At 62.0% G+C, this 55034-nt stretch carries 59 protein-coding genes, 2 tRNA genes, 1 rRNA gene and 2 pseudogenes (1 of these 64 running past the window's edge); 35 read left to right on the top strand and 29 right to left on the bottom strand.

Annotated features, from left to right (window positions below):
- Both BSG09_RS05210 and BSG09_RS05205 read left to right on the top strand, forming a co-directional pair.
- Positions 1-426: the 3' portion of a TIGR04024 family LLM class F420-dependent oxidoreductase gene (locus BSG09_RS05210; RefSeq protein ID WP_092930877.1), read on the top strand. It extends 582 nt beyond the left edge of the window; 426 of the gene's 1008 nt are visible here — the last part of the coding sequence; the start codon falls outside the window, past its left edge; it ends in the stop codon at positions 424-426.
- A gap of 257 nt (positions 427-683) precedes the next feature.
- Positions 684-1085 carry a DUF7344 domain-containing protein gene (locus BSG09_RS05205; protein WP_092930875.1) on the top strand — a complete coding sequence of 134 codons (402 nt, stop codon included), beginning with the start codon at positions 684-686 and terminating at the stop codon, positions 1083-1085.
- A gap of 27 nt (positions 1086-1112) precedes the next feature.
- Here BSG09_RS05205 and BSG09_RS05200 read toward each other — a convergent pair whose 3' ends face one another.
- Complete coding sequence (locus BSG09_RS05200; RefSeq protein WP_092930873.1) at positions 1113-2078, bottom strand: NADPH:quinone reductase; 966 nt, start codon at positions 2076-2078, stop codon at positions 1113-1115.
- 53 nt (positions 2079-2131) lie between these two features.
- Positions 2132-3253 (bottom strand): pyridoxal phosphate-dependent aminotransferase, encoded by a 1122-nt coding sequence (locus BSG09_RS05195; protein WP_092930871.1) that lies wholly within the window; start codon positions 3251-3253, stop codon positions 2132-2134.
- Between the two features lie 206 nt (positions 3254-3459).
- On the opposite strand from BSG09_RS05195, the gene BSG09_RS05190 reads away from it, so the two are divergent.
- From BSG09_RS05190 to BSG09_RS05175, 4 genes are all read left to right on the top strand, one after another.
- Positions 3460-4128, top strand: coding sequence for a DUF6517 family protein (locus BSG09_RS05190; RefSeq protein WP_092930869.1), 669 nt, complete (start codon positions 3460-3462; stop codon positions 4126-4128).
- A 226-nt stretch (positions 4129-4354) separates the two neighbouring features.
- The gene (locus BSG09_RS05185) at positions 4355-5701 is read left to right on the top strand and encodes an FAD-dependent oxidoreductase (RefSeq protein ID WP_092930867.1); all 1347 of its coding nucleotides are present in this window, start codon (positions 4355-4357) and stop codon (positions 5699-5701) included.
- Between the two features lie 110 nt (positions 5702-5811).
- A complete protein-coding gene (locus BSG09_RS05180) occupies positions 5812-6030 on the top strand; it encodes a YgaP family membrane protein (RefSeq protein WP_092930865.1) in 219 nt (72 codons plus the stop codon).
- Positions 6031-6217: 187 nt separating this feature from the next.
- Positions 6218-7351 carry an aminotransferase class V-fold PLP-dependent enzyme gene (locus BSG09_RS05175; protein WP_223174731.1) on the top strand — a complete coding sequence of 378 codons (1134 nt, stop codon included), beginning with the start codon at positions 6218-6220 and terminating at the stop codon, positions 7349-7351.
- Here the strand turns inward: BSG09_RS05175 and BSG09_RS05170 are convergent, their stop codons facing one another.
- The 3 genes from BSG09_RS05170 to BSG09_RS05160 are packed head-to-tail and all read right to left on the bottom strand — an operon-like array spanning position 7352 to position 8468.
- Complete coding sequence (locus BSG09_RS05170) at positions 7352-7597, bottom strand: HalOD1 output domain-containing protein (protein WP_092930863.1); 246 nt, start codon at positions 7595-7597, stop codon at positions 7352-7354.
- A 42-nt stretch (positions 7598-7639) separates the two neighbouring features.
- Positions 7640-8221 (bottom strand): DsrE/DsrF/DrsH-like family protein, encoded by a 582-nt coding sequence (locus BSG09_RS05165; RefSeq protein ID WP_092930861.1) that lies wholly within the window; start codon positions 8219-8221, stop codon positions 7640-7642.
- A gap of 1 nt (position 8222) precedes the next feature.
- Positions 8223-8468 carry a sulfurtransferase TusA family protein gene (locus tag BSG09_RS05160; RefSeq protein WP_092930859.1) on the bottom strand — a complete coding sequence of 82 codons (246 nt, stop codon included), beginning with the start codon at positions 8466-8468 and terminating at the stop codon, positions 8223-8225.
- A 246-nt stretch (positions 8469-8714) separates the two neighbouring features.
- Between BSG09_RS05160 and BSG09_RS05155 the strand changes: the two genes are divergently transcribed.
- From BSG09_RS05155 to BSG09_RS05140, 4 genes are read left to right on the top strand one after another with little or no spacing between them, the layout of a single operon-like run.
- Positions 8715-9908: an MBL fold metallo-hydrolase gene (locus BSG09_RS05155; RefSeq protein ID WP_092930857.1), complete on the top strand. Its 1194-nt coding sequence runs from the start codon at positions 8715-8717 to the stop codon at positions 9906-9908.
- A 9-nt stretch (positions 9909-9917) separates the two neighbouring features.
- A complete protein-coding gene (locus tag BSG09_RS05150) occupies positions 9918-10475 on the top strand; it encodes a YeeE/YedE family protein (RefSeq protein ID WP_092930855.1) in 558 nt (185 codons plus the stop codon).
- Entirely contained in the window at positions 10475-10933 is a 459-nt protein-coding gene (locus BSG09_RS05145; RefSeq protein ID WP_092930853.1) for a YeeE/YedE family protein, read from the top strand. The genes BSG09_RS05150 and BSG09_RS05145 overlap by 1 nt, the downstream gene beginning before the upstream one ends.
- 21 nt (positions 10934-10954) lie before the next feature.
- Entirely contained in the window at positions 10955-12136 is a 1182-nt protein-coding gene (locus BSG09_RS05140; protein WP_092930851.1) for an inorganic phosphate transporter, read from the top strand.
- A 65-nt stretch (positions 12137-12201) separates the two neighbouring features.
- Here the strand turns inward: BSG09_RS05140 and BSG09_RS05135 are convergent, their stop codons facing one another.
- Positions 12202-12591: a hypothetical protein gene (locus tag BSG09_RS05135; RefSeq protein WP_092930849.1), complete on the bottom strand. Its 390-nt coding sequence runs from the start codon at positions 12589-12591 to the stop codon at positions 12202-12204.
- 246 nt (positions 12592-12837) lie between these two features.
- Positions 12838-13689, bottom strand: coding sequence for a universal stress protein (locus BSG09_RS05130; RefSeq protein ID WP_092931255.1), 852 nt, complete (start codon positions 13687-13689; stop codon positions 12838-12840).
- 368 nt (positions 13690-14057) lie between these two features.
- Here BSG09_RS05130 and BSG09_RS20655 point away from each other — a divergent pair, with 368 nt between their 5' ends.
- From BSG09_RS20655 to BSG09_RS05115, 4 genes are all read left to right on the top strand, one after another.
- Positions 14058-14207, top strand: a complete 150-nt coding sequence (locus BSG09_RS20655) for a DUF7512 family protein (protein WP_175542145.1) — start codon at positions 14058-14060, stop codon at positions 14205-14207.
- A gap of 2 nt (positions 14208-14209) precedes the next feature.
- Positions 14210-15241 carry a sulfite exporter TauE/SafE family protein gene (locus tag BSG09_RS05125; protein WP_092930847.1) on the top strand — a complete coding sequence of 344 codons (1032 nt, stop codon included), beginning with the start codon at positions 14210-14212 and terminating at the stop codon, positions 15239-15241.
- A gap of 70 nt (positions 15242-15311) precedes the next feature.
- Complete coding sequence (locus BSG09_RS05120) at positions 15312-15716, top strand: helix-turn-helix domain-containing protein (RefSeq protein ID WP_008012552.1); 405 nt, start codon at positions 15312-15314, stop codon at positions 15714-15716.
- Between the two features lie 355 nt (positions 15717-16071).
- Positions 16072-16995, top strand: coding sequence for a sulfite exporter TauE/SafE family protein (locus BSG09_RS05115; protein WP_092930845.1), 924 nt, complete (start codon positions 16072-16074; stop codon positions 16993-16995).
- Between the two features lie 10 nt (positions 16996-17005).
- On the opposite strand, the gene BSG09_RS05110 is transcribed toward BSG09_RS05115, so the two are convergent.
- From BSG09_RS05110 to BSG09_RS05095, 4 genes are all read right to left on the bottom strand, one after another.
- Positions 17006-17269, bottom strand: a complete 264-nt coding sequence (locus BSG09_RS05110; RefSeq protein WP_092930843.1) for a DUF7521 family protein — start codon at positions 17267-17269, stop codon at positions 17006-17008.
- Entirely contained in the window at positions 17269-17628 is a 360-nt protein-coding gene (locus BSG09_RS05105; protein ID WP_092930841.1) for an ArsR/SmtB family transcription factor, read from the bottom strand. The genes BSG09_RS05110 and BSG09_RS05105 overlap by 1 nt, the downstream gene beginning before the upstream one ends.
- Before the next feature lie 372 nt (positions 17629-18000).
- A complete protein-coding gene (locus BSG09_RS05100; protein ID WP_092930839.1) occupies positions 18001-18483 on the bottom strand; it encodes a hypothetical protein in 483 nt (160 codons plus the stop codon).
- Positions 18480-19028 carry a hypothetical protein gene (locus tag BSG09_RS05095; protein ID WP_092930837.1) on the bottom strand — a complete coding sequence of 183 codons (549 nt, stop codon included), beginning with the start codon at positions 19026-19028 and terminating at the stop codon, positions 18480-18482. The genes BSG09_RS05100 and BSG09_RS05095 overlap by 4 nt, the downstream gene beginning before the upstream one ends.
- Positions 19029-19154: 126 nt before the next feature.
- Here BSG09_RS05095 and BSG09_RS20650 point away from each other — a divergent pair, with 126 nt between their 5' ends.
- From BSG09_RS20650 to BSG09_RS05075, 5 genes are all read left to right on the top strand, one after another.
- Positions 19155-19382 (top strand): hypothetical protein, encoded by a 228-nt coding sequence (locus tag BSG09_RS20650; protein WP_175542144.1) that lies wholly within the window; start codon positions 19155-19157, stop codon positions 19380-19382.
- A gap of 102 nt (positions 19383-19484) precedes the next feature.
- Positions 19485-20207, top strand: coding sequence for a DsbA family protein (locus tag BSG09_RS05090; protein WP_092930835.1), 723 nt, complete (start codon positions 19485-19487; stop codon positions 20205-20207).
- Positions 20208-20393: 186 nt separating this feature from the next.
- Positions 20394-21044, top strand: coding sequence for a class I SAM-dependent methyltransferase (locus BSG09_RS05085; RefSeq protein WP_092930833.1), 651 nt, complete (start codon positions 20394-20396; stop codon positions 21042-21044).
- A gap of 207 nt (positions 21045-21251) precedes the next feature.
- The gene (gene trxA, locus BSG09_RS05080; protein ID WP_092930831.1) at positions 21252-21608 is read left to right on the top strand and encodes a thioredoxin; all 357 of its coding nucleotides are present in this window, start codon (positions 21252-21254) and stop codon (positions 21606-21608) included.
- On the top strand, positions 21605-22645 hold the full coding sequence (locus BSG09_RS05075; protein WP_092930829.1) for an NAD(P)/FAD-dependent oxidoreductase: 1041 nt from the start codon (positions 21605-21607) through the stop codon (positions 22643-22645). The genes trxA and BSG09_RS05075 overlap by 4 nt, the downstream gene beginning before the upstream one ends.
- Positions 22646-22797: 152 nt before the next feature.
- Here the strand turns inward: BSG09_RS05075 and BSG09_RS05070 are convergent, their stop codons facing one another.
- Positions 22798-23250 (bottom strand): MaoC family dehydratase, encoded by a 453-nt coding sequence (locus BSG09_RS05070; protein ID WP_092930827.1) that lies wholly within the window; start codon positions 23248-23250, stop codon positions 22798-22800.
- A gap of 102 nt (positions 23251-23352) precedes the next feature.
- Between BSG09_RS05070 and BSG09_RS05065 the strand changes: the two genes are divergently transcribed.
- The 3 genes from BSG09_RS05065 to BSG09_RS05055 all read left to right on the top strand — a co-directional run bounded on the left by BSG09_RS05065 (position 23353) and on the right by BSG09_RS05055 (position 27514).
- Positions 23353-24282: an NAD-dependent epimerase/dehydratase family protein gene (locus BSG09_RS05065; RefSeq protein WP_092930825.1), complete on the top strand. Its 930-nt coding sequence runs from the start codon at positions 23353-23355 to the stop codon at positions 24280-24282.
- Positions 24283-24596: 314 nt separating this feature from the next.
- The gene (gene ppc / locus BSG09_RS05060; protein WP_092930823.1) at positions 24597-27287 is read left to right on the top strand and encodes a phosphoenolpyruvate carboxylase; all 2691 of its coding nucleotides are present in this window, start codon (positions 24597-24599) and stop codon (positions 27285-27287) included.
- Positions 27288-27429: 142 nt separating this feature from the next.
- A tRNA-Ser gene (locus tag BSG09_RS05055) sits at positions 27430-27514 on the top strand.
- 98 nt (positions 27515-27612) lie between these two features.
- Here the strand turns inward: BSG09_RS05055 and BSG09_RS05050 are convergent.
- Positions 27613-28569 carry an Acg family FMN-binding oxidoreductase gene (locus tag BSG09_RS05050; protein WP_223174730.1) on the bottom strand — a complete coding sequence of 319 codons (957 nt, stop codon included), beginning with the start codon at positions 28567-28569 and terminating at the stop codon, positions 27613-27615.
- Positions 28570-29015: 446 nt separating this feature from the next.
- Between BSG09_RS05050 and BSG09_RS05045 the strand changes: the two genes are divergently transcribed.
- Positions 29016-30683 (top strand): 4Fe-4S ferredoxin N-terminal domain-containing protein, encoded by a 1668-nt coding sequence (locus BSG09_RS05045; protein ID WP_092931252.1) that lies wholly within the window; start codon positions 29016-29018, stop codon positions 30681-30683.
- A 36-nt stretch (positions 30684-30719) separates the two neighbouring features.
- On the opposite strand, the gene BSG09_RS05040 is transcribed toward BSG09_RS05045, so the two are convergent.
- A complete protein-coding gene (locus BSG09_RS05040; protein ID WP_092930819.1) occupies positions 30720-32372 on the bottom strand; it encodes a right-handed parallel beta-helix repeat-containing protein in 1653 nt (550 codons plus the stop codon).
- A gap of 284 nt (positions 32373-32656) precedes the next feature.
- On the opposite strand from BSG09_RS05040, the gene BSG09_RS05035 reads away from it, so the two are divergent.
- Positions 32657-32857, top strand: a complete 201-nt coding sequence (locus tag BSG09_RS05035) for a hypothetical protein (RefSeq protein WP_092930817.1) — start codon at positions 32657-32659, stop codon at positions 32855-32857.
- 70 nt (positions 32858-32927) lie between these two features.
- On the opposite strand, the gene BSG09_RS05030 is transcribed toward BSG09_RS05035, so the two are convergent.
- The 3 genes from BSG09_RS05030 to BSG09_RS05020 all read right to left on the bottom strand — a co-directional run bounded on the left by BSG09_RS05030 (position 32928) and on the right by BSG09_RS05020 (position 35444).
- Positions 32928-34460, bottom strand: a complete 1533-nt coding sequence (locus BSG09_RS05030) for a (R)-citramalate synthase (protein WP_092930815.1) — start codon at positions 34458-34460, stop codon at positions 32928-32930.
- 183 nt (positions 34461-34643) lie between these two features.
- Positions 34644-35027: a DUF192 domain-containing protein gene (locus BSG09_RS05025; protein ID WP_092930813.1), complete on the bottom strand. Its 384-nt coding sequence runs from the start codon at positions 35025-35027 to the stop codon at positions 34644-34646.
- Between the two features lie 66 nt (positions 35028-35093).
- A complete protein-coding gene (locus BSG09_RS05020; RefSeq protein ID WP_092930811.1) occupies positions 35094-35444 on the bottom strand; it encodes a transcriptional regulator in 351 nt (116 codons plus the stop codon).
- Between the two features lie 119 nt (positions 35445-35563).
- On the opposite strand from BSG09_RS05020, the gene BSG09_RS05015 reads away from it, so the two are divergent.
- Complete coding sequence (locus tag BSG09_RS05015) at positions 35564-36091, top strand: DUF7097 family protein (RefSeq protein ID WP_092930809.1); 528 nt, start codon at positions 35564-35566, stop codon at positions 36089-36091.
- Positions 36092-36120: 29 nt separating this feature from the next.
- Here BSG09_RS05015 and BSG09_RS05010 read toward each other — a convergent pair whose 3' ends face one another.
- From BSG09_RS05010 to BSG09_RS05000, 3 genes are all read right to left on the bottom strand, one after another.
- Positions 36121-37053 carry an SDR family oxidoreductase gene (locus BSG09_RS05010; protein WP_092930807.1) on the bottom strand — a complete coding sequence of 311 codons (933 nt, stop codon included), beginning with the start codon at positions 37051-37053 and terminating at the stop codon, positions 36121-36123.
- 201 nt (positions 37054-37254) lie between these two features.
- Positions 37255-38046 (bottom strand): endonuclease V, encoded by a 792-nt coding sequence (locus tag BSG09_RS05005; RefSeq protein WP_092930805.1) that lies wholly within the window; start codon positions 38044-38046, stop codon positions 37255-37257.
- A 74-nt stretch (positions 38047-38120) separates the two neighbouring features.
- Positions 38121-39047 carry a rhomboid family intramembrane serine protease gene (locus BSG09_RS05000; RefSeq protein WP_092930803.1) on the bottom strand — a complete coding sequence of 309 codons (927 nt, stop codon included), beginning with the start codon at positions 39045-39047 and terminating at the stop codon, positions 38121-38123.
- A gap of 324 nt (positions 39048-39371) precedes the next feature.
- Between BSG09_RS05000 and BSG09_RS04995 the strand changes: the two genes are divergently transcribed.
- The 3 genes from BSG09_RS04995 to BSG09_RS04985 are packed head-to-tail and all read left to right on the top strand — an operon-like array spanning position 39372 to position 42011.
- Positions 39372-39812: a DUF5788 family protein gene (locus BSG09_RS04995; protein ID WP_092930801.1), complete on the top strand. Its 441-nt coding sequence runs from the start codon at positions 39372-39374 to the stop codon at positions 39810-39812.
- Entirely contained in the window at positions 39809-41560 is a 1752-nt protein-coding gene (polX, locus tag BSG09_RS04990) for a DNA polymerase/3'-5' exonuclease PolX (protein ID WP_092930799.1), read from the top strand. The genes BSG09_RS04995 and polX overlap by 4 nt, the downstream gene beginning before the upstream one ends.
- A 4-nt stretch (positions 41561-41564) precedes the next feature.
- On the top strand, positions 41565-42011 hold the full coding sequence (locus BSG09_RS04985) for a Mut7-C RNAse domain-containing protein (RefSeq protein WP_092930797.1): 447 nt from the start codon (positions 41565-41567) through the stop codon (positions 42009-42011).
- Here BSG09_RS04985 and BSG09_RS04980 read toward each other — a convergent pair.
- Entirely contained in the window at positions 42005-42757 is a 753-nt protein-coding gene (locus tag BSG09_RS04980; protein ID WP_092931250.1) for a PHP-associated domain-containing protein, read from the bottom strand. The genes BSG09_RS04985 and BSG09_RS04980 overlap by 7 nt on opposite strands.
- A gap of 202 nt (positions 42758-42959) precedes the next feature.
- Between BSG09_RS04980 and BSG09_RS04975 the strand changes: the two genes are divergently transcribed.
- The gene (locus tag BSG09_RS04975; protein ID WP_092930795.1) at positions 42960-43247 is read left to right on the top strand and encodes a DUF7565 family protein; all 288 of its coding nucleotides are present in this window, start codon (positions 42960-42962) and stop codon (positions 43245-43247) included.
- Between the two features lie 257 nt (positions 43248-43504).
- Here BSG09_RS04975 and BSG09_RS04970 read toward each other — a convergent pair whose 3' ends face one another.
- The gene (locus BSG09_RS04970) at positions 43505-43942 is read right to left on the bottom strand and encodes a transcription elongation factor Spt5 (RefSeq protein ID WP_008012489.1); all 438 of its coding nucleotides are present in this window, start codon (positions 43940-43942) and stop codon (positions 43505-43507) included.
- Positions 43942-44121 carry a protein translocase SEC61 complex subunit gamma gene (locus BSG09_RS04965; protein ID WP_008012488.1) on the bottom strand — a complete coding sequence of 60 codons (180 nt, stop codon included), beginning with the start codon at positions 44119-44121 and terminating at the stop codon, positions 43942-43944. Before BSG09_RS04965 ends, BSG09_RS04970 begins: the two co-directional genes overlap by 1 nt.
- 138 nt (positions 44122-44259) lie before the next feature.
- On the opposite strand from BSG09_RS04965, the gene BSG09_RS04960 reads away from it, so the two are divergent.
- Positions 44260-44454, top strand: a complete 195-nt coding sequence (locus tag BSG09_RS04960; protein WP_092930793.1) for a helix-turn-helix domain-containing protein — start codon at positions 44260-44262, stop codon at positions 44452-44454.
- 12 nt (positions 44455-44466) lie between these two features.
- Here BSG09_RS04960 and BSG09_RS04955 read toward each other — a convergent pair whose 3' ends face one another.
- Positions 44467-47166: a PAS domain S-box protein gene (locus tag BSG09_RS04955; protein WP_092930791.1), complete on the bottom strand. Its 2700-nt coding sequence runs from the start codon at positions 47164-47166 to the stop codon at positions 44467-44469.
- Positions 47167-47210: 44 nt separating this feature from the next.
- Here BSG09_RS04955 and BSG09_RS04950 point away from each other — a divergent pair.
- The 5 genes and pseudogenes from BSG09_RS04950 to BSG09_RS04930 all read left to right on the top strand — a co-directional run.
- Positions 47211-47432 (top strand): annotated as a pseudogene (locus BSG09_RS04950) (hypothetical protein); the annotation flags it as partial.
- Between the two features lie 6 nt (positions 47433-47438).
- A complete protein-coding gene (locus tag BSG09_RS04945; protein ID WP_092930787.1) occupies positions 47439-48386 on the top strand; it encodes an isocitrate lyase/PEP mutase family protein in 948 nt (315 codons plus the stop codon).
- Between the two features lie 96 nt (positions 48387-48482).
- Positions 48483-48728, top strand: a complete 246-nt coding sequence (locus tag BSG09_RS04940; RefSeq protein WP_092930785.1) for a DUF7861 family protein — start codon at positions 48483-48485, stop codon at positions 48726-48728.
- Between the two features lie 334 nt (positions 48729-49062).
- Positions 49063-50580 carry a methyl-accepting chemotaxis protein gene (locus BSG09_RS04935; protein ID WP_092930783.1) on the top strand — a complete coding sequence of 506 codons (1518 nt, stop codon included), beginning with the start codon at positions 49063-49065 and terminating at the stop codon, positions 50578-50580.
- A gap of 39 nt (positions 50581-50619) precedes the next feature.
- Positions 50620-50988 (top strand): rhodanese-like domain-containing protein, encoded by a 369-nt coding sequence (locus tag BSG09_RS04930; RefSeq protein ID WP_092930781.1) that lies wholly within the window; start codon positions 50620-50622, stop codon positions 50986-50988.
- Between the two features lie 160 nt (positions 50989-51148).
- Here the strand turns inward: BSG09_RS04930 and BSG09_RS04925 are convergent, their stop codons facing one another.
- The 5 genes and pseudogenes from BSG09_RS04925 to rrf form a co-directional block, all read right to left on the bottom strand.
- Positions 51149-51670 carry a hypothetical protein gene (locus BSG09_RS04925; protein ID WP_139246185.1) on the bottom strand — a complete coding sequence of 174 codons (522 nt, stop codon included), beginning with the start codon at positions 51668-51670 and terminating at the stop codon, positions 51149-51151.
- 387 nt (positions 51671-52057) lie between these two features.
- Positions 52058-53013 (bottom strand): annotated as a pseudogene (locus BSG09_RS21660) (Glu/Leu/Phe/Val dehydrogenase dimerization domain-containing protein).
- A 29-nt stretch (positions 53014-53042) separates the two neighbouring features.
- A complete protein-coding gene (locus tag BSG09_RS20105; protein WP_139246184.1) occupies positions 53043-53192 on the bottom strand; it encodes a rubrerythrin-like domain-containing protein in 150 nt (49 codons plus the stop codon).
- 1247 nt (positions 53193-54439) lie between these two features.
- Positions 54440-54514, bottom strand: a tRNA-Met gene (locus tag BSG09_RS04915).
- Positions 54515-54694: 180 nt separating this feature from the next.
- Positions 54695-54816 (bottom strand): 5S ribosomal RNA (gene rrf / locus BSG09_RS04910).
- Positions 54817-55034 lie beyond the last annotated feature (218 nt).

Here is a 55034-nt window from a genome sequence, read left to right as displayed (position 1 = left end):
GACCTGGAACGCGGTGCCGACCTCGCCGGCAAGGATCTCTCGGACCTGCGAGTCGCCCCCATCGTCCGCGGGATGGCGTCCGAAGACCGCGAGAAAGCACGCGAAACGGCTCGCAGCACGATCGCGTTCATGCTCGGAGCGTACGGTCCCTACTACGGGAACTCGGTCGCAGAGCAGGGCTACCCCGAGGTCGTCGAGGAGATCCGAGCTGCGTGGGACGAGCGGGATACCGACGCGATGGCCGCTGCGCTCCCCGACGACGTCCTCGATGAACTGGCTCCCGCAGGCACCCCCGAAGAGGTCTGCGAGTGGGTCGCGGACTACGCCGAGATCGACGGCGTCGACGCCGTCCGCGTCGGATTCGTCGACGGACTGTCCGAGGAGGACAAGCGAACGACGATGGAAGCCGTCGCCGACCTCGCGTAGCCGATCATCCGGTCTCCTGTCACTGTGTTTCGGCCCGCCCCGCGGTCCAGCCGGGAGCTCGGGACTGCAGCCCTATGACAGGCACCCAGATCGATCCATCACGAACGGGTCACACTGTCGCACTGACCGTCGAATTGCGGTCCGTAAGGACATGGCCGCGTGCCTCGATTTGTCGCCATCGACACTGACGCAAGTGCGAGCGATGCCCGAAGCACTTTGCCCGGCAGTATAAGTACTGTCCAATACCTACCGGTGGTATGATTCCACTCCTCCGTTCCCCCGAGAGCCTCACTTCGTTCGGCGAGTCGGCGTCCGACGGCGTCGATACGGCGATGAAACTGTTAGCACATCGCTACCGTCGCTCGGTGTTACAATATCTCGAGGACGGAGACGGGTCGGCCACGCTCACGGAACTCGCCGTCGACATCGCGACCCAGGACGCGGCGACGGAGCCAAACGCGATTTCGGATCACGGTGACGTCTCCGCACGGGAGCGACGGACTGTTCGCATCTCCTTGCACCACACTCACATTCCGAAGTTGGCCGCCGCGGACGTGATCGACTACGAGCGCGAGACCGAGACGGTCACGCTCTGTGAACGCGGTCGGACGCTGCTCGAGCGAGACGACGCCATCCGCGGACTCGGTAACGTCGAGTAGCCGGATCCGTGTCGCGGTACCGACGGCTTACGGTTCGATCACGAGTTTCCCGAGGAAACTCTCGTCCATGACGGCGCGTTGTGCATCGGCTGCCTCCTCGAGGTCGTAGCGTCGTGCCACGTCGATCGAGAGCGCGCCCGTCGCCATGAGGTGAGCAACGCCACGGAGCGGGACGCGCAGGTCCGGCGTGTTGAACATACTCATGAACTGGTAGGAAACGTCCTTCGAGCGGGCGGCCCCGTCGTTCGTAAAGCCGGGATCAGGGCTATTTTCGCCGATGCCGACGACGCGGGCACCCGTCGCGGCCACGTCCGCGTCGAACTGCAGATAGTCGTCCAGCCGGTGGTCGAGCACGGCGTCGACGCCGCCGCCGGAGGCTTCGAGCACGGCATCGGCCAAATCGTCGCGGCTGTAGTCGAGGACCGTTTCGGCTCCGTGGTCGGCGAGCGCGTCGTGGTACTCTTCGGCAGCCGTCGTGATCACGCGCGCGCTCACGGCGGCTCCGAGTTGAACGGCTGCATGGCCGACACCGCCTGCCCCCCCGTGGATCAGACAGTACTCGGCAGGCTCGAGGCCGGCGTGGTCGATCAGCGCGCGCCAGGCTGTGACGGCGACGACGCCCGCCCCGCCGGCTTCAGTCAGGTCTGCGCCGTCGGGGAGGTGGACGACGCGATCGGTCGGGATCGCCGCGTACTCGGCGTAGGACCCCTGAAAACCGCCGTTTCCGATACCGGTCCCGTAGACGCGGTCGCCTTCGGCGAAGTCGTTGACAGCGTCCCCGACTGCGGTGACGACGCCAGAGACGTCGACACCGGGTGTGAAGGGAACGTCGACCGGCTCGTACGACCCGTCCCGGAAGTAGGTGTCGACGGGATTGACGCCCGCGGCGGCAACCTCGACTACGAGTTCGTCCGCGGCCGGCTCGGGCCGATCGATCTCATCTACCTGCAGTACGTCCGCATCGCCGTGTTCGTGAAGACGGACAGCGCGCATATTTCGGCTGACGTCACGGGTGCGTATAATGGTACACGAGACGGCAGTCCACGTTATCGAACTGCTCGTGTCGCGTCGTCGATAATCTCGAGGGCCTCTTTCAGTTCCTCGGTCCCGGTCGCATAGGAGAGTCGCGCGTAGCCTGCACCGTGCTCGCCGAATGCGTCGCCGGGAACGACGACGACGCCCCGATCGAGCACTTCCTCACACCAGCCCTCGGGTACCTTCGGCATCGCATAGAAGGCCCCCTCGGGGGTGGGAACCTCGAGGCCGGCGTCGGTGAGGCCGTCCAGGACGAGGTCACGGCGCTGTTCGAAGGTCTCGACCATCTCCTCGACTTGCTCCTGGGGCCCCGTCAGGGCGGCTTCGGCGGCGTACTGGGCCGGCGCGGAGGCACAGGCCTGACCGTATTGGTGGACGCGGAGCATCCGTTCGATGCGGCGGTTCGAAGCGACGACCCAGCCGAGCCGCCAGCCGGTCATCGAGTAGGTCTTCGAGCAGGCGCTGAGGGCAACGACGTTGTCCGTCTCGGCGAACTGCAGCGGCGAGTGGTGTTCGCCATTGAAGACGATATGTTCGTAGACTTCATCGGAGATACAGAGTACGTCGTGTTCGTCGGCGATGCGAGCGAACTCGCGCATGTCCGCTTCGCTCTGGACGGCCCCTGTTGGGTTCGCCGGGCTGTTGATGACGAAGGCTGCCGTCTCGTCGGTAATCGCTTCTTCGACCGTCGCAGGATCGAGCGTCAGGTCCTCACGCAACCCGACCGGCTTCGGCGTGCCGTCTGCGATCCGGGTCAGAGCGTCATACGAGACGAAGCCGGGATCGGGAAAGATGACTTCCTCGCCGGGATCGACGTGAGCCTGCAGCGTGATATGGAGCGCTTCGCTGCCGCCTGCGGTCGCGATCACGTCGTCAGGGTCGATCTCGAGGCCGTAGTCGCGGTCGTACTTCGCCGCGATCGCCTCCCGAAGCTGCGGTGTACCCTTGTTCGAGGTGTAGGCGTCTGCCCGCCCGGATTCGATCGCCTCGATCGCCCCGCGGCGAGCATGGGCAGGCGTCGGGAAGTCCGGCTGGCCGAGGCCGAGGTTGATCGCGTCCTCGCCGGCGGCCTCGAACACTTTCCGGATGCCACTGATTGACACCTGCTCGACTCGAGCTGCGAAGTCAGTCATGGCTAAACCGGGGTGTTCGACCCCGATAACTCTTGATGTCTCGTCACTGTTGGGTCGAGCAGCGATCGCTGGCGTGGGACTCGAGATACTATTCCTGTGATGATATTTTCGCCGATGGCTCTCGATTGGGTGCGAGGTTCAACTGTTTGTCTGTGTGACAGAAAACACCGCAAGGGATATGCCAGTCGTCGCGAATCACACGGATAATGACCTTCTCTCGACGGGCGGTACTCGCCGCAGGCGCGACGGGGACGCTCGCGCTGACGGCTGGCTGTCTCGACGTCGTACTCGGTAACGGACCACTCGAGTTCGATGCCGGCCGTGTCGCCCCAACCGACGACGCGGTGGCGACGGCCGGCTACCAGGAGAGCGACGTCAGCGACGAGACGATCGAGCGGACGGTCGAACTCCCCGGCGGCGTCGAACGTGAGGCCCGGGCGACGATCTGGCAATCGACCTATACGAAAGCCGTCGACTACGCCGGCCAGACGCGTGAGGGGGCCGCCTTCGCCGGCGTTTCGATCCCTGGCATGCAAGTCGCGGGGCGATCGCTCAATCCGCTTGGCGAACTCTCGAACACGGAACTCCTCGAGCGATTCCTGGGGCAACTCCCCAGCGATCACGGCGAACTCTCCGATCTCACGCACGAGGACTCGTTCGGCCTCGAGATCCTCGGCGACGGCCGCACCGTCGACCTGTTCGTCGGGACAAGCGACCTCGAGGGCGAGACGATCGAGATCGAGCTCAAGCTGACGTCGTTCGACCACGAGGGAGACCTGCTCGTCTTACTCGGCACCTATCCGAAGCTGCTCACGGCCGAGTCAGCCAACGTCGAGCAACTCATGGAGTCGGCCGAGCACCCGATCTCAAGCTAACGGCGGGTCTGCGTCTCGACAGCCGTGGGTTCGGGGAAGACGATTCGGGGATATATCTGACACTCACTTTGTTCGACCACATGTCGATCGCTGCGGGTATAAGGCGTGTGAGACCGCCGGACGGTAACTGAGTGGGACCGCTAACTCGTCGGCGGCGGTCACGTTGCAGTGTACACTATTGGGAATGTCCAGAAATGGTTTAGGCGCTGCCAGCCCACGCTTACCTATGGCAGATACGTTCGTCGTCATCGGCGGTGACGCAGCAGGAATGAGCGCTGCGAGCAAGGCAAAACGCGAGAACCCGGAGCTGGAGGTAATCGTCTTCGAGAAAGGCGACTGGGTCTCGTATGCCGCCTGTGGGATGCCCTACTACGTCAAAGGAGACGTCGACGAACTGGACGATCTCGTCACGATCACGGCCGAGGAGTTCCGCGACCAACGAGACGTCGACCTACGAACCGGCCACGAGGTCGTCGATATCGACCCCGACGCCGAGACGGTGACGGTCGAAAGCGCCGCGGAAACCTACGAACAGTCCTACGACGATCTCCTCGTCGCGACCGGCGCGAACGCGATCAAACCGCCCTTCGAGGGGCTGGACCTCGAGGGCGTCTTCACCATCCACAACATGGACGAAGCCGACGCCATCCAGGACTACGTCACCGAGCGCGACCTCGAGACGGCCGCGATCGTCGGCGGCGGCTACGTCGGGATCGAGATGGCCGAGGCGCTGGCGGAACACGGCATCGACGTCGATCTCTACGAGATGCTGCCCCACGTCCTCCAGCCGTTCGGCGAACCCGTCGCCGAGATCGTCGAAGACCATCTGCGCGAGCAGGGTGTCAACCTCCACCTCGAGACGGCGGTGTCGGGCTTTGACGGTGACGAGCGCGTCGAGAGCGTCGCACTCGAGGAGGAGACCGTCCCCGCCGATGTCGTGATCGTCGGTGTCGGCGTCGCACCGAACGCCGAGCTCGCTGAGGCAGCCGGCATCGAACTCGGATCGACCGGCGCGGTCGCGACCGACGAGTACGGTCGCACGAACTACGAGAACGTCTACGCAGCGGGAGACTGTGCCGAGGCGCGCCACGTCGTGACCGGCGAGCCGGACCACGTCCCGCTTGCCCTGACTGCCAACCGTGCGGGGCGGGCGATCGGCCAGACGATCACCGGTGATCCCACGCCGACCGGTGAAATCGCGGGCACGGCCATCGTCAAAGCGTTCGAGCTCGGGGCCGCCCGGACGGGACTGACTGACGAGGAGCGAGCCGAAGAGGCCGGCTTCGATCCGGTGTCGGTCACGATCTCGGCGGCAACACGCGCCCACTACTACCCGGAGGGTGAGGAACTCTCCGTCACGCTGCTTGCCGACCGCGAGAGCGGCAGGCTCCTCGGCGGCAGCGTCGTCGGCCGCGAGGGCGCAAAACGGATCGATACGGTCGCGACGGCGCTTCACGCCGGGATGACCGTCACCGAACTCCAGAACGCGGACCTGGCGTACGCCCCACCGTTTAGTCCCGTCTGGGATCCGGTTCTGACCGCAGCGAAGGTGCTTTCGGGCAAGCTCGAGTAGCGACGACTGACCGCCTTGCGCCGCCGCGGACCGACAGCCGTTATCGGCAGCGTTCTGAGGGGATCGGAATCCGAGAAACGTTTAAATTCGGGCTGTTCATAGCAGCGACTATGGAAAACAATGTCGGCTCGGTGGACCGTCTCGTACGACTCGTCGGTGGTGCGATTCTCATTGCCATCGGCATTGCGTCGATTGTGCATATCCTCCATGCCGGAACGATCGTCGGCGTGATCGCGACGCTGGTCGGGCTCGTCTTCTTTGGGACCGGGGTGACCCGATTCTGTCTGCTCTACCAACTGCTGGGCGTCGATACGTGTAAGGCACCGTAACCGGCGTCGGCCCGGGGCCAATCGGGTCGACTCTCCTTGTCTGCGGTCGTCCCCAGTATTTCACAAATAGCCCAAGATTATTGTCCGCTGATTGCGTAGCTGTTCGCAATGGAATCGAACGAATCAACGTCGAGTAGTGCCGCGTCCCGTTGTCCGACGGGCTTGCAGTTACGACGGAGGACGACTGATGTCTGAGAACGTACCGATGACGCCGACTACACTCAGGACGGACATCCCTGCCCTACAGGACGGTATCTATCTCAACTACGGCGCACACGGCCCGAGCCCGAAACACGTCGTCAACGCTGCCAACGAATTCGTCCGGACACACGAGTACGACGCACCGATCGCGGACGATCCGTACGAGACCGCCTTCGAGGCGTTCGACCGCACGCGGGAGACGGTCGCGTCGTTTATCGGTGCCGAACCCGACGAGATCGCGTTGACAGAGAGTACGACCGGCGGGATCAACGCCCTCGCGAACGCGATCGACTGGCAGCCCGGCGACGTCGTCGTCCGCACCGACCTCGAGCATCCCGCGGGCATCCTTCCCTGGCAGCGCCTCGAGCGGGAGGGCGTCGAGGTTCGCGTCGTCGAAACCGAGGGCGGGCGGATCGACCTCGAGCAGTTCGCGGATGCCGTTGCTGATGCCAGACTCGCCTGTTTCAGCGCGCTGACGTGGACCCACGGGACACAACTCCCGGTTGCGGAACTCGTCGACATCGCCCACGACGCCGGCGCGCTCGCGCTCGTCGACGCGGTCCAAGTTCCCGGACAGCTGCCGATGGACGTCGGGGAGTGGGGGGCCGACGCTGTTGCCGCTGCCGGCCACAAATGGCTGCTCGGGCTCTGGGGCGGGGGCTTTCTCTACGTCGACCGGAGCGTCGCCGAGACCCTCGAGCCCCGTGCTGTCGGCTATCGAAGCGTCGAAGACGCAAACGCCGATCCCTACGAGTTCGCAGCCGGTGCGCGGCGGCTCGAGGTCGGCTCGGCGAACCCGGCACCTCACGTCGCACTCGGCGAGGCGATCGACGCCATCTCCGAGGTCGGGATCGACAGCATCGAAGACCGGGTGCATCGCCTCGCGAGTCGGCTCACCGACGGCGTTCCCGACGATCGGCTCTGTAGTCCGTCGACGCCGGAGTCAGGGCTGGTGACGATCGACGTTGCGGATCCGACGGCGACGGTCGAACGGCTGGCTGCGGACGGCATCATCGTTCGTGAACTGCCGTCTCCGGACGCGATCCGGGCGTCCGTCCACGCAGTTAACACCACAACAGAGGTCGATCGGCTGCTCGAGGCGCTGGACGAAGACTGGTGATCACTCGAGGGAGACGTCACCGTCGTCGGTGACGACGACCTCGTGACCGCAGTAGTGAAAGCGCACTTCGAACGTTCGGTCGGCGTCGTCCAAGCCGTGTTCGATCAGTTCGTTCAACGCGTCGGGATCGACGACATCAGCTAACGGTGGTGTCATCGAGGTTGGGTCGACACCGTCCGCTTCGGCGATCCGTTCGATGATGCGCGGTACGACCGGCGACGAACGATGCGTCGTGTGGAGGGTCATTGAGAACGAGTAAACACAGTGATTGGGTGTGGGTTTGGCGAGTTAGACCAACAGCTGGATGTCCGATTCGGCCATATGCTGGAGGGCGGTCGCTGCGCCGACGCCGGTGGTGACGCCGTCGTAGAAGTCGTCCTCGTCGTACTCCATCAGCTCGATGGTCATCTGACAGGCCTGCAGGTCGACGCCCTGATCGAGGGACAGTTCGATCAGTTCCTCGATGGTTGCAGTGCCGTTCTCGTCGATCCGCTTTTCCATCATCCGCGTTGCCATCCGGTCCATGCCGGGAAGGGCAGCGAGAGCGTTTGGCATCGGCATGTTGGGGTTGCCGACCGCACTGAGCTTGAGGTCCGAGGACTTCTCCTCGTGGAGGATGTCGAGTCCCCAGAACGTGTGGAAGACGACCACGTCCCAGCCGAATGCGGCCGCAGTGCTCGCGAGGATCAGCGGCGGGTAGGCCATGTCGAACGTCCCCTGGGTTGCGACGATCGTCATCTTCTTCTGGCCGTCACCAACCTCGGTCTCGAGGGACGCGACTTGCTCCTCGAGTTCTTCGATCCGCTCCTGGAGGGCTTCCTCGCTCATCGGCTCGCTGTCAGCTCCCGCCGAGGGTGTATCCGTGCTCATGCTATGCCGTCTTCTGGACGTAGTGTTTGTAGACGTCGCCGTCCTCGACCTGCTCTAAGAGTTCGACGCCGTCCGTCCCGGCTGCCCAGCCTTTCAGGTCGCTCATACTGCCCGAGTCCGTGGCGACTACCTCGAGGACCTCGCCCTCGGCGAGGTCGTCGATGGCGGACTTCGTTTTGACGACCGGCATTGGACACGATGCACCTTTTACGTCGAGCGTCTCCGTGATATCGAATGCTTCACTCATGGTGGGGGTACTCCGTGATTTGTATTGGAGTTACTCTACAATATTGAGTCGAGGGTTAAAAGATTGCCGGTTCTTGCACCCCTCGCAAACAACTGCTAGCCTGAAACGATACAAATATTTCCTGAAGTGCCTCTCTAACCGGCGTCGGCCAGCAGCCTTCAGTCGAAAGCCACTCAATATTGTGCGAACGGGGAACTACTATGCAAACTCTTATATGCTATCGGCCGATACCTGTGAGTACACGAAATGAACGCCGACGATTTCCCTACTCCGGATGCCGATGTTGCGGCGGTGACTCCGGAGACATTGAAAAGTCGTATCGACGCAGGCGAGGAGGTGACGCTCCTCGACGTGCGCGCTCAATCGGAGTACGAGGAGTGGCATATCGACGGCGACAGCGTCGAGTCGATCAACATCCCCTACTTCGAGTTCCTCGAGGACGACCTCGGCGAGGACGTGCTCGCACAGATCCCCGACGACCGCGAAGTGACGGTCCTCTGTGCGAAGGGGGGCTCGAGCGAGTTCGTCGCGGGCACGCTCAAAGATCGTGGCTACGACGCAAACCAGCTCGAGGACGGGATGAACGGCTGGGCGCGGATTTACGAGCGCGTCGAAGTGTCGGACTACGACGGCGCGGGCACGCTCTATCAGTACCAGCGTCCTTCCTCGGGCTGTCTGGGCTATCTCGTCGTCGACGGCGACGAGGCGGCCGTTATCGATCCGCTGCGTGCGTTCACGGATCGCTACCTCACCGACGCTGAGGAACTCGGCGTCGACCTGAAATACGCGATCGACACGCACATCCACGCCGACCACATCTCCGGCGTGCGTGCACTCGACGCCGTCGGTGTCGAGGGTGTCATCCCCGGGGCCTCGGTCGACCGTGGTGTTACCTACGCCGACGAGATGACCCTCGCCGAGGATGGCGACGAGTTCGAGGTTGGCGACGCGACGATCGAGACGGTCTCCACGCCCGGGCACACCTCCGGGATGACCTCGTACCTCGTCGACGACTCGCTGCTGGCGACCGGCGACGGCCTCTTCATCGAAAGCGTCGCCCGCCCCGACCTCGAGGAAGGTGACGACGGCGCACCCGAAGCCGCTGCGCAACTCTACGAGAGCCTGCAGGAGCGTGTCCTTTCGCTGCCCGACGAGACGCTCATCGGTGGCGCACACTTCAGCGACGCTGCCGAACCTGCCGCCGACGGCACCTACACGGCACCGATCGGCCACCTCACCGAGGAGATGGACGCGCTCACGATGGACAAAGATGAGTTCGTTGAGCTCATCCTCTCGGATATGCCCCCACGTCCGGCTAACTACGAGGACATCATTCCGACGAACCTCGGTCAGCAGGAGGCTGACGACGACGAAGCATTCGAACTCGAGCTCGGCCCGAACAACTGTGCTGCCAGCCAAGAATCGCTCGCTGGTGACTAACGACTAGACATGGTACCTGATCCAGTCTTACTCCAACTGACCACCGAACTGTTCCCGAACGGGATCAGTCGCTACGCAATCGGTGGGCTCCTCGTCGGTCTCGGAACGGTTGTGATCTATCTCGGGACCGGCATCCCCGCCGGTGCAAGTACGTTCCTCGAGTCGACGCTGTCGTACGTCTCCGGACAGTCCCGCTTCCAGCGGTACGTCTCGTCTCGCGACTGGCGGCTCGTGTTCACGTTCGGCATCATTATGGGTGCGCTGGCGTTCTCGGCGACCGTCCAGTCCGGGATGATTACGACGTCGCTCTACCAACCCGGGACGACCGGCCAACTGTACGAGGTCGGCGGCCTGACGCTCTGGTCGACGGATGTCCAGCCGTGGCGGCTGCTCCTCGGCGGCATCTTCGTCGGCATCGGGACGCGTATCGGGAAGGGTTGTACGTCCGGACACGGCGTCTGTGGCGTCGGTTCCGCATCGAAAACGTCAATTACAGGTGTAATCACGTTCATGATCGTCGCAATCCTGACTGCACAGCTCGTCGCCGCACTGGGGGTGAGTCCGTAATGTCGGACCGCCATCCCCTCTTCATGCCGCTGATCCTAGTCGGCGGCCTGATCTTCGGCTTCGGACTCGGCTTCAGTCACATGGCTCGTCCCGAAGTGGTGCTGAACTTCCTCCAGTTCGATGACTTCGGGCTGGTGTTCGTGATGTTCGGTGCTGCGATCGTTACCGGAGTGACGTTCTTCCTCGCGCCACGGCTGCTCGGTCGGGCACCGCTGACTGGCGACCAGTTCGAACGACGCCTGAAGTCGTTCGATCGGAACGTCCTAATCGGCGGGTCGATCTTCGGCGTTGGCTGGGGGCTCTCGGGCATCTGTCCGGGTGCCGCCTACGCCAGCCTCGGCATCGGCAACGTCACCATCCTCTGGGCGCTCGCCGGGATGTTCCTCGGCGCGTACCTGCAGGGTCGGTGGCGAAGCCAGTCCGTCAGTGCTGATTCCGTGACTGCAGGTGCGGACTAAGCCGCTCTTTTCGATCCGCTAATGGACCTTACTCTCGTTTTGCTGTTCGTCACCGCCGGGTTCGCGAGTTTGTTTATGGCGTGGGTCATCGGCGCTGGCTCGAGCGGTGCGACGCCGTTTGCGCCCGCCGTCGGTGCCAACACCATCTCGACGATGCGGGCCGCGTTCGTCGTCGGAATCTTCGGCTTCACCGGCGCTGTCACGCAGGGGGCGAACGTCTCGGAGGCGATCGGTCGCGGCCTGATCGGCGGTGTGAGCCTCCCGGCTGCTGGCGTGATTGCCGTCTTGCTGATCGGGGCTGGCCTCATGGCCATTGGCATTCGGACCGGCTATCCGATTGCGACCGCGTTTACCGTGACTGGCTCCGTGATCGGTGTCGGGCTTGCACTCGGCGGGACGCCGGTCTGGGCGAAATATCAACAGATCGGTACCGTCTGGGTATTGACGCCGTTCGTCGGCGGCTCCATTGCGTACGTGATCGCGAGCGTTCTCCCGCGATCCGACGTGCCGGAGCGATTCAGCGTCGCCGTGCTCGCGGGCCTCGTCGGTGGCGTCCTCGCGAACGTCGAATTTTCGTTTCTCGGCCCCGCTGACTCGACCGGCACCGTCGCCAGCACCGTTCAGGAGTTCGTTGGACTCGAGAGCGTCAGTGCCGCGATCGGCGTCTCGCTTGCGGTCGCGCTCGCGGTTGCAGGGCTCGTCTACTGGGACGTCCGGCGGGACATGACCGGCGGGCTCAGGCGGGTGCTGTTGACACTCGGCTCGCTCGTCGCGTTCTCGGCCGGCGGCAGTCAAGTCGGGCTCGCAGTCGGGCCGTTGTTGCCCTTGTTCGATGACATCGAAGCGGTCTCGACGATGGCTATCCTCGTTGGTGGTGGGATCGGCATCCTCGTCGGCTCGTGGACTGGTGCGCCGCGCATGATCAAGTCGCTCGCACAGGACTACTCGTCGCTGGGGCCGCGTCGCTCGATCGCGGCGCTCGTCCCGTCGTTTCTCATCGCGCAGGTCGCGATCCTGCTTGGCGTCCCAGTCTCGTTCAACGAGATCGTCGTCAGTGCGATCATCGGCAGCGGCGCGGCGGTCGGCGGCAGGGACGCGATCAGCCCGCGAAAGATCTCGATGACGATCGGTGCGTGGATCGCGTCGTTCGCGCTTGCGTTCGTGCTCGGCTACGGTGTGGTCCTCGTGGTCCCGATGGCGTAGCCGGGCGCACTGCCCGTTGTCTATTTGTCGAATACAAAACCCGATTCGGGCGTGTCACTGCGAACTTACCGCGACGAGACTCCGGCATTGAGATGGCCTGCTTCTCCGATCCTGACGAAAAAATCGTTCTCTTCGATAGCGATACCGTCGCGTCCATAGGGAACCTCTGCTGTCTCTGATCCGGGGAGTGTCACAGTTACAAGATACCCCATCTGAGGGTCGAACACGCCTTCGTAGACCGTTTCCGACCCTGGATCGATTGGAACGCGACTAACGATTTCATGTTCGCGCTCCTGGCCATCGATATATACTGCAATGTCGAGTGTCACCAGATGCGGAAATGAGTGATCGTTGGAGACAAGCAGTGTTCCGACTGGCTGTGCCTTGCTCGTCAGACACCCTGCAAGGGAGAACGAGGCGACACTGAGTGTCGAAATAAACGTGCGCCGATCCATTTGTTGGTCTGTTGTAGATTACGGTTATAGATATTATCTATCTAAAATGAACTGATCCGTGTGTGACCTGCCTCTATTGCGGCTTTTGCGGTCAACGCCGAGTCACGGATTCATCCGACTCTAGAAGCCATTGACAGTCACTGCACACCAGATCGCACGATGTGTGTGTGGTTCGAAGCGCACCCACGCGAGAACCGCGGCCCCTCCGTCGGTCTGTCGATTGTTCAGTTGCCAATATCGCTACTGTTAGGCCGACCGCGGCGGTGGCACGAGGTAAACGTTCCCCGCAGCACGCGCGATGACTGACTCGGAGACGCTCCCGAGTAACAGCCGCCGAAGCCGGCTTCGGCCACGCGAGCCCAGCAGGATCGTCGTCGCGTCGAACTCGTCTTCAGCCGCGATGATCTCGTCAGCTGGATCACCCTGCCGAACGTCGATCTCCGTCTCGATGTCCCACTCCTCGAGTTGGGCTGCGAGCTCGTCCAGTCGTGCAGCCGGCTCGTCGGTTTCGTCCGCCCTCACGCCGGTATCTTTCGGTGATTCGACGTGGACCAGCGTCGTCGACTCGGCCGCATGGCGCAACGATGAGAACGCCTCGAACGCTCGTTCGGCGTTTTTGGAGAAGTCAGTCGCATACATCATACGCCGAAAGAGGTGTTCACGACGGAGTTCGGGCTCGTCAGTCTCGCGCTCGATACGTGTAATGAGGAGTGGTACCACGGTCGTCCGTGCGAGGTTCCGCGTTGTTGATCCGATGACGCGGTTCTCGAGCGGGCTCTTGCCACGTGAGCCGGCGATCGTCAGATCGGCCCCGACAGCGCCGGCGATCCCGTTGATGCGACGATGGGGCGTCCCACGGACGACGTGGGTTTCGACGGCGAACCCGGCATCTTCCATCACCGACTGATACCGATCGAGTGCGCGCTGGCGACGGCCTTCGAGGTCCATGCCTGGCATCCCTGCGTGGACGTTCGAGGGAACGACGGTGACGAGATGGATCGTCTCGATGCCGATTCGCTCGAGACACTCGAGGCTGGTTTCGTTCTCGATCGCCGCTTCACTGGCTGCCGAGAGATCGGTCGTGTAGAGTGCTCGCATGTCACGAACGGATGCGATCGCTGTATAATATTGTTTGTATAGTTCAGAACCAATGAACATCAGTCGGCACGATTCGATTTGATAGCAGCGGGTGATCCCCACTGATCACCTCCGAGCACTGAATTTCTCTAGCGCGATAAAATCCGCGCGCGATCGATTGAGGCGGTAAATCGCGGTCGTTTAGCGGGGAGCTTTGGACGGCCATATTCATATAACTTACGCATATATTTCGGTTGGATAGCCGTGTGATCAGTTGCAGTAATATTGTACAGCCCATCCAAAACTGTTAATACCGCCATCCGATTAGAGACTACTGTAGAGAAAGCCATGATCCGTACACAACTGCACACGACGGGTGGTGAGACGCGATGATCGGTGGGGGAAGCCTAACCGCATCGGTAGACGCTGGCATGCTCATCGGGGCTGTGCTCCTCGAGGCCATCATCCTGTATATCGGCTACGGCGCAGCGGAACAGCTATTCGGAGAACCAGTCGTCAATCGCATTAAGAATAACTAACAATGGAGATACTTGGAATGAGCCTGGCACTGATCGTACTGTTCGTTGGGTTCGGTCTGCTCATCGGGATCCTGTTCGGATTCTTCGGGATGGGCGGATCGTTCCTCGTGACGCCCGCACTGCTGGTGATGGGCTACGACGCGAACGTTGCGGTCGGGTCCGGTCTTGCGTTCGTCTTCGGGACCTCCGTGATCGCGACGCTGAAACACCGTGACCTCGGGCAGGTCGACTACAAACTCGGCATCTTGATGATCGCCGGGACGACCGCCGGCATCGAGGTCGGGAAGGTCGGCCTCGAGTACCTCCAGCACATCGGGCTGGCCGGCTCCGTGGTTAGCGTCGCGTACGTGCTGTTGCTGGGTGGGATCGGTGTCTTCGTCACCTACGAAGCGATGAAAGGCAGCGGTGGCGGCATCGACCACGATGTCGATGAGGACGCCGATCTCGAGGACGAGGAAATTCCCGAGATCGCTCAAAAGATCCAGTCCTACAACGTGCCACCGATGATCTCGATCCGCGGTGGGTTCAAGGTGTCGCTGTGGATGGTGCTGGCTGTGGCGTTCGCGACGGGGGTGCTGTCGGGCTTCCTCGGCGTCGGTGGCGGCTTCATCCGTATGCCCGCGTTGTTCTACCTGATCGGCGTGCCCGTTCCGGTCGCAGTCGGGACCGACCTGTTCGAGATCGTCTTCTCGGGCGGGATCGGGAGCTTCCTCTACGCCCAGTCCGGAGCGGTTAACCTCGGCATCGTCGTCCCCCTGCTGGCCGGGAGCGCACTCGGTGCCCGTGTCGGCGCAGGTGCGACCAACCTCGTCAACGAAGAGGACATCAAGGTCTACTTCGGGGTCATGCTGCTGCTCGGCGCGATCGCAGTTGCAGTGCGAGAGATCGGCGGGCTCCTCGAGATGCCCATCCTCGACGTGGTGAGCCTGGCGATCATCCTCGGGGCCGCGCTGCTCGTCAGTGGTGCTGTCGTCTACAGCGGCGTCACCATGCTCCGTGAGAACGCGAGCGCGTCGCCGCCGACTGCTGACTAGGCGAACACAGGATTGTACGATTTCTACACAAGTCTTTTAACCGCGCGGTGTCTATATAGGGGTGATTCCAATGCCGGATTCGATGTCCGAACAACTCCAGCAAGACATGCAGTGTGAAGGACTCCTCGAGTGCTTCCACGGCCTCAAGCAACTCGATAAGGAGTGCTTCCGGGCGCTCGTCGCTGCCGATGAGCCGATGACCGTCGATGAAATCGCCGACGCCGTCGACCGCGAGCGCTCGACCGCCTACCGGGCCGTCCAGCGGCTGCTTCAGACGGGCTTCATCCAGAAAGACCAGGTCAACTACGATCAGGGCGGGTACTACCACGTGTACTTCCCGACCGATCCGTCAAAGCTCGCCGACAGCATGCAGCGGATGTTAAACGATTGGTACGCCAAGATGGGCCAGCTCATCCAGGAGTTCGAGGATAAATACGAGCAGGCACAAGCCGACGCGACCCCGATCGAAAGCTAGTCTTGCGGTCAGGGGTCCGATCGAGTACCGCATTCGGCGGCGACAAAGCGTCGTACCGAGACTCGTATCCGGGTTCGATACTGCGGTGCTGGCTTAGGGCTACTTGCAGGTCTTTCTCGAACCGTCTTCTCGTCTTTTCTCCCCGTTTCGACCGCTAGCGGAAAATATATCCTCGAGCTATGACGGTCTGTTTCCGCTGAACCGGGTGCAACTGCGTTTGATCTGCTGTAAGCGGCTATTTCGGTGTGTCTTCGCCGACTCGAAACGCCGTAGATCTCGCCGACTCGGTTAGGGGGATACGGGTGGCGCGTGTATCGAGTCGCAAGGCGACTGTATCGTCTTCGCCACCCTCGCTATGAGCACACCAGAACCTACCAGCGACATCGAACAGTTCCTCACGAACGTCTCCGAGTTTCGGTACCGCGAGGTGATGATGGTCGCAGCGACGCTCGCCGTCATCGTCTCGTCGATCGTCTTCTTCCCGGGACTCGAGCACATCGGAAAAGGCGTTCAGTCCGATCTCTCGGTGGAATTGCTTGCCCTGTTCGTCGCGGTCGCGATCATCGCCGGCGTCGTCAAGGGCATGATCGGCTTTGGCTACTCGCTGATCACGACGCCGATTTTCGCGTCGGTCATCGATCCGACGTTCGCCGTCGTCGTGCTCGCGATTCCGCCATGGATGCTCAACATGTTCCAGATCGGTGAAACCGATACGGGACGAGCGTTCGTCCGCGAGGAGTGGCCGCTACTGACGCTTGCCGTCGTCGGGAGCGTCATCGGCGTCGCGGCGCTTGCGGCGTTCAGCGCCGGGCCGATCGTTCCCTTCGTCATCGGCCTCGTTATCCTCGGCTACGTCGTCTTCCAGCTCGTCCAGAACTTCGTCACCATCGAGGAAGCCCACCACCCGATCGCGCTCGGCAGTGCTGGCTTCCTCGAGGGCTTTCTGCTCGCCATCGCGAATCTCGGCCCGCTGCTGCCGGCGTACTTCCATACCTTCGAGCGAGACACTGAACGATACATCGGCGGCCTCTCGATGGTGCTGGGAACGATCTTCACCGTCCGGATCGTCCAGATGGCGCTGTTTACCGATCTCCTGACGACCTACCGCCTCTGGCTCGGCTCGGTGATCGCGGTCGTCACCATCGTTGGCCTGCTGGCTGGGACGTACCTCCGGCGGCTCGAGATCGACGAAGAACGGTTCAACTGGTTCGTCGTTGGGCTCCTGTTCGTCATCGCGCTCAACATCTTCCGAAACACCATTCCGACGTTGTTTTTCTAGTCTCGGCTCCCTACTTCGTCAGCGACGCGAGGATAAGCACCATTCCGCTCGAGACGATGGCCGCCTGTACGAGGGCAGCGGAGACGATCGTCGTCCCGAACACGAGGTAGATCAGCCCCTCACAGATCGCCCCCGCACCGATAAACACGAAGCCTGCGGCGACGTATAGCATCGGCGTTTGGCCGTTTCGCCGGTAGCCGTGATACGCCAGATACGCGACGACGAGGCTCAACACGAGCGTGATCAGTTTGGCGATGACGAACGAGGGTTCCATCAGTCGTCACCCCGGAGATCGTCCCAAAGTGACGTAAAATTGTCAGCGAGCTCGTCGCGCGTTTCGAGCGTCAGCGACAGTTCGCCATCGGTGAGATCGACGTGAAGCCCCTCGAGTGCTGTTTCGAACTCGCTTCGGTGGGCTCCGTTCGAGTCGACTGTGTTCCGTTCTTCGATGAGCTCGAGGTCCTGAAGCGTCGAGACGCGTCGATAGACCGTCGTAAGAGAGGCATCACACTCCTCGCTCAAGGCCTTCGCGGTCATCGGACCCTGGTCGGCCGCGACGAGTATCTTCCGCGCGTATTCGTCCGCGAGGATCCGGAATATCTCCGACGAGTTCGGGGAGCCGCCGTGCTGCACACGATACACCCAGACGTTCTATGCCAAATAGGCCACGATTTGCTGGTTCAGCAAATCGCCACGGCTGTCTTGATACTGCTGGACAGAACGACGTCAACCCGGTCACGAATTCGCGGCCGGCCACATGTCTGCGACTGGCTTCGCCGTGACTGCTGTCCAGTCGTCTGAAACCACTCGGAGTTGAACACGGGTCTCGGCCACGCCTCTCGCGGTGACATCTCCCGTGAGACGAACGAGGGGTTTCGCGAGACCGAGGCTGGCAACTGGACGGCATCCGAGTGAGGCGGACTCAGGTGAGTCATTTCCGGCGCACCTGCGACTCGTTTTCGGGTGCGCCAGTACATCGTTACAGCAGACCGTCTGAGCGCCCGATCACGTGGTGCAGGTCGGACACGTGCGTTTGTAGCGGGTGTAGATCAACCCTGCCAGCAGCGCCACGGAGATGACGCCGAGCAACGGCCGAAGCGGATCGAAGTAGGTCATGAGCGTGGACGAACTGAACAGCGCGAGCAAGAAGACGTTACAGATCGGACAGCCGACGGCCAGAAAGCCACCGACCAGCCCACCCATCGCCCACCGATCCTCGCTGCTCGTGTCCCCGTCTTCGCCCTCGAGTCCGGTCTGGGGAACGTCGGTTGCCACCCGCTGTGCGGTGTAGACGCCGGCCAGGAGCGCAGTCAGCGTCAGAAACAGGTAATCGACCGGCGTCCGTGGGACCATCCGGACGTACAGCGGGTTCGGGATGAGGCCGGTGACGAGTCCGAACAGCGCGAAGACGCCGATCCCGGCTGCGATTCCCCAGCCGATCGCTCGCCGATCCGAGCGGATCGAGCGGCCAAATCGGCGTCCCGTCATTGCGTCGCCTCCGCCGTGAACGCACAGCGTTCGGGATGGCCCGCCCGGCCCAGGAAGAACAGCAACAGCGCGAGCCCGCCGACGCGAAGCAGTGCGCCGTCGTACGGGAGCGCTGCCAACCCACCGGCGAACCCGAGAAAGCCGAGCAGGCCAGCGCCGCAGCTCGCACAGCCCGACGCGAGGAGTCCTGGCACCACGCCGGCGAGATCGGTGAGACTCGAGAGGCCGACGAGCCGCAGTTGCGCGACGGCGTTGACGACTGCGACACCCGAGAGCAGGGCATAGAGGACGATGACCCCGAGGCCGGTCCAGCCGTCGGTCCGGTACACCGTCTCCGTAAGCGAGACGACGACGTACTCGAACCAGTGGAGGCCGTCGCCGAGCATCTGGAGCGAGAACTCGGGCATCGTACTCAGGATCAGTAGCACGTAGGTCGTGAGTGTCACGAACACCAGCCCGATCGTTCCCCGCCACGTCTCGAACGGGTACGAGACCGCTTCGGAGAGGTTCGTCAGGTATCCCCTGATCGAGTCGCGCGTGAACATCTAGATGAACCGATGCGGGGGTGCTTGAAATGTCCCACTCCGATTTGCTGACTCAGCAAATTCTGTGCCCGTTTCCACACAATACGGACGGGACTGACAGACACTATCCGGGAGTGGTATTCGAACGTGATTCGGACAACGGCACGTCTCGCCGCCGACTACCGGCCCACGAGCTGGCTCGCCATCGGGACTTCGGATGGACTGTGGCTACCAGTAAACTCCGGTGAAGAGCCGAACCGCTCGAACGTTACCGGTAGCAACACCGTCGCGGACGGGATCGACGGTGGGCCAAGCAAACTGCTGGTCGACGGCCTCCGGCGGATCGAATCGGCCACCATCGCCCGGCAGCCGTAGCCACGGCTCCGATCGTGGCCGCGGACGACGCCCGATTTGCTCGCTCAGCAAATCGCCGGTTCCATTACAGTTCGACGAGGAGAATCGACGCGAATACAAACCATGTCCCTCGATCCGTCCCGTCGCGCTCTCGTGACCGGTCTCGTTGGAGTCCTCGGTGGCGGCGCTTACTTTCTCACTCAGTCCGGTGACACCGCGACGCAGGAGCAGGTCTCGTCGTTTCACTCGAGCGACGAGACGTCGGCGCTCGGCGTTGACCTCGCTGGCAAGCCGATCATGGGCTCGCCCGAGGCCCCCATCCAGATGTACTACTGGACGGACTTCCAGTGTCCGTTCTGTGGGAAGTTCGAACGAGAGACGCTTCCCGACCTTGTTCGCGAGTACGTCGATCCGGGCACGGTTCGCATCGTGTTCATCTCGCTGCCGTACTTCGGCGGCGACTCGATGACCGCCGCGGTCGCCGGCAAGTGCGTGTGGGAGCAGGTCCGCGACTCCGAGCCGTCGGCGTACTGGAACTGGCACACGACGGTCTTCGAGGAGCAAGGCGAGAAGAACTCAGGATGGGCCGCAACCGAGAACCTCCTCGAGTACACGCGTTCGGTCGATGGTGTCGACGCCGACGCGCTCGAGACGTGTCTCGACGAGCAGCGGTCGACGTTCGAAACGCAGGTGGATGCGGACGCCGAGCACGCGCGCTCGCTCGGGGTTTCAGCGACGCCGACGTTCGCCATCCTCGATCGCGACGCCAACTCGCTCGAGACGCTCGTCGGTGCCCAACCGAAATCCCGGTTCGACGAGGCGATCGAGCGGATCGAAAGCGAGTGAGCCGTGGCTCCTCGCCCACCGCCTGTTAGTGTCCGACGCTAGTCGCGCTCGAGAACACGAGCATTGCACTCACGACGTCGAGTCTGAACGGATCGATTATATTTCGGGTTTTGTTCAATACTGTCGCGATTGGGGCCGACCCGCCAGACACCACGCCTTTGTTCGGGCGTGACAAACGGCCGCGCGATGGTTACGCGTCGAACGATCCGATCGATCGTCATTGCGGGCGTCCTCGCCGGCCTCGCTGGCGTCGCGTACGCGCTCCGTTGGCGGCGAAACCCGTCGCCGTGTCCGTACTCTCAGCGCGTCTGGATCGATCTCCCCCGGCCGGTCATCTCTCGCTCGAGGCTGTGCGAGGTCCTCGAGCCACGGTCCGGCGAGCGAATCCTCGAGCTCGGGGCGGGGACCGGCTACTACACGGGCACGGTCGCAGCGGCAGTCGAACCGGCTGGGATGGTTCACGCCGTCGACGTCCAGCGGCCAATGGTCGCGGACCTCCGGACGCGACTGCGCGAGCGCGGCGACGACAACGTTGCGCCGGTCCACGGCGACGGTCGGGCACTTCCGTATCCGGACGATAGCTTTGACGCCGCCTATCTGGTTCTCGTCCTCGGCGAAATTCCCGACGAGGAGCGGGCACTCGCCGAACTCGAGCGGGTGCTGAAACCCGGCGGCCGGCTCGTCGTCGGGGAGTCGCTTCCTGATCCTCACTTCGTCACGCGTGAGACGCTTCGGGAACGTGCCGAGCAACAGGGGTTCAGATTCGAGAGCGACGTTGGAACACGAGGGAGCTACTTCGCACGGGTGTCTGTTCCGCCATCGACGAACGGTAACTGACCCGATTTCGAGCCGACGACCGCTCGCTTGTTGCCGTCCCATACACAATTGATCTGCGTCTCGTCATCTGAAATTGCTCAGTAGCAGCTGTATCGATCTTCTCCGGCCGCTATGACAGAGTTGTCCCGTATTAACGCTCCCTCGATATGGCGGTATTGCGCAATACATACAAAACCTTTAAACGTAACCGGGCCATAGCAAGTCGTGATGGCAACTGATGCACCTAGCGGCTCCGGACAGTCACTCGACGAACCACTCCACGTTGAAAGCGAAGACCACTTCGAGGAGGTCACCAGCGGCTACGACGTCGTGCTCGTCGATTTCTACGCCGACTGGTGTGGTCCCTGTAAGATGCTCGAGCCCGTCCTCGAAGGGCTGGCCAGCGAGACCGACGCCGTAATCGCGAAGGTCGACGTCGACCAACACCAGCAACTCGCTGGTTCGTTCGGCGTCCGCGGTGTCCCGACACTCGTCCTCTTCGCGGACGGCGAGCAGGTCGAACAGCAAACCGGCGTCTTGCCGGCCGAGCGACTCCGTAGCATGATCGAAGGCTATACCGAATGAGCGAGGCCATGACTGACACCGTCCACGACGTAATCGTCGTCGGCTCCGGCGTGTCCGGCCTTTCGGCGGCCGTCTACGCCGCGCGAGCCGACCTCGAGCCGCTGGTCCTCGAAGGCCCCGAGCCGGGCGGCCAGCTGACGCTGACGACCGACGTCGAGAACTACCTGGGCTTCCCCGACGGGATCGGCGGTATGGAGCTGATCCAGAACGGCAAAGAGCAGGCCAAACGCTTCGGTGCCGAGTTCACCCACGGCACTGTCGAGCGCGCGACACTCGAGGAGCGGCCGTTCGAACTCGAACTCTCGAACGGTGACGTCCTCCGCACGCGCGCGCTGATCGTCGCTAGCGGTGCGAGCGCCCGCTGGGTCGGCGCGGAAAACGAGGACGAACTCATGGGCTATGGCCTCTCGACGTGTGCCACCTGTGACGGCGCGTTCCACCGCGGCGACGACGTCCTCGTGATCGGCGGCGGTGACAGCGCGATGGAAGAGGCGCTCTTCCTCGCGAAGTTCGCCGAGAGCGTCACGATCGTCCATCGGCGCGGCGAACTCCGCGCGTCCGAGATCATGGCCGACCGCGCCCGCGAGCACGAGGATATCGAGTTCCGCTGGAACACGGAACTCGAGGCCCTCCACGGCTCCAAAGAGGAGGGGCTCACCGGCGCGACGCTGATCTCCCATCCCGATGGCCATCCCACAGAAAAGGCCGACAACGGAGTCGATGTCGACCGGGAGACCGTCGACGTCGGCGGCGTCTTCTACGGCATCGGCCACACGCCGAACACCGAGTTCCTCGAGGGAACCGGCGTCGAACGCGATTCGGATGGATACATCCAGACCGAATCGGACGACGAGGGTCGCGCGACGACTCACACGGCAGTCGACGGCGTCTTCGCCGCTGGCGACGTGGCCGACTCGCGCTACCGGCAGGCGATCACCGCCGCGGGAACCGGCAGCATGGCGGCCCTCGACGCCGAGGACTACCTCGAGACGCTCGAGCACGAACAGAGCGCGCCGGCGATGGCTCCGGAACAGTAGTCATACGAACCCCTGTCAGTCAGTGCCGGCGCACCCACGACCTGCCATGCAGGTGTGCCGGGACACAGTGACAGCAGACCGCATCACCGGCGGTAGCTCCGTTGCAAGCAGAGACACGCTGACGTTCACTCACTTCTCCGCGATCGACTTCTCTACTCGTCTCCAGCATTCCGGCGCGCGACCATCTCGAGGCCGATCCAGGAGATAACGACGTCGCCGTCCTGGGTGATCCCCTCGAGTTTGGTATCGACGTAGCCACGCGTGCGGTCGCTCTCGGAGACGCGCTTCTCGAGGACTTCGGTCCGAATCGAGAGCGTATCGCCCGGTGTCACGGGCTGGTGCCACCGGAGTTCGTCGACGCCGCGGGCACCCATGCTGGCTCGATCCTGTATCGGACCGTCGACGAGCAGCCGCATACAGATCGACGCGGTGTGCCAGCCCGATGCGACCAGCTGGCCGAACGCTGAGTCCTCGGCGGCCGCCTCGTCGGTGTGAAACGGTTGGGGATCGTATTGCTCGGCGAACGAGAGGATCTCGTCTTTCGTCACGTGATACTCGCCGAATTCCTCGGTGTCGCCGATCTCGATGTCCTCGTAGTAGCGCATTGCCCCGTTATCGGGTCGTATCGGCAAGAACCTGTGGGCTGTGACAGTCTGTCGCTGCCGGACTTCCAAACATCTATGCGATGCCGGCGTGGTCGTTTCGGTATGACACTCGCGGGACACGCCGTCCTCGTTACCGGTGGGGCGGGCTTTATCGGATCGAACCTGGCGAACCACCTCGCCGAGGACAACGACGTCACCGTCATCGACGACTGCTATCTGGGGACGCCGGAGAACCTCTCGGACGACGTCGAGTTCGTCGATGCGAGCGTTCTCGAGGACGACTTGCCAACCGATGTCGACGTCGTGTTCCATCTCGCGGCGCTGTCGTCGTACGCGATGCACGAGGAGGACCCGACGACAGGTGCCAGAGTCAATGTCGAAGGCTTCGTCAACGTTGTCGAACAGGCTCGAGCGGACGGGTGTGAGACCGTCGTCTACGCCTCGACGTCGTCGATCTACGGCAGCCGAACGGAGCCGTCGCCGGAGGACATGGCCGTCAGCGTCAACACCGGCTACGAAGCGTCGAAACTCGCCCGGGAGCGGTACGGCGAGTACTTCTCAAACCACTACGGCATGTCGATGGCCGGCATGCGATTTTTCTCGGTGTATCAGGGCTATGGCGGTGCTGAAGAACACAAGGGCGAGTACGCCAACGTGATCGCGCAGTTCGCCGACGACCTCGCCAACGGCGAGGCACCGGTGTTGTACGGCGACGGCACCCAAACGCGCGATTTCACGCACGTCTCCGACATCGTCCGTGGTCTCGAGTTGGCCGCAACGAACGAGCTCGATGGCATCTACAACCTGGGAACCGGCGAGGCCTACGATTTCAACACTGTCGTCGAGATGCTAAACGACGAGCTCGGCACCGATGTCGAGCCGGAATACGTCGAAAACCCGATTCCCGAGTCGGTGTACGTCCACGATACCTGTGCTGACGCCTCGAAAATCCGTGAGGAAACTGGCTGGGAACCCCAGATTGACTTTGAGGAGGGCATTCGGCGGGTCTGTGCGCAGTATACGGAGCAGTAGCGGCGCGGTCCAAACGCCGTCGACTTCCGTGCGAGAGATTCACGGCTGAGATAATCCGAAGCGGATCATATCACCCGTTTGAAATTGAATGCTGCAGGTACGGATGCCCCACACCGTCTTCCAGAACGTTTTACATCTGATGTGAATAATCCTTTGTAGGTTGTGGTCCGGATACCGAATACCTCGAGGACTGGGCACGTCGTCACCCTGTCAGGGTGAGTCGTTGTACCGCCAGTAACTATCAGGAAAAACGATGTACGTGAGCGCGCTGTCGCTGCGAGGGCTTTTTAATGTGGCACGCACATCCACACGGTATGCAACTCCATAACAGGGGCGTCAGACAGGACGTCCGCGAACTCGGTGCATTACTCGGCGACGTCCTCGAGGGCCAGACTTCTCGGGGGGCCTTCGAGACGGTCGAGTCGTGTCGGCGGTCTGCGATCGATTACCGCTCTGGTGAACTCGAGTCACGTGAACCGCTCGTCACGGAACTCGAGGGACTGTCGCCACGCCGACAGCGGACCGTCGCGCGTGCGTTCGCGACCTACTTCGAGTTGATCAACCTCGCCGAAGAACGCGAGCGGGTCCGGACCATCCGCACGGACTCCCAGGAGGGCACGCTCGAGGACAGCCTCGAGGCCGCAGCCAAAGAACTCGGCGAAGAAGACATCGAGACCGTCCGACAGATTCTCGACGACGTTTTGATCGAGCCGACCTTCACCGCTCATCCGACCGAGGCCCGACGAAAGACGGTCAAGTCGAAACTGCGGGAGATCTCGACGTCGCTCGAGAACTTAGACGAGCGACTGTTGACCGACAAGGAGTCGGCCCAGATCTGGCAGGATATCGACGCCGAAGTGACGAGTCTCTGGCAGACGCCACAGGTACGCAACCGCCAGCCCGAGCCCGAAGACGAGGCGCGAAACGTCCAGTGGTACTTAGAGAACACGCTATTCGACGTTGTGGGCAACGTCTACGACGAACTCGACGAGACAATCGACGCGGAAGTGCCCGGCGACATCGAGATTCCGAAGCTCTTCGAGTTCCGCTCGTGGGCAGGCAGCGACCGCGACGGCAACCCCTACGTCACTCCCGAGGTCACGGCGAACACGCTCGAGCGCCAGCGGTCGGTAATCCTCGATCGCTACCGCGACCAACTCAAGCGCCTCTCCGGTGTCTTGAGCCAGGATGGCAGCCGGATCGACGCCGGTTCCGCGTTTCAGGTCTCTCTCGAGCGCGACCGCGAGCGTCTGCCCGGCAGCGCTCGCACGGCCGAGCAGCGCTACCCCGACGAGCCCTACCGACAGAAACTCAAACTCATGCGTGAGCGGCTCCGCCGCGTCGGCGACGTGCGGCCGGGTGGCTACGACGACGCCGACGAACTCGGTGCCGATCTCAGCGTTATCGCCGAGAGCCTGCGCGCCAACGACGCCGACAGCATCGTCGACGCACACGTCGATCCGATCCGGCGGCAGGTCGCCACCTTTGGCTTCTCGCTTGCGAGTCTCGACCTGCGCGACCACCAGCAGAAACACACCGACGCCATCGCTGAGGCCCTCGAGCATGAGGGCATCGACTACCGCACTCTCTCGGAGGACGAACGCGTCGAGTTGCTGACCGACGCCGTCTTACAGGACGAGCCGGTGATCGATCTGAGCGAGACCGCTGATCTCTCGGACGACTCGGCGCGCGTCCTCGAGTTGTTCGACAGCCTCGCCGACTGGCAGACCGAATACGGCGTCCACGCCATCGACACCTACTGCATCTCGATGACCGAGGAGCCGAGCCACGTCCTCGAGGTGTTGTTCTTGGCCGATCAGGCCGGCGTTATTTCCTTGCCCGAACACGCGGGGATCGACATCGTTCCGCTGCTCGAGACCGAGTACGCCCTCTCGGGGGCCCGGCGGATCATGGGCACGCTGTTCGAAAACGAAGCCTACGCGCAGGTGCTAGAAGCCCGCGGGCGGACCCAGGAAATCATGCTGGGGTACTCCGACTCGAACAAGGAAAACGGCTTTCTGGCGGCGAACTGGTCGCTGTACAAGAACCAACGTCGGCTCGGGGAGATCTGTGACGATCACGACGTGACGATGCGGCTGTTCCACGGCCGCGGTGGCTCGATTTCCCGCGGCGGCGGGCCGATGAACGAAGCGCTGCTTGCGCTGCCGAACTCGACGGTTACCGGGCAGGTCAAGTTCACCGAACAGGGTGAAGCTATCGCCGAGAAATACGCCAATCCGCGCATCGCCGAGCGAAACATCGGGCAGATGCTCAACGCCCAGCTCCGGGCGCGCAAGCAGGCCCTTGATCAGCCCGAAGAGGAGGTCCACGAGGAGTGGGTCGCGGCCATGGAGACGATGGCCGACGCCGCGCGACGGGAGTACCGCGACCTCTTAGAGAGCGACGGCTTCGTCCAGTACTTCGAGCAGGCGACGCCGATCACCGTTATCGAAGACCTCGATCTCGGGTCGCGGCCAGCCTCCCGGTCGGGCGAGCGCACCGTCGAGGACCTGCGGGCGATCCCGTGGGTGTTCTCGTGGACCCAGTCGCGGTGTATCCTGCCGGGCTGGTACGCCCTCGCGACCGGTGTTGAGGCCTACCTCGAGAACGGCGGGTCGATGAATACCTTACAGACGATGTACGAGGAGTGGCCGTTCTTCCGGACGACGCTCGACAACGCCGCGCTCTCGCTGTCTCGCACTGAACTCGAGATTGCCGACCGCTACGCCGACCTGGCTGATCCGGACCTGCGCGAACGGTTCTTCCCACGCGTGAGCGACGAGTACGAGCGGGCGGCCGACCTGATCACCGAGATCGGCCAGCGTGACCAACTCCACACTCGCGACTGGCTCGGTGAGAACCTAGAGCGGCGAAACCCGTACGTCGATCCGTTGAACATGCTGCAGGTCTACTTGCTCGGCCGAACCGACCGGACGGACATCGAAGAACGAACGCTCCGGCTGACGGTCAAGGGAGTCGCGGCCGGCATGAAAAACACGGGGTAATCGGGCCTCAGACCGGCCGACACACGGTCTACGTTGTAGATGCTGGTCGACCGGGGTCGCCACCGACCGACGAACGGCACGCAGTCACAGAGAGCGAGAAAATCGAAACGGGTAAAAACGTCTCTCGAGTAGACGTGAGTGAGCCGAGATAGCCTAGCCCGGCCAAGGCGGCAGATTCGAAATCTGCTGTCCTCACGGACTCGGGAGTTCAAATCTCCCTCTCGGCGTTTTTCAGCGACCACGACCGACGAGCGATGCGTGGTGTGACGCACCACGAAAAGCGAACAGTGGCACCGTGAGCGACGCGTAGCGGTGTGCGTCTCTGTCAGGTAGTCACGTCCTCGAGCGGCCGCCGCGGCGTTCGCGTTGTGTCCGGGTCGGCGTATCCAAGGCGAAACAGGTGCATGGGTGTCGATTCCTCGAGCTCGAGCAGCGCGGCGAGATCAGCTCGAAGGGCATCGACTTCGAGAATCTGGCTCATGGGATGGACCGCGAGCCCCTCGCTGGTCGCGGTCAGCGCCAGCCGCTCGAACACCCGTCCGACGTCGAGTTGCGTCTCGAGATCGTCGGACGTCGCAGTGAGAGCAGCGATCACGGGCGCGCTCGTAACGAGCGTCGAGTTCTTTCGTCCCTCGCGGTCTCCGAGGTCGAGATGGCGAACCGCAAGCTGACCGATCCGTGCTGCGAGCCAGCTTGCGCCGAGCGCTCCGCTTCCGATCCAGTAGCCAAGCTCCGCTCTGTACTCCGGATCTGCAAACTGACGTTCGTCGGCCTGCGTCTGTAGTGCCGCGATCTCTTCCTTGCGGATCGTGTCAGTAACCAGTTCGAGACCTATACCTGCCGTGGTCGCGTCGTCCTCGAACCGCTCGAGGATCGGTTCCGGGACGGAGGTGGCTTGGAACGGGTGGTGGTTCGTCCGGCGTTCGGTGATGGCGTCGAATAGGGCAGCATCCTGGTCCGTTTTGGCCGGCGTGTCCGGCTCGAGCCGGACTGTCGCCACGTGTCGAGTCGTCGCATCGTCTGCTCGTCGATTCTCAGTCTCCGACGCGTATGTGACAGTGACTCCGAGGCCGAACTGCTTGGCTGCGATCACGAGGTTCTCGAGCGCACAGCCGACGCTCAGATACAGTTCTCTGCCGTCTGGATCGGCCACAGTGAGTTGTCGTGATTCGTCGGCGTAGACCCGAATCTCGTCGTCCGCAACGGCAAACAGCCATGGCTGTGAGTTGTGACTTGATGGGGCAAGCACAGCGTATTCGAGCAGGAACGCCGCTTGTTCCACTATTGGGGCATTCGATGGAAAGTCCGCTTTATCGGGTTCCGGCCTGGTGGTGTTATCCATGGTCCGTTCCACTACCGATACATGTGGTGGCAGCATAACTGCCACCGGTCGGCCTTGCGAGCGGGAAGTAGGAGATACTGCTCCGCAGCCCACATGTGTCTCCCGATGACGGACTTCCGTCCGCTCCTACCACATATTCTCGTTTGACAAGTGGAGAGTTGCCTCGAGCGAGTCCTGCGGGGACGTAACTGTGCCAACCGCAGGAACCCGGCGGTACCCCGTCGTATGCAAGGCCGGCCACTATGCTAACTCTTGACGTAGGTACGCTGTCACGAGGAACCCATGTATTCGACGCTGGTATCTGTCCAAGCAGTGGCTGCAAGGTGGAATCGACAGCGATCGGCTGGGACGCCACACGACCCGACAGCTTCGGCAAGGAGGGAGCGATGAGTTCCGACGAACCGGCTCCAGGAGAGGGGCCTGATGGAACCGACGAACCGTTCCATCCGCTCGGCGAGTCGTGGCAGGACGAACTCGAGGACCTCCTCGACGAGACCGAGTACGACACTGAACTCGGCATGGAGATGGGTAGAGACGCCATCCGGGTCACGAAGGGGGAACTCTCGGAAGAGGAGTTCCACGAGCGATATCACGACGACGTGATGGAGGAGTTCGGTGAAGACGAGCGACCAATCGCCAGCCCGGACGATGGGGACGATGAGGGAGGGATCGGCGCGACGCTCTCGAAGTTCGCCACCGGCGAGGAGTCACGCCGGGAGATGCTCAAAAAGGCGGGTGCTGGCGTCGGCTTCGCCAGCCTCGGCTGGGGGGCGGTCGACCAGCAAGAGCCCGAACAGGAGGCCGTCGAAGACCCCAGCGAAGTCCATCCCGACGAAGACGCGACGCAGTGGGGGATGACGATCGACCTCGAGTACTGCGATGGCTGTCTCTCCTGTGTGACTGCCTGCAACGCAGAGCACGGCTGGGATCTGGGTGCCAACTGGATGTACGTCCTCGCGTTCGAGGACGGCGACGTCGAGTCGCCCGATCCCGACAACTTCGAGAGTCACCGCGATTTCAACTTCCTCGTCCGCCCGTGTCAACACTGTACCGACGCGCCCTGTGAGAAGGTGTGTCCGACGACAGCACGACACACTCGAGACAGAGGCGGACTGGTGCTGACCGATTACGACGTCTGTATCGGCTGTCGGTACTGTCAGGTCGCCTGTCCGTACGGCGTCAACTACTTCCAGTGGGAGGAGCCGAACATCGATGAAGAGGAGCTCAGCCCTGACATGGTCTATGACTATCGCGACCGGCGCGTCAGCAGTCGGGCCCCCCGCGGCGTCATGTCGAAGTGCGTTTTCGACCCACCTCGTCAGGACGGCAACTTCGGCGAAAGCAACGTCGGAACGACGGCCTGCGAAGTGGCCTGCCCGCCGAGCGTTATCCAGTTCGGTGATAAGAACAACCCGAACAGCGACCCGTCGCGATACCAAGAGAACCCGGCCCGAGCGCGAGTCCTCATCCGGCTGAGTACGATGCTTCCCTCGCCTGACAACCTCCCGTCGATGCTCGAGGGTGTCGGCACCGATCTGGATGCGATCACCGGAGCCGTTGATGGCCTCGACGAGCAGTCGATCATGCTTGCGACGGCGGTCCAGATCACGAACGTCGAGTACGATCAGGAGGCACCGCCGGGCGATACGCTCGTGGATCAGGAAGCGACGATCCTCGAGGTCGTCTCGATCCTCGAGGACCACGGACTCGCCCTCCAGAGTGAGGACGTCCTGAGCGAACTCGGACTCACGGTCGACCAGTTCCAGAGACCGCCTGCGGGGTCGGGCGAGGATAGCCCAGACATCGTGGTGAACAATCGGGAGGACGTCGCCCAGCAGCGACTCGAGGAGTATATCCCGCCCTCGGGCAACGAGTTCAAACTCCTCGAGGATCTCGGGACGAACCCGAACGTCACCTACCTCGGACAGGAACCAGGACCCGAAGCCCACCAGGTCCCCGGCCCGACCTCCTACGAAGATGTTGGCATGGTTAGCAAACGCCAGAACGTCCTCGAAGACGAGACTGTCGGTCTCGGCATAATCGACTCGTCGTAACTGTCTCGACAACTCGTTGCCACCACTGACACTGGATTAGATCTCGAATCCGAAGTTGAAGTCACCCTGCCACTGCGACCGTTCACCGCGGAAAATCGTCTCACCGCGGTGGCGATTGCCGACCCAGAGCACCCTCGAGAGTGTCGTTTCGGGGTCGCTCATGACGAGCCCCTCGAAGAACGAACTCTCGACGGTATGGTCCGCTCCGGTTTCAGCGAGCCGGAGGCTCGCGCCGTCGGGATCGATCGTACACGTATCGAGCGTGAGCCGGTCGATTCCATCGCCGCTGTTCGTGACGAAGACGCCGTGTCGGTCCGTGTCGGACTGTGTCTCGATATCGAACTCGCAGTCGTTGAACGTGACGTTCGACGAACTGACGTACACGGCGTAATCGGACGTCGACGGACTCGAGCGATCAGTGATCGTACACGCGTCGAATATAGTCGGTGCGTCGTCGTTGTCGTCGACCCGAATCGCCCGGCCGTCGGTTCCCTCGTCGGTGATGTGGATATCGGTGAGCCGGGCCGGTCCATCTTGTGTCAGACGGATGATTTCGGTGTTTTTCTTGACGCTGTTTTTCACCAGCAACTGGGAGACGAGTTGCCCGCCACCGTTCTCGAGCCAGAGGCCGGACCACGGGTAGCCGGGCTGTTCAGTTATCGTGATCTGACAGCCCTGTACATAGTCGTTGGGGCCGATGCGGATGCCCGCACCGGCACAGTTGCGGACGTGACAGCCGGTGATAATGTTCCGGCCGTCGTCGCCCGAAACGTAGATCCCGTTATCGATGTAGTCCGACACCTGGCATCCCTCCCAGTAGTTCGTCCCGTGGTTGTAGATGTCCGAACTGAACGGGATCGCATGGCCGACGATCGTCGACCGGTCGTACTTCGTATCGCCGTTGTTGAGATAACAGCTGCTGATAACGTTGGTCGCCGATGATCGGACGCCATTGACCAAAATCGTGTGGCGGTCGCCGCCGTACTGGCTATTGAACTTGTCGCGTCTGCCCCGCATCGAGATGTTCTCCATATGGCCGTACCGGTAGGTGTACCAGCGGGCGATTCCGGTATCGTAGTCGCCGCGAATGTCGATCTGCAGGTCTCGCATGACGGTCCGCTGGGCGTGTGGGAGCGAGGCGTCCAGCGAGCCGACGGTCATCATGCGATCGACGTCCTGATCAGTGACTTTGAGGACGGCGAACGGGTCACCGACGATACCGAGGAATTCGTGGGCGTCGAAGTGGACGTTGTCGGTCGCGACGTCCCACGTCCCGGCGGGGATCGTGTAGCAGTGATTCCGTTCCGTCGGTGCGAACGAAAGGTAGTGGTCTTCGATCGCGGCCCACAGATCGTCCGTTTCTGGTTCGACCCCGAGGTCGTCGCGCACGTCGACGATACTCGGGTTCGAATCACCCTGAACCCGTACGGCGTCGTCACCGGCTTCGACTACCGAGAGTGCGTCCCCGAAGTCCAGTTGGGACGCATCGTCGTCGATCACCGTTCCCGAGTCGCTGACAGTTATCCTGCCCGCTGCACTGCTGGGTTGTGCCCCAGCGGTGCCGACACCCTGCGAACTCAGTGCAGCGGTCCCAGTCGTCGCGCCGCCGAGACCGAGCGCACCGAGCAGTTTGACGTACGAACGACGCGTCGTCCGTGCCGAGGAATCGTCCTGATAATTGTCTTCCATCTCGAGCGGACAGTCACGAATTCGCTGATTTGTTATGATCGATCTACTGACAATTGCGCGGCTGCAAACGGTCGGCGCGCCGTTTGCTGTCTGCAACTGTCGCGACTGCAGATGGTAGGTCCTGACATATCACGGCGGCGTGATCTCGGCCCCTCGTGGAGAATCTATCGGCTAGAACCGTTTCGAATCGCGGTCCATCTCTGTTCGCTCCCTCGCGGTGACGTGCCGGGACCGATCTGTTCGAAACCACACGTATTCAAGCGACTCGAGTCGAACGAACGACTATGGACAGTCAAAAACGACTGATCGTCGCGGGCCTCTGGATCGCGGTTGCGGTCGTGATGGCCACGACGCTCGACCTCGGGGTTCCGTCGTCGGTGAGCGGGGCTGCTCGCCTGTTCGTCGTCGTGCTTGCGCTGTTTCTCGCGGGCGTCTACCTGCTCGATCCGTGGAACGTCGTCAGCGACCCGTTCCGACAGGAGTGAGCGCGGACGCAGACGGGCGACGGCAGTGACAACGTTCTGAATCGAAGAGAACGAATGATCTCGGTCGACGTCAGTCGTCGGCTGGTGCAAGCGGTTGCTGATCGGCAGCCAGCAGTCGATCGAGCGCGTCGACCATCGCTGTGACGCTCGCGCGCGTGATGTCGGCTTCGCTGCGGGCGACGGTCACCGAGCGGTCGTTGCGGACCATCGTCACTTCGACGGTAACGACGGCGTCGGTGCCACCGGTGACTGCGTCGACGTGATAGGACTCGAGTTCGGCGTCGGCCATCGAGCCCAGCGCTTCGCGGACAGCGGAGACGGCGGCGTCGACGGGGCCGGAGCCGGTTCCGCTGGCGACGCGTTCCTCGCCGTCGACCTCGAGTCGGATGCTGGCGGTCGGGACGGCACCGCCGCTGGTGGCGGTGAGATCGAGTAAGTCGACGACGCGGTCGCGGTCCTCGCCGGTGACGTCCTCGGCGATTGCGAGGAGATCGGCGTCGGTCACGCGGCGGCCGCGGTCGCCGAGTTCGGTGACGCGCGTGGCGATTTCGGCGATTTCGTCGTCGTCGGCCTCGACGTCGTGTTCCTCGAGCGTGGCTTTGACGCCCGCGCGGCCGGTGTGTTTCCCGAGTGCGAGCCGTCGTTCGCGTCCGACCGTTTCGGGCGGGTAGGGCTCGTACATCTTGTCGTCTTTGAGCGTCCCGTCGGTGTGGATGCCGCTTTCGTGCGTGAAGGCGTTCTCGCCGATGACGGCCTTGTTCGGCGGCAGTTGGACGCCGGTCGCCCGCGAGACGACTTGTGCGAGATCGTAGAGTTCTGCGAGGTCGACGGTTTCGACGTCGTAGACGTGTTCGAGCGCGATTGCGACCTCTTCTAAGGCGACGTTGCCGGCGCGTTCGCCGAGGCCGTTGACCGTACAGTGGACAAGATCGGCACCCGCCGAGATCGCTGCGAGCGCGTTAGCCACGCCCAATCCGAGGTCGTCGTGGGTGTGGGCACTGACTGGCCCCAGTTCAGCGAGTCGAGAGACGGCCTCGTAGGTGTGTTCCGGTCCGGTGTGGCCGACGGTATCGGCAAAGCAGAATCGATCCGCGCCCGCTTCGAGCGATGCCCCGGCGAGGTCCTCGAGGTAGTCGAGGTCGGCCCGGGAGCCGTCCTCGCCGATGACCTCGACCCAAAGATCGTTGTCTTTCGCGTAGGCGACGAGTTCGGCCGTTTTCTCGAGGTTGTCTTCGCGGGAGGTGCCGACCTTGTCCTCGACGTGGCGGTCGCTTGCGGGAACGACGATGTGGACGCCGTCGACGTCGCACTCCAGTGCGAGGTCGATGTCGCCTTTGAGCCCGCGACAGAAGCTGGTGATCCGAGCGTCGAGGTCGAGGTCGGTCACTCGCGAGATGGCCTGTCGTTCACCCGCGCCGGTACAGGCGCTGCCGGCCTCGATGGTCGAGACGCCGGCTCGCTCGAGGGCTCGAGCGATGTCGACTTTTTCGTCCGGCGACAGCGAGACGCCCGGCGCTTGCTCGCCGTCGCGAAGCGTTGTGTCGAGAAGGCGCACTGTACGGTCCGATGCGATCGTCTGTTCGGGTGAATTACTTACAGGCAAGAGTGGTGAGTTTGAAGGACTGCGATTACGTTCGTCGGAGAATTTCACGCCCAGCCGGGTTGCCCCGACTTCCTCTATCCTCGTCAGATGGCGTATGGCGTGCCATTGTACTGCAGGCTAACGGATCTTGCCGACTTAAATCCGCCGGTCGAGACGTGCCGTCGCGTCCACACCTGTCGGTCGTCAGTGCTCGTCTTTGCCCTCGAGCACCAGCTGATCGCCGGGTTCGACGTCGGCTGCGGCCCCGGCCGGGAGTTCGACGATTAGATCCGCGCGATCGCGGGCGAATCCGAGCCACGGCCGTAGCCGCTCAACGCGCCGGACGACGCCGTCGACGACCCAGACGGCGTCGATCGGGAAGAAGACGAACAGCATGTGGAGGTCGCGGACTTTCGCCGAGTCGAACCGAAAGACGAGCGCGTAGTCGTCGGGCACGGAGCGACGAAACATGAGTCCACGAGTTTGACTCACAAGCGAGTCCGCGAGGTCGACCGTCGTCGCCAGAACGGTGCGGTCAGGGCCATGGAGAGACTGGCCGTCGTCGCTTGATTCATAGACGAGTCGCACGGCCTCGAGTCGGCATGACGACGAGAAAAAAGTCCCGACCGCTTCGTGGGATCGGCAGCGGCTCGCCTATAACTCGCTAACCGCCGAGGCGGCATCAAACAACGACAGGACACCCTCTTCGAAGAGCAGACGACCGAACTGCGTCAGTTCGTACTGGGGGCCGTCGATCGAGCAATCGATCAGACACGCCATTCGTTCGGCGACGACGCCGCCGTCGACGAGTGCATCGATTCGGTCTTCGATTTCGGCTTCCGTCGCACCGATCTCGGCTGCGAGTTCGGGACCGGTGATGCCCTCTGCCGGATGGTCGTACACCGTGTATGCGACCTCGAGCCGGTCGCGATCCCCGATCGCGTCGATGACGTCGATCACGTCCTCAGCCGACAGGAGCGTCTCGGTGTCGTCGATCGGTAGCATGATCGATGTCGACGCAGTCCGCTGTCAAAATCCCATCGACAACGCCCACCGTGCGAAATGACGCCACGAGCGCGTGTGCCGGGCGATTCAACACCCCTCGAGCCCTATCCACGCCGACGATGGAGAAAACGCCGCAGGGAACCTCGGTCGGCGTCGACGACCCCTACGAGTTCGCCGGCGTCTGTGACCACCTCACTGGCGAGGGGACGTGTCGCTACGCATTCGACTACTACGAACACGATCCCGAATTTGCCAGCGAGCGCGCCGAGGCGGAGTACGCATGTCCTGTCGTCGACCCCGAATCCGAGTGGTCGTGGGCCGACTGTCCGCATTTCCGCTCGCGCAATCGCGACCGCGAGTGCGTCCGCTGTGGCCTCGAGGAGAAACGGCTGGCCCACGACGACGAGCGCCCGTTGCTCGAGGAGCACCACCTGTCGTACGCGCGCGACGGCGAGACCCTCTCTCACGAGATTACGGTCTATCTCTGCCGGTGGTGTCACGCCAAGGTCCACAATTCGTGGGCACGGATCACCGACGACGCCGCGCCGGATTCCGAGGCGATCGCAACTCTCGAGGAGCGCCGCAGCCGCGAGCAGTCGGAACTGGGCTTCGAGTCGGCGGCGGAGCGATACGATCGAGACGAGTAGCGTCTCGCCGACTCGAGAGAGAACGGAGCCTACGCGAGTTTTCGCAGGAGCCCGTAGACCGCATCGCGCAGCCGGTCAGGCAGGTGGCGCGCGTAGAGGCCGTACTGGGCGATCGGGCCGACCGGGTACCGGGCCGGTGGTTCGGGGCTGGTCGCGGCATCGAGGATCGCCGCGGCGACGTCGTCGGGATCGGAGGCAAACGGACCGCCGCTTCCCCCGCCGATCAGCTGTGCCTCGTCGTAGAGTTCGTACAGCGATTCGTAGGCCGGCGTTCGCTCGTCTTCCGGCAGTTCGTCGTCGACGCGGTCGGAGAAGTTCGTCTCGACCGGACCGGGTTCGACCACGACGACATCGATCCCGAACTCTTCGGCCTCGCCGCGTAAGGCGTCGCTCATCGCCTCGAGGGCGTGTTTCGAGCCTGCGTAGGCACCCGCGCCGGGCAGCGAGATTCGACCGACGACGCTCGAGACGTTGATAATTCGACCCTCTCCCTGGGCACGCATATGTGGCAGGGCGGCCCGCGTGAGTCGGTGGGGGCCGTAAACGTTGACGTCGAACTGCCGGTGGAGGTCGACCGTGGCGACGTCCTCGAGCGGCCCCATCTGGGCGTAGCCGGCGTTGTTGACGACGCAGTCGATCGAGCCGGCGATGTCGACGGTCTCCTCGACGGCCGTCGCGACCTGCTCGGGGTCGGTGACGTCCAGCGCGATGGTTTCACAGCCCGCCTCCGCGAGCTCCTCGATATGGTCGACGTCCCGTGCCGTCGCAAAGACCTGCCAGTCCTTGGCGAGGAAGGCTCGAGCGGTTGCGCGGCCGATGCCGGACGAGCAGCCGGTGATCAGCACCGATTTCTTGCGCGTATAGCGGTCGGTCTCGCCCGTCGCGTGCTCGCGGTCGTCCTCGACGACGGTACCATCCGGCCCGTCATCGGCTGTCTCCTCGACGTCCTCAGCGGTAGCCATACGTGACCGGTTCGGGAGACGATACCTAAGTATCGACGGTTTGTCGCGCTGTTCGTAATTTCAAGAGCGAATTGAAATCGAGACGAGTCGAACGATCAGTATAGGACCGTAAATACACCGAAAGCACCCGACCGGCTCCTTTCAGTCCCACCCGCCGCAGCGGTTGGTCAGGGAACTGTCGTCGGTGGAACGCGGGTCTGCCTACTGGTTGAATTCCCGTTTGGCTTCGTCGGCGTACGTATCCGCGAGTCGCACTGGTTCGGGAAGCTTGTACGACGTTGCCAGCTCGAGGACGATCTCGGCTGCCGTCTCGGAGCCGACACGGTGGCCGGAGCTGACGTACAGCGGGTTGATGTGCCGATTCGGCGAATCGTACTGGCGGGTCTGGACGGCGTAGCCGATGAGGGTGCCATCGGGGGCGTCGACTCGCGTGTTCGCTTCGATGGCGACCCGCGAGCCTGCCGGGAGGTCGTCAGTATCCTCGCGCGGGCGGCCACAGAGCAGGCTCTTTGCGACCCCGATACTCGGAACGTCCCTGACGACGCCCATGTGGGTCGCAATGCCAGCCTGTCGGAAGTGGATGCGGCCGCTGCCGTCGAAAAGGATGAGCTCAGGATCGACGGACAGCTCCTCGAGTGCCGCGAGGATCGGCCCCCCTTCGCGAAACGAGAGCAGACCAGGAATGTAGGGAATCTCGAGCCCGGTAACGGCGTGGACGCGCTCGATCACCTCGCCGCCACGGGTGGCGACGACGGCGCTCAGGGCGCGGTCCTGCTCACCGTCGGCGTTCGTGAGAAACGACTGGTCGACGCCGACGATGATCGGCTGTTCGTCTCCACTGGCAGCCGCCGCGAGCGGGTTCGAGAGCGCGTCGGGATCGAACGCAAAGTCGTCTTCGAAGACGGCGATATCGGCGATATCGCGCTGGAGCGTTTCCATCTCCGCACGCGAAAGGCCGGGATCGGGCGCGAGGTCTGGCCGGGGCTGACTCATTCGTTTGCGGTGAGAGTGGCCGTGCGAAAATCAGTTGCGGGCTGTCGCGGTGCGAGCGTGGAACGCGGGAACGGTCAGAACCGGCCGCGTCCGGGGCCACCTGGGCCGCCCGGCCCGCCGGGGCCGCCACCGCCGAACTCGAGGCGACTCGGAGCCCGGAGATTGCGATTTCGCTTGACGTACTGGCCGTAGGCGAGGCCGATCACGAGGCCGATGAGGTGGGCCCCGTGAGCGATCGGCCCGCCGCCACCGACCGAGAGGAAGAACACGCTGAAGAGGGCGTAGCCGGCGGTCAGCAGCCAGATCGGCACTGGGAGAATAAAGTAGAGGTACACCTTGAGACCGGGATTCAAGACCGTCAGCACGCCCATGATAGCGAGCGCCGCGCCGCTGGCCCCGAGGACGGCCGTCGGAGCGCCCTGTGCAGCCGAAATCAGGACTTGACCCAATCCGGCGAGCGCGCCGCTGACGATGAACAGGATCGCGAAGTCACGCGAGCCGATGTAGCGCTCAACGAGCGGCCCGAAGAAGAACAGCACGATGCTGTTCCCGACGATGTGCATGAAGTTACCCGGGCTATGGGCGAAGACGGAGGTGACCCACGTCCAGACGTACTCGACGTTCCACGACGTCAGCGTGAACAGCGACTGGTGGAGCGCCGAGCCGGCGACCAACAGCACGAGCCACTGTGCGAGGAACGTCAGCCACATCAACGCGAGGAACGTGTAAGTCGCGTTCCCCCGGAAGTACGCCAGCGGCCCGCCAGGCCCGGTATCGATCGGGAGTTTGTCAGTCAGACTCGAGGCGCGTGACGTGTTCCCACTCGAACTGACGCCGTCGTCGAAACCGCTGTCGAAGACGCCCTGTGGGTCGTTCCAGTTTTCGAGCCCCGTACAGTTGTGGTTCTCGGGGAGCCGATGATCGGCACAATAGGTGCCACCACAGTGCCGACAGTTATACGGCATGTTTTCGTCTTTCCCACACACGTCGCACTTGGCCATTGATCGGTGGTATGTGCGGAGTAGCTAAGGGATTTGGGGTTTGCCCCGATTATTTCACAGCAATCAACCCGGTCAGTATATGTGGCGGACAGATCGGTTCGTTTTTTGGACCGTCCGTACCGGGTGCTTGCTCGACGAGGGACGCGACGTATTCAGCGTGACAACACGTCGAACTGTCGCTTTCTCACGCTCTTTTAGCGCCGTCGAAGTCGAAATAGTCGTCGAGTAGGTCAAATCGTTCAGCTTCACATGGAATCAGCGTCACTGAACACCATATGCGCCGTGGGCTGTACATTTTTGCTTCCTCGTCGCCCACATTCGGTCGTGCAAGAGTACGAGCGCAAGCAACTGCTCGAGCGTGTCGAGCGCGAGGGCGCGACCGTCGGCGCGGACATCCCGGAGACGATCACGGTTCAGGGGGAAGAAATCGACCTCCGGACGTTCGTCTTCGAGATCAAGCGCCGCGAGACGGTCCCGTCCGGCGAGCGCGACCGCGTCGAGCAGGCGAAAAAGAACCTGCGTCGTGAGCGCCTCGAGCGCTTAGAGCAGATCGAGGAGGGCGACATCACCCGCGAGAAAGGCGAGGAACTCGCCAAGAGCATCATCGGCATCGACCGGGCGTTGAACGCCCTCGAGAGCCTCGGGCCGACGGATTTAGAGCGCGAGCAGAAACTCCAGCACGCGCAGGATCGCAAGCGCTGGATGTCGTTCCTGAAAAAGGCACTGGGAGAGAACGACGACACCAGCGCACGGAGGGGCCGATGACGACCAACGCCGAACTCGCCGCCCGCTTCGAGGAGTTCGCCGACTTGCTCGAGGCCGACGGCGTCGAGTACAAACCCCGCGCGTACCGCCGCGCGGCCGAGAACGTCCGCTCACACCCATCACCGATCGCCGACCGCGTCGACGCGGGCGACCGCGAGGCAGTCGAGAACATCGAGGGTGTCGGCGACGCGATCGCCTCGAAGATCATCGAGTACGTCGAAACAGGCTCGATCGAGGAACTCGAGGAGCTTCGAGCCGAGTTACCGATCGACATGGCAGACATCACCCGGATCGAGGGCGTCGGCCCCAAGACGGCCGGCAAGCTCTACCGTGAACTCGGGGTCGAGACGCTCGATGACCTCGAGGACGCTGCCGAAGCCGGTGAGGTCCAAGAAGTCAAGGGGTTCGGGCCGAAGACAGAACAGAACATCCTCGACAACCTCGAGTTCGCCCGCACCGTCGGCCAGCGCCAGTTGCTCGGCGAGGCGCGACCGCTTGCCGACGACGTGCTCGCCTTTCTCGAGTCGATCGATCCGGTCGAACGGTGTGCGGTAGCCGGCTCGATCCGCCGATGGCGTGCGACGATCGGCGACGTCGATGCACTCGTGGCAACTGACGCGCACGAGGATGTAATCGACCAGTTCGTCGCGTGGGAGTCGGTCGACGACGAGATCGAGTCGGGTCCAGAGAAGGCAAGCGTCCGCGTCGGCGAGATTCGAGTGGATCTTCGCGTCGTCGTCCCCGAGGAGTTCGGTTCTGCGCTGCAGTATTTTACTGGGAGCAAGGATCACAACGTCAGCCTGCGCAACTACGCGATCGACCGCGGGATGAAGTTGAACGAGTACGGCGCGTTCGCTGTCGATGCGATCGACGACCCCGACAGCGGGCAACGCGTCGGCGAACGCGTCGCCGGCGAGACGGAAGAAAGCATGTACGACGCGCTCGGGTTGCCATGGATTCCGCCAGAACTGCGGGAAAACCGCGGTGAGATCGCTGCCGCTGAAAACGGTGGGCTACCGGAGCTCATCACCCGTGAGGACATCCGTGGCGATTTCCACACCCACACCGAGTGGTCAGACGGCAACACCACGATCGCGGCCATGGTCGAGGCTGCCGCCGAGCTGGGCTACGACTACTTCGGGATCGCCGACCATGCCGAGGGCCCCGGCATTGTCGGCGGCATGGGCCTCTCGGATGCCGAGATTCTGGAGCAAGTCGAGGAAATTCGCGCGGTCGGCGACGAGGCCGAGATCGAAGTCTTCGCAGGGATCGAAGCGAACGTCGACGCTGATGGCGAGATCGACCTCTCCGACGAGGTGATCGACGCGCTGGACGTGATCGTCGCCTCGACGCACAGTGCGCTCGATCAGGACGCAGAGACGGCCACAGAGCGGCTCGTCCACGCTGTCGAGAGCCCGGCGATCGATATTGTGGGCCATCCCAGCGGCCGCCTGCTCAATCAGCGCTCAGGGCTCGACTACGACGTCACGGCGGTCGGGCGGGCCGCCGCCGAGCACGGCACCGCTCTCGAGGTCAACAGCGACCCACGACGGCTGGATCTCTGGGGCAGCGCCGTTCAGGCCGCCCTCGAGGAGGGCGCGAAAATCGCGATCGACACCGACTCACACCAGCCCGCGACCCTCGAGTATATGCGCTGGGGCGTCCACACTGCGCGTCGTGGCTGGGCCGAACCGGCCGATGTGATCAACACCTGGGACCTCGCGGAACTCCGTGAGTTCCTCCACTGACGCCATGCGCTCGCTCGTCGACGTCATGTGCGGTGGGATCGTCTCCTACCTGCGGATGTGCAATCACGACACCGTCTACGCCGCCGATCGAGACCTCGAGGCCGACGATGACCTCCTCACCGTCGCCCAAGACGAAGGACGGACGCTCATCACGCGGGACGTAGCACTCGCAAACCGCGCGGCGGACTCGATCTGCCTCGAGTCCCGCGATGTCGAGGACCAACTCGGCGAACTCGCTGCGGCGGGCGTCGACCTCGCACTGGCCGACGAACCCGCGTTCTGTGGGCGGTGTAACGGCCCGCTCGAGCAGGTCGATACGACGGCGTCGATTCCCGAGTACGTCCCCGATTCGATCGAGAGCGACGTTTGGGTCTGTCGTGACTGTGGGCAGTACTTTTGGCGCGGGAGTCACTGGGACCGCGTCGCAGAGACGCTTTCGAGGATTCAGTAGACGGCTACGTCGTCGAACCGCCCATCGTAGGCGATGTGCTCTGGATGGGTCGGTTCGGTGCCCGACAGAAACAGCCGATCGACCTTCTTCCACGTGTTTTCGTAGACTAAGTGGCCGAGTTCCGTCGCCGTCGTCGCCCACCGGTTGAGGCCGTTTTCGTAGACGACGCGGCGTGCGACTCCATCTTCCAGCGCTGCCACGAGGTCGCCTTCGCTTTCGATTGGCGTTTCGAAGGCGGTGTGGGCGACGCCAACGGTTCGCGAGAGGTGGGCATACGAGGAGGTAATCGGCGGAAAGGAAAACGCCTCTCCGAGGTTCCATGCGCGGCGATTGTGTATCGGGAAGTGTTTCGGATTGTAAATCTCGAGGGCGTCGATCGTCTCCGCGTACGTTCCGAGATCGGACTGTTCGAGGCTGACGTTTGCGAACGTCGGGTGTGGGACGAGCACGGCAGCGTCTTGGCGCTCGAATTCGGCCATCGCCGTCTCGAGCGGGATGAAATCTGGGATCGGCTCCTCGAGACCGACTGCGAGGATGTGCTTGCGGTTGCGCCAGGTGCCGGTAAACACCTCGCGGGCGGGAACGACCAGCAGCTCATCGTCAGAGTAGGCCGCGGCGCGCTCGCGGATCTCCGGGAGGCGGGTGAAGTGCGGTGCATAGACGAGTGCATCGAGGCCAGCCCGCTTGGCTCGCTCGACCACGCGGTCATTGAGCACCTTCACGTGACAGTCTACTCGGAACGTCACTCCGTCGGTCACGACGGTTACTTCTGGTACAATCGAGTTATGAATTCTGATTTAGCGGTGGCCGAAAGTGACAGACTGCCGTCCGCCGTGTCGCGATCGGCATCGACGTTGGCGGCTGGATCCGTCTCGAGTACGTTCCTTCTGGCCGATGGCTTTCGCTGCGAAAGGATCATTAGGGCGGCCGTGCGAGTGAGAGTATCGAATGGCCTGGGAATGCGGAATCGACGGCTGTGGCGCAGTGTTCGACGATGTCGAGTCTGCCGTCGTCCATCAGGCGACCACCCACCAGCGCTGTGAGTGTCAGGTCTGTGGTACGATCGTACCGGACGGCTATCTCGCGATCCGCCACGTGTTTACCGAACACAGCCGCGCCGAATACGTCCGCGCCTACGGTGCCAGTTCCGAAGCGGTCCGTAAACGCGAGGCGTTACTCGAGGAGATCGACGCGGTCGTGGATATGCAAACGATCGCGACGGAACTGAAACGCTAATTGTCGAGTCACAGCGCTGTCCGGTTGTGTTACGTGGCGCACAGCGAGCGAGGAGCGCTCGCGTCGCCGACAAAACGAACTCAGTTCCCTCTCTAGCGCTCGTCGGAATCGAGGACGCGGATCTGGTCGCCACGCACCGTCACACGGCTATATTTTACGTCGTCGGGTTCCCTCACTCCGTTCGGTCACCGCTCCTCACAAAATATAGTACAAAACGTCCTCGCCCCTCGCTCCGCTTGGGCGAGCGAACCGACTCGCTATCGCTCGTCGGAATCGAGGACGCGGATCTGGTCACCACGCACCGTCACCGGAATCGGAACCGTCGCCTCGTACAGTTCGACCGTCACCTGATCTTTGCCTTCGTCGATGCGCTGGACCTGTGCCTTCTCGCCTTTGAACGGGCCAGCGATGAGTTCGACGATGTCGCCCTCGGCGATCCCTTCGACGTCCGGTTTGGGCGAGAGGAAGTGTTCGACCTCGGAGATGTCCGATTCGCCGGGGACGATACTCCGGGCGTGAGGGATATCCTCGAGGACGCGATTGAGAACCGCGTCGCCGTCGGCTTCGACCATCACGTAGGAGGTCAACGAGTCAGGCGCGAGCGCGGCGTGGATTTCGGGCTCCTCGCGGTTGATGATCATGTCAGCGACGGTGCGCTCTTGGCTCGCCGTCGTTTTGACAGCGAAGATGCCCATTAGATGCCACCACCGCTGGTCAGCAGTACCATGACTGCGCCGATGAGGAACCCGACGAGACCGACCAGCAAGATGCCTGCACCGGCGATTTTCGATACCTGAAGGAACTCCTCGCTAGTGGGCGTCGTCGCCATTTTCAACACCCGAACGTACGAGGTGAGGTCGTACGGAACGTCCATATTTGTCTATTTACAGCGTGGGGTCTTTTATCTGTCTTTCGTGTCTTTTGACTGTGAGCGTCGTCGGTCAGGTCACGCCGGTTCTGACCAGCGTCCGGCAGTTACCGCGCGTAGTCTTTGACTGTGGGTTCTGTTCCCATGGCAGACAGCGATTACGATTGGCCCAGAGCGATCACGAACGAGGAGTTAGCGATGGAACTCGAGATCAGCCGCACAACGTGCCACGAGCATCTTCGGAAAGCCGAACGGGCGGTGTTGTCGTCGGCGATGGCAGACAGCCACAAACGAACCGGCCGACGGCAGTTCGAGCGGATCGGAATCGACCACGAATGAGACTCACCCGAGTCACGAATCGGTGGCTGGCAGCGTAAACGAAAACGTCGCCCCCTCACCGGGCTCGGAGTCGACCCAGATCACACCGCCGTGGCGCTCGACGATCCGCCGACAGAGCGCGAGCCCGATCCCGGTACCGGTGTATTCCTCGCGCGTGTGGAGTCGCTGGAACACCTCGAAGACCCGCTCGTTGTCGTCGACATCGATGCCGATCCCCGAATCACTGACCGAGATCGTCCACTCGTCGCCCGTCCGCTCGGCGTCGATACGAACCCGTGGTGGCTCGTCGCCGCTGTACTCGAGGGCGTTCTCGAGCAGGTTTTGAAACACCTGCCGGAGCTGGCTGGCGTCGCCCATCACGGTTGGCAACGACTCGGCCGTGATCTCGGCGTCGTGTTCTTCGATCGAGAACTGCAGGTCCGCGAGGACATCCGACAGCACCACGTCGAGGTCGACCGGTTCGAAGGGATCACCGCGGGTTTCGACACGCGAGTACTCGAGTAGGCCATCGATCATCTCGCGCATTCGCTCGGCTCCGTCGATGGCGTACGCGAGAAATTCTTCGCCGTCCTCATCGAGGACCTCGGCATAGCGGCTCTCGATGAGTTGCACGTAGCTAGAGATCATTCGAAGTGGTTCCTGCAAATCGTGCGAGGCGGCGTAGGCGAACTGCTCTAAGCGCTCGTTCGAGGCCTGCAACTCGTCGATGTACTCGCGGCGGTCGAAGTGCAGCTTCAGCAACGTCGCGAGCGTCTCGAGCAGTTCGCGTTCCTCCTCGGAGAAGGTGGCCGTCCTGTCGGCCGCGAGACTGGGATCGTCGTGGAGGACAACATCGATCGCGATCGAAGTGTCATTGACAGTGCTGCTTGATGCGGTGATCCGCCGCTCGAGCGGTTCGTATGTGTCCGTGGTCACTTCGTCGTCGCCGACCGAGACGCAGACAGCAGTTCGCTCCGGATACTGGAAGAACTGCGGGAGGCCAGTTACGAACTCCTGGAGCAAGTCAGGTGCCGGTTGCTCGCCAGTCTCGAGTAAGTTCGTCGCGAGTTGGACGGCATCGAGTTCTTTCTCCCGTTCCTCGAGTTCCCGTTTGCGCCGTCGGGCCAGCTCTTTGAGATCGGTAATGTCGGTTGCCGTCTCGACGACTTGCTCGATCTCGCCGTGCTCGTTCGCGATCGGTCTGGCGTTGATCGAGAGCCACTGTGGTCCGTCCGGTCGATCCAGACGGATCTCCCGATCGGTCACGGCGTCTCCCGTTTCGAAGACGCGGGGAACGGGCCGTTGATCGATCGGGAGGAGGTCGCCGTTTTCGTCGTACATGTCTCGTTGCGCGGTGGTATAGGCTGGCCCGTCATCCGGGAGATCGAGCAGTTCTCCCATCCGTTCGTTCGCTCTGGCAGCCGATCCATCCGGATTGACGACTGCGATTCCGACGGGGCTCGTCTCGAGAATGCGCTCGCTGAGTTCGTACTCGCGGCGCAGTCGCTGCTCCTGTTCTCGGCGTTCGGTCAGATCACGGGTGATCTTCGCGTAGCCCTGCAACTCGCCTTCGTCGTAGATGGCCGTTATCGTCACGTTCGCCCAGAACCGCGACCCGTCCGATCGGACGCGCCAGCCTTCGTCTTCGAACGTCCCCGTCTCATATGCGCGCGTCAAATTGCGTTCCGGGACGCCGTCTTCCCGATCGTCCGCGGTGTAGAACGTCGAAAAGTGCTCACCGATGATCTCCGATGCGCTGTAGCCTTTGATCCGCTCGGCCCCTTTGTTCCAGCTCCTGACGTATCCATCGGGGTCGAGCATGAAGATCGCGTACTCATCGACGGCGTCAACGAGCGATTGAAATCGCTGTTCGCTCTCCTCTCTGGCTCGCTGTGCCTCTTTCCGGTCGGTAATATCGTAGTACAGTTCGATACGCCCACCGGCATATGGTCCGGACTCGATCGGTTTGCTGCGGTGTTCGAGCCAGCGCGCTTCTCGGTCCGTGCCGGCCGTCACCCGACACTCGAACTGCTCGACGGAGGTGTTGTCCTCGTACGTGGCTAGCACCGTCTGCGCGAACGTTTCGGGATCGTCGAGCCGATCCGCGATCGTCTCGCGGATCAGCGTCGGCTTGTCCCGGCCGACGATCTCGCTCCGCATGAGGCCGAAGTATTCCTCGATCGTTTCGTCAGCCCAGACGACGTCGAACGTGTCGTCGAGGACGAACACGCCGACGTTGGCCTCGTTGATGACGGAGGCAATCGAGTCGGACGCCGTCCAGGCCGACGGCAGTCGTTCGTTCGTCCGATCATAGTCGTCGACCGCTCGAACGACACCGACAGTCCCGCGGTGTTCGCCGTCGTCGACGAGCACGCTCAGCTGGAGTTCACAGGGAACACGGCCGCCAGCAGCGCTCTCGACGACCAGATTGAACGTCGTGTCGGGATGGATCCCTTCCTCGAGACGCGTCCGGATCGCTTTCTCGAGGCGCTTTGCGTCCGGTCCCTCGATGACGGTCGAGACGTGCTCGCCGAGGAGGTCCGCTCGCGGAGAGCCCGTCAGCGACACGACGGCGTCGTTGATTGCGACGAACCGACCCTCGGCGTTCAGCTGGAAGATCCCGTCGTCGATGGCGTTGACGAGCGTGCGACAGCGCCGAAGCGAGTCGGAATCGTCCCCCTCGTTTCGAAAGAGCTCGTTCGAGACGCGGGCCACGTCACCCATAGGCAGCATTGGATGCGAGCCGGTTTACATGTATGGTGGCCCTCGCTCGAGCGGCAGTCGACAGCCTCCAGTACGGCTATCGGACCATCGTTCCCGCCGACGCGGTCGGTGACTGCGCCGAGGGACCACACCGCACGACCCCCTTCGACATTGACGCGAAATACGACGATGTTGTCACAACCGAGATCGTTCTCGACTCCCTCTCCGAGAATGTATACCTACACCAACGCGAGACGACCTGCATCGACACCGACTTCGCTGCGACCACCATGTGATCAGCCATGACCGACTCCGGTGCCACGCTCCGAACGTCTCTCGAGCGCGACGAACTCCTGGTCTGTCCCGGCGTCCACGACCCACTTACCGCCGCCGTCGCCGATTCCATCGGCTTTAACGCCATCTACATGACCGGCTACGGCACTTCGCTGTCGAAGACCGGCTATCCCGACGCTGGCTTCATCACGATGCCGGAAATGATCGAAAACGCTGCAAACATCCAGGAGCGAATCGATGTGCCGCTGATCGCTGATTCCGACAACGGCTACGGCAACGCCACGAACGTCATCCGGACGGTTCGCGAGTACATCAAAGCCGGCGTCGGCGCGATCCACATCGAAGACCAGACGTTCCCGAAACGCTGTGGCCATACGAAGGGCCGACAGGTCATCCCCCGAGAAGAAGCGATCGGCAAAATTGAAGCCGCAGCTGACGTTCGGGACGATCGCGCCGAGGATTTCGTCCTCATCGCCCGTACCGACGCCCGCGGCACGGGTGACGGCTCGCTCGACGAAGCGATCGGCCGCGCCAACGACTTCCTCGCGGCCGGTGCCGACGTCGCGTTCGTCGAAGGGCCGACCGACGAGTCGGAACTCGAACGCATCGGCCGGGAAGTCGACGGGCCGATCGTCTACAACTTCGTCGGTGATCTCGGCTCCTCGCCGTACGTCGACCTCGGGTCGCTCGAGGAGTGGGGCTTCGACATCGTGTTGTTCCCCATTACGTCGATGCTATCGACGATCGCGAACGTCTACGCGGATCTCAGTACCTTCGCGGACGACCCCGTGGCGGCGATGCGAGACATCGACGACACGTTCAACGCCCAGCCCGTCGGGACCCTCCACGAGTTCTCGGGCTTTCCCGAGGTCGTCGAGTGGGAACGGCAGTATCTCCCCGACGAGGCACAGGACAAATACGAGGATTCACTCGGGGACGACCTCGAGTCCGAATAGCCGGTCGCTCGAATCGAACGGGGTGTCCGGATCGGCGAAGCGAACAACGCCCACGGGGGCGCTATCCTCAACTGCTTTGCCGACATCCCATTGTCTATGACGCACGATCGAATCCACGCCCGGAAACCGACTCACGACATCGAGCGGTGGTCTGTCGGAACGATCGAACGTATCAGCGAACGGGATGGCCACTCCGTCTTCGAGGTGCAGACCGATGCGGGCGACACGATCGAACTCGTCGTCACGACTGCGATCCGGGAGTTGGTCGTGCGCAGATTGGATCTCGAGGCAGGTGCGTCGCCCGTTGGGGCTCGAGTCTGGTATCGAAAGTACGGCGGATAACGGCCGAGAGTATCCTGTAGGCCACACACCGGTGTAGCGAATTTCGCACCATACTCGAGAGACAACAGGAGGTTGCGTTACCATTAAATAGTTTCATTGACTGAATGTCACCATATTCGAAAGAAAGAGATGGCTTCGAAACGGACGGCCTGCGAGACACGCAGTTCCAGTTTCCAGACAGGACAGCGATCGAAGCCAACGATGAGACGCGTTCGTTCTTTCGAAGCGGATCACTTCAGAGACCGATGACGCGAAAACCACATAGAACCACGGATTCGTCGACCTGGAACCGGCAGTTCAGCCACGCGAACAGCACAGACACAGGTGGGTGCTAATGGCCGCAGTATCGATGATTGTACTCGGGCTTATCGCCGCTGGGACACTCGTGATGTTCGGCTCGATTCTGTATGCCCGGCGGCTGTTCCTGCGACTAAACGAAGAAAGCTACCGCCGACGGTGGCGGGGGCTCCTCGCGCTGATGGTATTTTTCCTGCTGGGCTATGTCGCCGCCCTGTGGATCGCGTTCAGCGGTCAGGAACTCTTCTTCCAGCTGCTGACAGGGTTCGTCTTCCTGTTTGGCGCTGTGTTCGTCCTGCTCGTGATCAACGTGGGACTGATGACGGTCAACGACCTTCAGGATAAAAACGAGTCCCTCCAGACAAAAATCGAAGAGGTCGAACAAGCGCGCCAGGAGGCAGTCACGCTTCGCGAAGAAACGGACCAGCTCAACCAGCACTTAGAGCAGAAAGCCGACGAGTACGCAACCGTCATGCAGGCGTGTGCGGCCGGCGATCTGACACAGCGACTTGACCCCGACAGCGAGAACGAAGCGATGGCCGAGATCGCACGCGAGTTCAACGACATGCTCGCCAAACTCGAGTCGACCACCGAGGACCTCATGGCGTTCGCACAGGACGTTGCCGCCGCATCCGAATCAGTGACGTCCAGTGCCGAAGAAGTACACTCGGCTTCCGAGCAGGTCTCTACGTCGATCCAGGAAATCGCCGACGGTGCCGACCAGCAACACGAGTACCTCCGCTCGGTCACCACGGAACTCGACTCGCTGTCGACGACGACCGAGGAGATCGCCGTCTCCTCGAACGAGGTCGCCGAGATTGCCGAACGAACCGTTGACACCGGGAAGGAAGGGAAAGAAGCAGCTCAGACGGCGATCACTGCCATGGACGAGATCGAAGCCGAAGCCGCCGACGCCGTCGCCGAGATGCACCGTCTCGAGGACGAGGTCCAGCAGATCGACGAGCTGATCAACACGATCTCTGAGATCGCACGCCAGACCAACATGCTAGCGCTGAACGCGAACATCGAGGTCTCCCGCGCGACGGGTGCTAGCGGCGATGACGGCTTTTCCGCCGTCGCGACGGAAGTCAAAACGCTCTCCGAAGACGCCGCAGAGGCAGCCGAGAAGGCCGAGGCCCGCCTCGAGGCGATCCGCGATCGGACTGAGGCGTCCACTGCCGAAGTCGAGCGCACGAACGCCGGTATCAAAGACGCCAGCGAGCAGGTCCAAGAAGCCGTCGCCGCGCTCGCTTCGATCACCGAGCTCGCCGAGGAGACCAACGTTGGAATCCAAGAGATTTCGGCAGCCAGCGAAGCGCAGGCGGCCTCGACTCAGGAGGTCGTCGCGATGGTCGACGACGTCGCAGCGATCTCCGAATCGACGAGCACGGGTGCTGAAAGCGTCGCCGCTGCAGCCGAAGAACAGACGACGGCGCTGACCGAGGTGTCGACGAGTGCTGAACAGCTCAGCAACCAAGCGACACGCCTCTCGCAGGCACTCCGCTATTTCGAAACCGACACAGCAGCCGCCAGCGTCTTCCCGACCGACGCCTGAACCACCACGGTTTTGTGTTTTCGGCACAATATAGCAGTGATGAGTCGCATCCGTCCAGCCGAACTGGCAGCCCGCTTCGAGTCGGGAGACGAACCGTTCATCCTCGATATTCGTCCACGGTCGGACTATCAGACGAACGCAATCGAGGGCAGTCATAACGTACCGGTCTATCAAGAGTTGCGCCACGGCGACGAGTCCGCGCTTCGCGATCGACTCGGGGAAATCCCACACGAGCGAGACGTTGTCGTCGTGTGTAAAATGGGTATGGTTGCCAAACGAGCAACGAGTCTCCTCGTCGACGAGGGGTACGATGCAGCGACGCTGTTGGGTGGCATAAGCGGGTGGACTGGCTATCAGAGCGGTTCGCTCGGGTACAAACTGCGCTCGTTGCTCTGGAAACTCCGGTAGGGATGCTGTTTCTCCGGTTGGCGGATCCAGTGGTGCTTTCGACACGACGGAGCTCGAGACGACCGTCAAGAAATGGATTGAAGTGGAGGATATCGGTTTTCCATACCGTACATCAAATTCCCTCGCAAGGATTGCGAGGGCGTGTTAAGGTACCCAGTTCTTAGAAGGGCTGGCCACCGCCTTGTGGTGACTGCGGTTGGCCCATCTGCTGTGACTGGCCTTGCTGTGTGGCCTGCTGGCTCGCCTGGTGGATCGTCTGAGTGATCTGCTGGGCTTGCTGGATCACCTGTTGGACACCCGGTGCCTCGGACTGCTGGAGTTGCTGGGCACTTTGCTGGAGTGCTTGCTGTGTACACTGGCCGAACGTCTGTGCCAAGTCGGATTGCCGCAGGAGAAGGGTCTTCTGCAGGTGAATAATCTGGGTAAGGTCAGCCAGCATCCCGGATGTGAACCGATCGCCGGCTTTCATCGCCTGCCCGTGTGCCCACTCGGCGTCCGACTCGAGTTCCTCGAGTTGGTGGATCGCCTGCGAGACCTGTTGCGGGACGGCCTGATCGAACGACCGGGGCTGCTGTTGGTATTGTTGTCCAGTCTGTTGCTGCGGTTGCTGCTGTTGATACTGCCGCCCGGCCTGTTGCGGCGTCCGCTGGCGTCGGGTTCGCTGTTGCGTTGGCTGTTCCATTGGCTGTTGCGACGGCTGTTGGTGTGACATGGTTCTCTGGATGGGGTCGTCACCTACGAGGCCGGAGATCCGGTAGCGCGCTGCCTCGTAGGGTATTGTGACCCGTCCAGCCGCCCCAATAAATACTCGGGCTACTGTTTCTCCCACTCGAGCTACTGTTTCTCCGATCCGAACGCTCGATGTGACTGTTCGCGTCCATTCAGGCTTCCTGTCCGAAACTACCGGCCATTCAAAAGAGAGTTACCGGGCGTGTTCGCACAGTATAGTACTATCACGCTCTATTACGCCGCTGCTGACACGATTTGTTTTCCTCGTCGACCGGAGATCCTGTAACCCAACCGCCAACCAGCAGTCCACGTGATCGACAGTAGACTATCTAAGAGAGTGTCAGATTCGTCCTGCCCCTGCCGGATCAGCGATTCTCTTTGAATCTCTGCAATTACGGTCAGAGACCCCGATTGGCTGGGCGTCAACCAACCGCGAGAGTGCCACGATGGATGTCGCATCTCGCCACGTCACATCTCTCGTTTCGACCTCGTCCTGTCCTTCCTCGAACGACCACAACCGCCGATTGGCATCTTGGAGCCACCTGAAGTAGGGGGCCTTCGGTAAACGTCACCACTGGCTGCAACAATCAGAAGATCAACGTCTAATGCGAGCAGTTCGTCGGTATCGATCGTCTTCTCGGCGTAGTCAGTGACAGCCTCTGGTTCCTCGTCATGTGACAGGATCATCTGCGGATCGAGCCCCGCTGGATTGGAGGCCGCTCCGTTGACGTCACTGACCGCGACGACGGCCGCACCCCGCTCGTCGAGCAGCCGGGTCGCGTTCACACCGACACTTCCGAACCCCTATACGGCGACGATCGTCTCCTCAAGCGGATCGTCGTAGTCACAGGCTTCGCGAGCAATGAGTGCTCGCCTGGTAAGACGCTCTTTTTCGGACGTTCTCAGCTCTTTCGGGTCGACGACACTGTCTTTTGCGCCGTCGAACGGCGGATCTCTCACCGCACACTTCAACGTTATCCACATCAAGAGACCGATCCACTCCTCGCGAGTGACTCCCGGATGATAGCGTAATCCTCCCTTGTACGGACGCGAACGCTGTCGTGGCGCGCGCGATAGCCAATGAATACGTCGACTATGCCATTCGCGTTCGGCCGGGACCGTTACCTCGTGGACGGCTGCCGGGTGTTCGAGGCGTTCAATACTGTTCGGATCAGTATCGAGGTGCGTTACAGCGTGCTCGAGGCATCGTCGAGCCGTTGCAACTGCTGATGTGGCTTCCGCATTGTCGTCTGGCTGAGAAACCGTACTTTTGACTGTCGTTGGGGATGTATAGATGACAGCCCTTCCGTTGGATGAGATAGCGGTTATTCGAGCGACAGAGCCCGATTTTGGAAAGTGTTCGTACGCCCACAACGAGCGCATTTCTCGGCTCGGCTATCGGAGGTAACAATCTCGCCACAAATCAAACACTCGTATGTCGATGCAGTATCAGAACCACCCTTGATGTCGTACATACATGTTACCGATCGTTCGACAGCCGCATAAATATTAGGAATTAATGTACTATAAACACATATAATGAAGTCATAGGTGATCCTGACGGACTACTGTTCAGGCATCAGGGACGATCGGTTGAGGTCGAACACTGACGTCATCCCGGTCAGCAGCGACCTCGTGTATTCTGCATTGAGTCACATCGCTTTCTCTCGGTGATCTTCCGCGTAATAGCGCTGTAAGCAGATATGCTCGCGATTGTGGACATCCAACCGCAGTAGCGCACTGATGGATCGGAGTCAGTTATCCTCCCATCAGATCACGCGAGATGTGAGACCGAACGTACGGCTTCGTCTGAACATAGTCGCCAGCTTGTACTTACAAAGACTTATGCTACGGGACAACATAGCATGGGGTGTCGGGCGAAGCCACGAGGATTCACCGGACGACTCGACTCGAATGTCCATACAGGACAAAAAAGTCGAGTTAGAGGTATAACCAAGGCTCCGGTAACACGGAAACAAGGTGAACGCCTCCAAGGAGACCAACACGGCCCATAACTTGACCACCATGGTGGCCGAGTGAGAAGGCTCAGTAACGGATCTCGCGTAAGCGAGGTTCGTGAACTGGAGATACCCAGGCCGAAGGGCTGTAGAAACGTGCTCCCGTTCGAGTCCAAATTGGGGTTTTCGCCCGTGTATATTTCTATCGGCCCAACAACTAGTCGTACTGATTGAGGCTAACGAGAGATACAAACCGCTCGTTGTGACGTGTTTCACAACTGAAGTCGTAATATTATTGTTGATTAAAATTCAGTTAAGAAAGCTCGACAAAGACAGGCTTCAGCCCTTTCTGCCAGTAGTGTGCTGTTGAACACGATATTCGGCTCTTCAGCCCGGAGGACGAGCACTCCGTCACTGGCCGCTCGACTGAAACCGCTCCTCGAGATCATCTGCCGGCAAAACGTCCGCCTTTGAAGTCTGCTTTCTGCGCTCTCAGTGGGCCAAAGACGATGACGAAATCATCCATCAGCGACTCGAGACATCTCGAGAAACCGAACATGACTCAACGCGTGAACTGACTGCGAAGTCTTGGGCCTGTCTAAAAAGACGGTAATTAGTATCAACCCACCAGCGAGGAGTGAGAGTTCACCAACTATGCCGTCGCGATCTACGTAGAGACTGCTGCATCAACTAGATCCATACTGATCCGATGACCGTGGAACTTACCGACCAAGTCGCGTCGAAGCTTACGCAACGTCAAGAAATAGCGGGAAGTAGATTTGAACTACTGGTCTGCGGGTTATGAGCCCGCCGGAATCTCCTGGCTATCCCATCCCGCTATCTACCAGTCTCTGCCGACCATCATTAAGGATTGCTATCTGGGTGCTGTCGCTGGAATGGTTGGGTGCGGTTCTCGACTAGTCTGGTCGGATTCAGTCTCGAGATCGTCCACTATCCGTGAAATCCTATGGAAGATAGAGCACTACTAGTTGTAGTTACTCGTTGGAGAGGAGTATGAGTGGAGGCGGCGAATTGACGTTCCCAGAGGGTCGCCCACTCCAGTACTTGCCGATACGCAGGCGAGCTTATCTTCCGTGTTCGGGATGGGTACGGGAGGCACCTCGCCGCTGTGGCCGCCGTAATGCCGACCGACGGACTCGAACCGTCGTCAAACCGTAATCGGTGGTGTGTCTCAGACCGTCATGTACGTGTAGTCCAGTTTGCGTCCGGACCCGTTCACCGCGTCACGGATCCAATGCGTTATAGTTGTAGTGTATGAGTGTGTGGCTTGGCCGATTAGTGCTCGCGGACTCAACACCTCGTTGCCTTGGTGCGTACATCCCGAGTCTATCGATCTCG

This window comes from Natrinema hispanicum, from assembly GCF_900111485.1.
GTDB classification, from domain to species: domain Archaea; phylum Halobacteriota; class Halobacteria; order Halobacteriales; family Natrialbaceae; genus Natrinema; species Natrinema hispanicum_A.
The sequence above is the reverse complement of the archived record's forward strand: the minus strand, read 5'-3'. Positions and strand labels throughout refer to the sequence as shown.

Excerpts from the sequence above, each read along its gene's own strand:
- BSG09_RS05205 (WP_092930875.1), top strand. The coding sequence starts at position 684 with ATGATTCCACTCCTCCGTTCCCCCGAGAGCCTCACTTCGTTCGGCGAG.
- BSG09_RS05200 (WP_092930873.1), bottom strand. The coding sequence starts at position 2,078 with ATGCGCGCTGTCCGTCTTCACGAACACGGCGATGCGGACGTACTGCAG.
- BSG09_RS05195 (WP_092930871.1), bottom strand. The coding sequence starts at position 3,253 with ATGACTGACTTCGCAGCTCGAGTCGAGCAGGTGTCAATCAGTGGCATC.
- BSG09_RS05190 (WP_092930869.1), top strand. The coding sequence starts at position 3,460 with ATGACCTTCTCTCGACGGGCGGTACTCGCCGCAGGCGCGACGGGGACG.
- BSG09_RS05185 (WP_092930867.1), top strand. The coding sequence starts at position 4,355 with ATGGCAGATACGTTCGTCGTCATCGGCGGTGACGCAGCAGGAATGAGC.
- BSG09_RS05180 (WP_092930865.1), top strand. The coding sequence starts at position 5,812 with ATGGAAAACAATGTCGGCTCGGTGGACCGTCTCGTACGACTCGTCGGT.
- BSG09_RS05175 (WP_223174731.1), top strand. The coding sequence starts at position 6,218 with ATGTCTGAGAACGTACCGATGACGCCGACTACACTCAGGACGGACATC.
- BSG09_RS05170 (WP_092930863.1), bottom strand. The coding sequence starts at position 7,597 with ATGACCCTCCACACGACGCATCGTTCGTCGCCGGTCGTACCGCGCATC.
- BSG09_RS05165 (WP_092930861.1), bottom strand. The coding sequence starts at position 8,221 with ATGAGCACGGATACACCCTCGGCGGGAGCTGACAGCGAGCCGATGAGC.
- BSG09_RS05160 (WP_092930859.1), bottom strand. The coding sequence starts at position 8,468 with ATGAGTGAAGCATTCGATATCACGGAGACGCTCGACGTAAAAGGTGCA.
- BSG09_RS05155 (WP_092930857.1), top strand. The coding sequence starts at position 8,715 with ATGAACGCCGACGATTTCCCTACTCCGGATGCCGATGTTGCGGCGGTG.
- BSG09_RS05150 (WP_092930855.1), top strand. The coding sequence starts at position 9,918 with ATGGTACCTGATCCAGTCTTACTCCAACTGACCACCGAACTGTTCCCG.
- BSG09_RS05145 (WP_092930853.1), top strand. The coding sequence starts at position 10,475 with ATGTCGGACCGCCATCCCCTCTTCATGCCGCTGATCCTAGTCGGCGGC.
- BSG09_RS05140 (WP_092930851.1), top strand. The coding sequence starts at position 10,955 with ATGGACCTTACTCTCGTTTTGCTGTTCGTCACCGCCGGGTTCGCGAGT.
- BSG09_RS05135 (WP_092930849.1), bottom strand. The coding sequence starts at position 12,591 with ATGGATCGGCGCACGTTTATTTCGACACTCAGTGTCGCCTCGTTCTCC.
- BSG09_RS05130 (WP_092931255.1), bottom strand. The coding sequence starts at position 13,689 with ATGCGAGCACTCTACACGACCGATCTCTCGGCAGCCAGTGAAGCGGCG.
- BSG09_RS20655 (WP_175542145.1), top strand. The coding sequence starts at position 14,058 with ATGATCGGTGGGGGAAGCCTAACCGCATCGGTAGACGCTGGCATGCTC.
- BSG09_RS05125 (WP_092930847.1), top strand. The coding sequence starts at position 14,210 with ATGGAGATACTTGGAATGAGCCTGGCACTGATCGTACTGTTCGTTGGG.
- BSG09_RS05120 (WP_008012552.1), top strand. The coding sequence starts at position 15,312 with ATGCCGGATTCGATGTCCGAACAACTCCAGCAAGACATGCAGTGTGAA.
- BSG09_RS05115 (WP_092930845.1), top strand. The coding sequence starts at position 16,072 with ATGAGCACACCAGAACCTACCAGCGACATCGAACAGTTCCTCACGAAC.
- BSG09_RS05110 (WP_092930843.1), bottom strand. The coding sequence starts at position 17,269 with ATGGAACCCTCGTTCGTCATCGCCAAACTGATCACGCTCGTGTTGAGC.
- BSG09_RS05100 (WP_092930839.1), bottom strand. The coding sequence starts at position 18,483 with ATGACGGGACGCCGATTTGGCCGCTCGATCCGCTCGGATCGGCGAGCG.
- BSG09_RS05095 (WP_092930837.1), bottom strand. The coding sequence starts at position 19,028 with ATGTTCACGCGCGACTCGATCAGGGGATACCTGACGAACCTCTCCGAA.
- BSG09_RS05090 (WP_092930835.1), top strand. The coding sequence starts at position 19,485 with ATGTCCCTCGATCCGTCCCGTCGCGCTCTCGTGACCGGTCTCGTTGGA.
- BSG09_RS05085 (WP_092930833.1), top strand. The coding sequence starts at position 20,394 with ATGGTTACGCGTCGAACGATCCGATCGATCGTCATTGCGGGCGTCCTC.
- trxA (WP_092930831.1), top strand. The coding sequence starts at position 21,252 with ATGGCAACTGATGCACCTAGCGGCTCCGGACAGTCACTCGACGAACCA.
- BSG09_RS05075 (WP_092930829.1), top strand. The coding sequence starts at position 21,605 with ATGAGCGAGGCCATGACTGACACCGTCCACGACGTAATCGTCGTCGGC.
- BSG09_RS05070 (WP_092930827.1), bottom strand. The coding sequence starts at position 23,250 with ATGCGCTACTACGAGGACATCGAGATCGGCGACACCGAGGAATTCGGC.
- BSG09_RS05065 (WP_092930825.1), top strand. The coding sequence starts at position 23,353 with ATGACACTCGCGGGACACGCCGTCCTCGTTACCGGTGGGGCGGGCTTT.
- ppc (WP_092930823.1), top strand. The coding sequence starts at position 24,597 with ATGCAACTCCATAACAGGGGCGTCAGACAGGACGTCCGCGAACTCGGT.
- BSG09_RS05045 (WP_092931252.1), top strand. The coding sequence starts at position 29,016 with ATGAGTTCCGACGAACCGGCTCCAGGAGAGGGGCCTGATGGAACCGAC.
- BSG09_RS05040 (WP_092930819.1), bottom strand. The coding sequence starts at position 32,372 with ATGGAAGACAATTATCAGGACGATTCCTCGGCACGGACGACGCGTCGT.
- BSG09_RS05035 (WP_092930817.1), top strand. The coding sequence starts at position 32,657 with ATGGACAGTCAAAAACGACTGATCGTCGCGGGCCTCTGGATCGCGGTT.
- BSG09_RS05020 (WP_092930811.1), bottom strand. The coding sequence starts at position 35,444 with ATGCTACCGATCGACGACACCGAGACGCTCCTGTCGGCTGAGGACGTG.
- BSG09_RS05015 (WP_092930809.1), top strand. The coding sequence starts at position 35,564 with ATGGAGAAAACGCCGCAGGGAACCTCGGTCGGCGTCGACGACCCCTAC.
- BSG09_RS05010 (WP_092930807.1), bottom strand. The coding sequence starts at position 37,053 with ATGGCTACCGCTGAGGACGTCGAGGAGACAGCCGATGACGGGCCGGAT.
- BSG09_RS05005 (WP_092930805.1), bottom strand. The coding sequence starts at position 38,046 with ATGAGTCAGCCCCGGCCAGACCTCGCGCCCGATCCCGGCCTTTCGCGT.
- BSG09_RS05000 (WP_092930803.1), bottom strand. The coding sequence starts at position 39,047 with ATGGCCAAGTGCGACGTGTGTGGGAAAGACGAAAACATGCCGTATAAC.
- polX (WP_092930799.1), top strand. The coding sequence starts at position 39,809 with ATGACGACCAACGCCGAACTCGCCGCCCGCTTCGAGGAGTTCGCCGAC.
- BSG09_RS04985 (WP_092930797.1), top strand. The coding sequence starts at position 41,565 with ATGCGCTCGCTCGTCGACGTCATGTGCGGTGGGATCGTCTCCTACCTG.
- BSG09_RS04975 (WP_092930795.1), top strand. The coding sequence starts at position 42,960 with ATGGCCTGGGAATGCGGAATCGACGGCTGTGGCGCAGTGTTCGACGAT.
- BSG09_RS04970 (WP_008012489.1), bottom strand. The coding sequence starts at position 43,942 with ATGGGCATCTTCGCTGTCAAAACGACGGCGAGCCAAGAGCGCACCGTC.
- BSG09_RS04965 (WP_008012488.1), bottom strand. The coding sequence starts at position 44,121 with ATGGACGTTCCGTACGACCTCACCTCGTACGTTCGGGTGTTGAAAATG.
- BSG09_RS04960 (WP_092930793.1), top strand. The coding sequence starts at position 44,260 with ATGGCAGACAGCGATTACGATTGGCCCAGAGCGATCACGAACGAGGAG.
- BSG09_RS04955 (WP_092930791.1), bottom strand. The coding sequence starts at position 47,166 with ATGCTGCCTATGGGTGACGTGGCCCGCGTCTCGAACGAGCTCTTTCGA.
- BSG09_RS04945 (WP_092930787.1), top strand. The coding sequence starts at position 47,439 with ATGACCGACTCCGGTGCCACGCTCCGAACGTCTCTCGAGCGCGACGAA.
- BSG09_RS04940 (WP_092930785.1), top strand. The coding sequence starts at position 48,483 with ATGACGCACGATCGAATCCACGCCCGGAAACCGACTCACGACATCGAG.
- BSG09_RS04935 (WP_092930783.1), top strand. The coding sequence starts at position 49,063 with ATGGCCGCAGTATCGATGATTGTACTCGGGCTTATCGCCGCTGGGACA.
- BSG09_RS04930 (WP_092930781.1), top strand. The coding sequence starts at position 50,620 with ATGAGTCGCATCCGTCCAGCCGAACTGGCAGCCCGCTTCGAGTCGGGA.
- BSG09_RS04925 (WP_139246185.1), bottom strand. The coding sequence starts at position 51,670 with ATGGAACAGCCAACGCAACAGCGAACCCGACGCCAGCGGACGCCGCAA.
- BSG09_RS20105 (WP_139246184.1), bottom strand. The coding sequence starts at position 53,192 with ATGTACGACATCAAGGGTGGTTCTGATACTGCATCGACATACGAGTGT.